The organism is Microbacterium sp. (assembly GCF_036566905.1).
In the GTDB taxonomy this organism is placed as follows: Bacteria; Actinomycetota; Actinomycetes; order Actinomycetales; family Microbacteriaceae; genus Microbacterium.
Window position 1 is genome coordinate 1 of sequence record NZ_DATCVK010000028.1, and the last position, 56,149, is coordinate 56,149.

Below are 56,149 nucleotides of genomic sequence, written 5' to 3' on the forward strand. Positions count from 1 at the left end.
GCGCCTCACGCGGCGCGACGGCGGCGGCCCGGCGCGACAGCGCGAGTGCCGTCTCGAGCCGCGACACCTGGGGTGGATCGCCCTCGCCCCACATGCGCATCGCGAGATGCGCCGGGTACTCCTCGCCCGACTCCCAGCGCAGCTGCGCGTCGAACGCCTCATCGCCCTGCGCGAGGTTGCCGCTCCACTGCACCAGCGCGACGTCCCTCAATGACGGCCGGGCGAGGCACCACACGAGGGCGGCCGTGTCGAACACGTCCCCGCCGTCGAGCGGGCGCGCGAGGGCGTCCTCGAAGAACCTCGGCAGGTCGTCGAGTCGGCACACCGCCGCGAGCGCCTGCGGGTCGATCCGTGAGGACGGGCTGCCGACGGATGCCGCCTCCTCCGCGACGCCCGTCACCGAGGCAGGAACGGGTCCGAGGTCACCGGTGCCGCCCGCTGCTCGCGTCGGTGCAGGCTCGGAGTCCCGCGCCGTCTGCCGCGCGGTGCGCTCGGTCGGCACCCCGTCTCCGGCTCGGCCGCCGCCCGCCTCCGGACCGCACAGCACCGCCACCGCGTCGCCGAGTGCGGTCATCGCCTTCGCCACGCTCGCGCGCTCCACGGCCGACCACTCGGGCAGCTCAGCCCCCGTCCCCTGATCGCCCGCGGGTGCAGGCACGCCGCTGGGTCCGTTCCAGGCCAGCTCGCCGAGAGGTCTGCCCTCTGCCGGGCACTCGTCGTCGAGATACGAGCCCCACGCGTCGGCGGCGACGCAGAGCAGGTCGGTGACGCGCAGACCGCACGCGTCGGCTCGGCGCTCGAGCGCGACGAAGAGGTCGCGGTGCGGCATCCGCCCGCTCTCGTGGAACGCCGCGTCGGTGTACCCGATCGCGGCGACGGCATCGGCTTCCGGCAGGCGGCACGCCATGCCGGTCACCGTCGCGGCCACGCGGTCGACGGACTCGGCGTCGCCGTCGGGCAGGTCGAAGCGCATGGCGCCGAGGCTCCGCGCACCGTGGAACGGGATGACGACGAGGCTTCGCGTCGGGTGGTAGCCCAGCATGCGCGGGACGACGGACAGGAACTGCGCGGCATCCGCGGCTTTCACGACGGTGGGGGTCATGAGCGACGAGCCTCGTGCCGGGCACGGCGCCGGCGAAAGACCTGGGGATGGATCAGGGGCGCCCCGGCGTCGAACCACCGCCTGGGGAGGAAGGGATACCCGCACCGCGTATCCTGGAGACATGGACTACTGGGTCGCGGCGCTCTGGACGCTCTTGCCGACCGTCCTCGTGTCGCTGATCTTCTTCTTCGTGCTCCGCAGCATCATCCGCGCCGACCGCACCGAACGGCGCGTGTACGCGAAGGTCGAGGCCGAAGAGCGCGCCAAGCGCGGACTCCCGCCGGTCGCCTCCGGCTCCAGCTCCGCAGACAGCTGACACGCACTCCCGCCGCCCGCCGCACCGGGGCGAACGGCGACGCTGCGCGATGCCGCCGACCCGCGAGCTCCCGCGTGCGAGGTCGCGTCCGTCACCCCCGATAGTGTGAGCACACTGTCCGATCCGCCGGTCCGTCCGATCAATCCGGTCCGGCCGACCCTCGCCGAGAGGCTCCGCTCGATGATCACCATCACGTTCGATGCGACGTGGTGGGTGGTGCTCGTCTTCATCGTCGACATCGTGATCCGTGTGACGGCGATCATCATCGTGCCGCGCAACCGGCGCCCGACCGCCGCGATGGCATGGCTGCTCGCGATCTACTTCATCCCGATCGTCGGGGTGTTCCTGTTCCTGCTGATCGGCAACCCGCGCCTGCCGCGCAAGCGGCGGCGCAAGCAGGAGCGCATCAACGACTACATCCACGACACCAGTGCATCGCTCGACTTCGGCACGCTGCGCCCGCACGCCCCGTCCTGGTTCACGTCGCTGGTCACGCTGAACCGCAACCTCGGCGCCATGCCCCTCGCGGGCGACAACGCGGCGCACCTGATCCCCGTCTACCAGGACAGCCTCGACGCGATGGCCGATGCGATCCGCCAGGCGGAGCGCTTCGTGCACGTCGAGTTCTACATCCTCCAGGCGGATGCCGCGACCGACAACTTCTTCCGGGCACTCGAAGAGGTGGCCGAACGCGGTGTGACGGTGCGCGTGCTGCTCGACCACTGGGCGAACCGCGGCAAGCCGAACTACCGGCGGACGCTCAAGCGGCTCAGCGCGATGGGCGCGCAGTGGCACCTCATGCTGCCGGTGCAGCCGCTGCGCGGGAAGTACCAGCGTCCTGATCTGCGCAACCACCGCAAGCTGCTCGTGGTCGACGGACGCGTCGCGTTCACCGGGTCGCAGAACGTCACCGACTCGACGTACAACCTCCGCAAGAACATCCGCCGCGGCCTGCACTGGGTCGACCTCATGGCGCGCATCGAAGGCCCGGTGGTGGCATCCGTCAACGCCGTCTTCCTCAGTGACTGGTACAGCGAGACCGACGAGGTCCTCACCGAGCAGATCGACCTCTTCGACGTGACGAGCGGGCCCGGAGACCTCGACTGCCAGATCGTGCCGTCCGGTCCGGGGTTCGAATTCCAGAACAACCTCAAGCTCTTCGCCGGCCTGCTCTACGCCGCGCAGCGGCAGATCATCGTGGTCAGCCCGTACTTCGTGCCCGACGAGGCGATGCTGCTCGCGATCACGACGGCGTGCCAGCGCGGCATCCATGTCGAGCTGTTCGTGTCGGAGGAGGGCGACCAGGCGATCGTCTACCACGCGCAGCGCAGCTACTACGAGGCGCTGCTGAGGGCGGGCGTGAAGATCTGGATGTACGAGAAGCCGTTCATCCTGCACACGAAGAGCCTCACGATCGACGACGAGGTGGCCATCATCGGCTCGAGCAACATGGACATGCGCTCCTTCGGTCTCAACATGGAGATCTCGCTGTTCGTGCGCGGAGAGGAGTTCGTGCGCGAGATGCGGTCCGTGGAGGACATGTATCGCTCGCTCAGCCGCGAGCTGACGCTCGAGGAGTGGGAGAAGCAGCCGCTTCGCTCGACCGTGCTCGACAACCTGGCACGCCTGACGTCGGCGCTGCAGTGAGGCGTCTCCCGGCGGATCGTGACCGGCGCGTGACCGTCGGTGCTGAGATTTCCGCCGTGATTACGACACCATAGGGGTGACGGATGCCGCGGGGGATGGCATCCGCGAATCTCGAGGAGGCCCTCGCATGCCCATCCGCTCCCGTTCACTCGTCGCCGGACTCGGCCTCGCGCTGCTCGCCGCCGGACTTCTGACCGCCTGTGCCCCTCCCGCCGGCTCCGGCGGGACGCCCTCGTCGTCCGCGACCACGAAGGGCGACGACAGCAGCGAGCAGGAGGTCGGCGCGGCCTGGCTCGACGGTGGCCGCATGGTCGGCATCGTCACGCAGGGCAGCTCCACGTGCGTGCCCGTCGCCGAGGAGGCCACCTACGACGACGGTGTGATGACAGTCACCCTGGTCGATGCCGAGGGCGACACCGCCTGCACGAGCGACCTCGTCCCGCGGGTCTCGCTCGTCGCAACGCCCGGGGGCGTAGACCCCGTCGAGGGTGTGGAGATCGAGGTGACCGGCGACGGCTGGCACGGCGACACCGACCTCGAGGGCGTCCCCGGTCTCGCCCCCGGCGGTGAGACCGAATACCTGCCGAGCGCGGGCTGGACCGACGTCGACGGCCAGTTCGTGATCCTGTCGTGGGGCTCGTCCTCGTGCGCCCCCGCGATCGAGAACACCGAGGCGACAAGCGCGACCGAGGTCACGGTGACCTTCGTGACCCCGCCCGCTGACCAGGTCTGCACCATGGACATGGCGCCGCGCGGCGTCGTCACGGCGGTGAACGGCCTCGAGGACGAGGACGCCGAGATCTTCGCGATCCTCACCGGCGCCGAGTTCGACAACGTCCGCATCCCCATCTACCCCAACTGACGTGAGCGATTCCGGATGCCGCCGCCCGCGGCATCCGGAATGCCTCAGTCCGCGCGCACCAGCAGGTCGCCGATCTCGCAGTCGAGGGCGCGGCAAATCGCCGACAGCGTCGAATAGCGGATGGCGCGGGCGCGGTCGTTCTTGAGGATCGACAGGTTCACCACCGATACGCCGACCAGCTCCGACAGGCGCGTGAGGGTCATGCCGCGCGCGTCGAGCAGCTCGTCGAGCCGGCAGTGGACGCCGGATGGTCCCTCGTCGTCGGCGGGGGTCACACCAGTCCCTCGGTGTCGCGCTGGAGACCTTCCATGCGTCGCAGGAGGTAGGCGAGTGCGATCACGGCGAGGCCGACGATCGGGATCGTGAGGCCCCACGACGACAGCGCGAAGCCGGGCACCAGGATGCCGTCGACGGCGTCGTCGAGATCGAACGCCGCCTGCATCGAGGCGAGCCCGGTGAGCGCCGTCGCGAGGAGAGGGCCGAGGACGAGCACGAGCCCCGCCGCGAGGCTGAAGCGGTAAAGGGCCCGGCGGAACGGGCGGCCCGTCGAGGCGGCCACCATCAGCCAGGCCAGCGCCAGGCCGACGATGAGTGCGGTCACGCCCAGCAGCACCGCGCCGGTCGCGAACAGAGCGCGCGTGCCCGCGGGGAGTGCGTCGGTGGTGAGCATCACCGCCTCGACCGACGCCGAGACGACGCCTTCGCCCGGTTCGACGGGCAGCGATTGGTCTGCGAGGAGCGAGAGCGACACCGAGTCCGCCCAGGCGTAGGTCGCGGCGACGATGACCTGCCCCGCGGCGAGCGCGACGGCCATCGCCGCGGCGAGCCCGCCGATCACCCGCATCGTGATGCGGTCGGCGCGGTCAGGGAGTGTGCCGACGGTGGTGTCGATCATCTGCGTCTCCTTCTCGGCATATCGATAAACGTTGTTATCGAAAAACGATAAACCCGACGGATGCCGCGGCGCAAGGCATCCGTGCCGTCCGAGGCGCGCTATGCCCACGGCGAACACGGCCATGCACTCTCGACCGCGTCGTTACCCTCGATGTATGGCGAGGTGGGCTCAGCAGACCCGCATCGCCCTGGAGGAGTGAATGATGTTCGAGAGATTCACGGACCGTGCCCGTCGTGTCGTCGTCCTCGCCCAAGAAGAGGCGAAGATGCTGAACCACAACTACATCGGCACCGAGCACATCCTGCTCGGTCTCATCCACGAGGGTGAGGGCGTCGCCGCCAAGGCCCTCGAGAGCCTCGGCATCTCGCTCGACGCCGTGCGCGAGCAGGTGCAGGACATCATCGGCCAGGGGCAGCAGCAGCCGACCGGCCACATCCCGTTCACGCCGCGCGCCAAGAAGGTGCTCGAGCTGTCTCTGCGCGAAGCGCTGCAGCTCGGCCACAACTACATCGGCACCGAGCACATCCTGCTCGGCCTGATCCGCGAAGGCGAGGGCGTCGCCGCACAGGTGCTCGTCAAGCTCGGCGCCGATCTCAACAAGGTGCGCCAGCAGGTCATCCAGCTGCTCTCGGGCTACCAGGGCAAGGAGCCCGCCGGCGTCGCCAGCGGCGCGGGCGAGCAGACCCAGGGCACCACCCAGGGCGGCTCGCAGGTGCTCGACCAGTTCGGCCGCAACCTGACGCAGGCCGCGCGCGACAACAAGCTCGACCCGGTGATCGGACGCGAGAAGGAGATCGAGCGCGTCATGCAGATCCTGTCGCGCCGCTCCAAGAACAACCCCGTCCTCATCGGCGAGCCCGGTGTCGGAAAGACAGCGGTCGTCGAGGGCCTCGCGCAGGCGATCGTCAAGGGCGACGTGCCCGAGACGCTCAAGGACAAGCAGCTCTACTCGCTCGACCTCGGCTCGCTCATCGCCGGCTCCCGCTACCGCGGTGACTTCGAGGAGCGCCTGAAGAAGGTCACCAAGGAGATCCGCACGCGCGGCGACATCATCGTCTTCATCGACGAGATCCACACCCTCGTGGGTGCGGGCGCCGCCGAGGGCGCGATCGACGCCGCGTCGATCCTGAAGCCGCTCCTCGCCCGTGGCGAGCTCCAGACGATCGGCGCCACCACACTCGACGAGTACCGCAAGCACTTCGAGAAGGATGCCGCGCTCGAGCGTCGCTTCCAGCCGATCCAGGTCGCCGAGCCGAGCCTGCCCCACGCGATCAACATCCTGAAGGGGCTGCGCGATCGCTACGAGGCGCACCACAAGGTGCAGATCACGGACGGCGCGATCGTCGCGGCGGCGAACCTCGCCGACCGCTACATCTCGGACCGCTTCCTTCCCGACAAGGCCATCGACCTGATCGACGAGGCCGGCGCCCGCCTGCGCCTGTCGATCCTGTCCAGCCCGCCGGAGCTGCGCGAGTTCGACGAGAAGATCGCCAAGGTGCGCGAAGACAAGGAGCTCGCCTCCGAGGAGCAGGACTTCGAGAAGGCCGCGTCGCTGCGCGACGAGGAGAAGTCCCTCCTCGCCGAGCGCCTCCGCCTCGAGAAGCAGTGGCGTTCGGGCGACGTCGCGACCCACGCGGTCGTCGACGAGGGCCTGATCGCCGAGGTGCTCGCGCAGGCCACCGGCATCCCGGTCTTCAAGCTGACCGAGGAGGAGTCGAGCCGTCTCGTCTTCATGGAGAAGGCGCTGCACCAGCGCGTCATCGGCCAGGAGGAGGCGATCGCCGCCCTGTCCAAGACGATCCGCCGCCAGCGCGCGGGCCTCAAGGACCCGAAGCGTCCGTCGGGCTCGTTCATCTTCGCCGGCCCCACGGGTGTCGGAAAGACCGAGCTCGCCAAGGCGCTCGCCGAGTTCCTCTTCGACGACGAGCACGCGCTGATCGCCCTCGACATGTCGGAGTTCGGTGAGAAGCACACCGTCTCGCGCCTGTTCGGCGCCCCTCCCGGATTCGTCGGATTCGAAGAGGGCGGCCAGCTCACCGAGAAGGTGCGGCGCAAGCCGTTCTCGGTCGTGCTCTTCGACGAGATCGAGAAGGCCCACCCCGACATCTTCAACTCGCTCCTGCAGATCCTCGAAGAGGGTCGCCTGACCGACGGTCAGGGTCGCGTGATCGACTTCAAGAACACGGTGATCATCATGACGACGAACCTCGGTTCGTCGGCGATCGCCGGCGGGCCGGTCGGCTTCCAGGTCGAGGGCAACAGCGGCACCACGTACGAGCGGATGAAGGGCAAGGTGAACGAGGAGCTCAAGCGCAACTTCAAGCCCGAGTTCCTGAACCGCGTCGACGACATCATCGTCTTCCCGCAGCTCGACAAGGATGAGCTGCGCCAGATCGTGGGCCTGTTCACCAAGCGCCTCGGCGAGCGGCTGCTAGACCGCGACATGACGATCGAGCTGTCGGATGCCGCGAAGGACAAGCTGATCGAGATCGGGTTCGACCCCGCGCTCGGCGCCCGTCCGCTGCGTCGCGCCATGCAGCGCGAGGTCGAGGACCGCCTGTCGGAGAAGATCCTGCACGGTGAGCTCGACGCGGGTGACCACGTGAAGGTCGACGCGCAGAACGGCGAGTTCGTGTTCGAGCACGGCCCGCGCGGCGACAAGGTCGCGGTGGGCGTCGTCCACAACGGCGAGATCACCGCCACGCCCGACCTCGCGGCGAACGCGTAAGACAGAACACGAAGAGCGGATGCCGCGGCCACGTGCCGCGGCATCCGCTCTTCGTCGTTCGGGGTGGGGGCGTGCACCTCGATCCCGGTCGTTGAGCGAGCGAGGAACGAGCGAGACGAAACGCTCGGCACCCGGCCAGCGACGTTTCGTCTCGGTCGCTGGCGCTCCCTCGCTCAACGACCGAGGGTGGGCATCTACGCTGGACGGGTGGCAGAGTTCACGGTCAGGCCCGCGCGCACGCGCGACGTCCGCCGCATCCAGGCGCTCCTCGAGCCGTTCGTGCAGCGGCGCATCCTGCTCGGCAAGGATCTCGTCGTCCTGTACGAGGCGACGCAGCAGTTCCTCGTCGCCGAAGACGCGGACGGCGAGCTCATCGGCTGCGGTGCGCTGCACGTCATGTGGGAGGACCTCGGCGAGGTCCGCACGCTGATCGTCGCGGACGGCTGGCTGCACCACGGCGTGGGGCGCGCGATCGTGGAGGCGCTCGAGGAGAACGCCCGAGCCCTCGGCCTGTCGCGGCTGTTCTGCCTCACGTTCGAGGTGGACTTCTTCACGCGTCGCGGCTTCGAGCCGATCGGCGAGCAGGTCGTCGACCCCGACGTGTACTCCCAGCTCATCCGCTCGCCCGACGAGGGCGTCGCGGAGTTCCTCGACCTGGCGCACGTGAAGCCGAACACCCTCGGCAACACCCGCATGATGAAGCGCCTCTGACCGTGCTCGTGACGCCGACGGGGCACCGGCTCGCCGGATGCGGGGCGCGCCGACCGGAGAACACAGGCTCCGCAGTTAACCTGTGAGCATGACCGGCACCACTCCGCGACGTCGCCCCTCTCCGGCGGTGTACCGTCGTCGGCGTCTCGTGCTGCTGATCGCCCTGCTGGTGATCGCGGGGGTCGTGTGGCTGCTCATCGCCCAGCCCTGGGCGGTCGCCGCGACGGACTCGTCGGACAAGCCCGACCCCGGGCAGCAGCAGAACACGGCAGAATCCCTTCCGGTGCCGTCGGGGCAGGCGACCACCGGTGGCACCGAGACCGGTGCCGTCGAGGGCGCGGTGGTCGAGGGTGCGACGCCGACCCCCGGCGCGACCCCGACGGCGCTGCCCTGCGTCGCGAGCGAGATCACGGTCGAAGCGGTGACGAGCGCCGACACCTACGCGGGCGACCAGAACCCGCAGTTCTCGATCAGCCTCACGAACAACGGCGCCGACTGCACCCTGAACGTCGGCACCACCGCCCAGTCGTTCACGGTCACGAGCGGCGACGACGTCTGGTGGCGTTCGACCGACTGCCAGAGCGAGCCGAGCGACATGGTGGTGCTGATCGCCGCCGGCCAGACCGTGTCGAGCGCTGCTCCCCTCACGTGGGATCGCACCCGCTCGGCCGTGGGCACCTGCGCCGACGGCAACCGCCCGCTGGCGCCGGGCGGCGGCGCGTCGTACCACCTCTCCGTCGAGATCGGCGGCATCGCATCGACCGAGCCGAAGCAGTTCCTCCTGTACTGAGAGCCACCGCCACTCGGCGCACCGGCCGTCGCACACCCGCCGCCTCCGGCGCACGCCGCCCAGACCGCACCGCCTCCGCACGCCGCGGGCCACGGCATCCGTTCGCCGTCGTGCCTCGCGCGAACGATGGAGCGGGGCGGCCCCCAGACCGCCCCGCTCCTGTTTCCCCGCTGTGAGGTTCTGGCCGAACTCTCTAGGGCTTGTCGCCGAACACCTCGGTCTCCATCGCGTCGTACCCCTCTTCCTGAGGGTCCCCATGCGTGCCGCCTGACAGGGCGTACTCCTCTTCGGGAGAGAGCACGAGGCGGTGCCGGAAATACAACGCGAATCCGACCAGGATGACGACGTAGACGATGGCGATGGCGACGATGGCGGGCCGGGCCGGCTCGTTGATGAAGAACCCGAAGAAGATCAGCACCGAGACGGCGCCCGCGATGACGGCACCGGGGATGCCCCACGGGCTGCGGTAGGGACGGTTGGCGTCGGGGTACTTGCGGCGCAGGATCACGTACGACGTCATCTGCAGCGCGTAGGCGATGACCGCTCCCCAGATCGCGATGTTCAGCACGATCGCTCCGGCCACCCCGGCGGTGCCGCCGAGCGAGTCGACGAGCACGAGGGCGACGAAGCCGATCACCGCGCCGACCACGAGGGCGACCCACGGCGTCGCGCGCTTGCCCGTGAGCGACAGGAACTTCGGGTAGTAGCCCGCCCGCGACAGCGAGTACATGTTGCGCCCATAGGCGAACATGATGCCCTGCAGGGAGGCGAGCAGGCCGATGAGGGCGAACAGGGCGAGCACGGCCGCCAGTTCGTCGCCGACGATCGCCCGGAAGCCGTCGAGCAGCGGCTCGCCCGCGGTGCCGGTCGCCTCGGCGCCCACGACACCGGTGTTCAGGAACAGCACGAGCAGGCCGGTGATGATCAGGGTGGTGCGCGCGATGAAGCCGGCACGGGGGATGTCGCGCTCGGGGTTGTGCGACTCCTCCGCCGCGAGCGGGAGCTCCTCGATGCCGAGGAAGAACCACATCGCGTACGGCAGGGCGAACAGGATCGGGATCACGCCGTGCGGCAGGAAGGCGCTCTGGCCCGGATCGGGGGCGATGTCGAACAGCTTGTCCCAGCTGAACTGGCCGGAGAAGATCGCCATCACGGAGAACACCAGGATGATGGCGATCGAGATGATCGACACCACGATGGCGAACCTGAATGAGATCGCAGCGCCGGCCGCGTTCAGCGCGATGAAGGCCGCGTAGAGGATGATCCACCACACCCACGTCGGCATCGAGAAGTTCAGCAGCTCGGTGGTGATCGCGTCCGCGTAGGACGCGGAGAAGTACACGATGACCGCTGTCGTCGCGACGTACTCGATCGTCTCGGCGGCGCCCGTGACCAGGCCGCCCCACGGCCCCATCGCGGAACGCGCGAACGAATACGCGCCGCCGGTGTGCGGCATCGCGGCGGCCATCTCGCCGATCGAGAAGATCATGCCGTAGTACATGACGACGAGGATGGCGAAGGCGATGAGCATGCCGCCGAAGCCGGCGAAGTCGATGCCGAAGTTCCATCCCGAGAAGTCGCCCGAGATGACGGCGGCGACCGCGAGGCCCCACAGGCCCCACACGCCGGCCGAGCGCTTCAGGGTGCGCTTCTGGAAGTAGTCCTGACCGGCTCGCCTATAGGTCGCTCCTGCGACCTTCGACGAACTTCCGGCGGTGGATGCCGGTGACTCCGGCCGTGGTGCACTGCTCGCTTGGGACATCGGTCCTCCAAGGATTAGCGATGGGAGGTGCGCTCGGGTGCGCGGACGCGCTTTTCGCCGATTGTGGTGCCTATTGGTGGGCTGTGTCTACCTTTGAACGGGATTTTGGTTAGAGTGTGCGGGTGCGCGCGGTTCGGGGGGACCGCGCCCACGAGTCTCGTCGCACGTCGACACAGGAGGAGGAACGGATGCCGGGCAACCTCACGGTCGAGCAGCTGAACGCCGGAATCGCCGCGGGCGACGTCGACACCGTCGTCGTCGCCTTCGCCGATGCCCAAGGGCGTCTGGTCGGCAAACGCGTGTCGGCGCGACTCTTCCAGGAGGAGGTGCTGCCGCACGGCGCGGAGGCGTGCAACTACCTGCTGTCGGTCGACGTCGACATGAACACCGTCGACGGCTACGCCATGTCGAGCTGGGAGACCGGGTACGGCGACATGATGCTGCGGCCCGATGTCGCGACCCTCCGCCGAATCCCGTGGCTGCCGGGGTCGGCGCTGGTCATGGCCGACCTCACGTGGGAGAACGGCGAGCCCGTCGTGCAGTCGCCCCGCGACATCCTGAACCGCCAGCGCACCCGGCTCGCCGACCGCGGTCTCGTCGCCTTCTCGGGGACCGAGCTGGAGTTCATCGTCTTCGACGACACCTACCGGGATGCCTGGGCCAAGGGCTATCGCGAGCTCACTCCGTCGACCGACTACAACGTCGATTACGACCTGCTCGCCTCGGGCCGCCTCGAGCCGCTGCTGCGCGACATCCGCCTGTCGATGGACGGCGCCGGTCTGTACACCGAGGGCGTCAAGGGCGAGTGCAACCTCGGCCAGCAGGAGATCGCGTTCCGCTACGCCGAGGTGCAGGAGACCGCCGACCAGCACGCCATCTACAAGAACGGCGCGAAGGCCATCGCCGAGCACCACGGCAAGGCGCTGACGTTCATGGCGAAGTTCAACGAGCGTGAGGGCAACAGCTGCCACATCCACCTGTCGGTGCGGTCGGTCGCAGGCGACCCCGTGATGGCGGGGGACGGCGAGCACGGCTTCAGCCCGCTCATGGAGCACTGGATCGCCGGCATCCTCGCCACGCTCCGCGAGTTCTCGCTGCTGTTCGCGCCGAACATCAACTCGTACAAGCGGTTCGCAAAGGGCTCCTTCGCCCCCACCGGCATCGCGTGGGGGATCGACAACCGCACGTGCGCGCTCCGGGTCATCGGCCGGGGTCATTCGCTCCGGGTCGAGAACCGGGTGCCCGGCGGCGACGTCAACCCGTATCTCGGGATCGCGGCGATCATCGCGGGCGGCCTGCACGGCATCGAGCACGAGCTTCCGCTGCCCGACCGGCTCGAGGGCAACGCGTACACGTCCGGCGTCGACCACCTGCCGACGACGCTCCGCGAGGCCGCGCAGCTGTTCGACGAGTCGGCCATCGCCCGCGCCGCCTTCGGCGACGACATGGTCGAGCACTACCTGAACCAGGCGCGCATCGAGATCGAGGCCTACGACGCGGCCGTGACCGATTGGGAGAGGGTCCGTGGTTTCGAACGGCTCTAGTGGCGAAGGGCGCCGGCCGGTCATCGGCCTGACGACCTACCTCGAGCAGGCGAAGCAGGGGGTGTGGGACGTCCGCGCCGCCTTCCTGCCGCAGCAGTACTTCGACTCGGTGACGGCGTCGGGCGGCATCGCGGTGCTGCTGCCGCCGCAGCCCGAGCCGGATGCCGCGGCCGCGGCGGTGCTCGAGGGCCTCGACGGCCTGATCCTCACCGGGGGGCTCGACGTCGACCCGTCGCTGTACGGCGCGGAGCGGCATCCGCTCACCGACCCGGCCCGCCACGACCGCGACGCGTGGGAGCTGGCCCTGTTCCGCGGAGCGGAGGAGCGACGGATGCCGGTGCTCGCGATCTGCCGCGGGCTCCAGCTCGTCAACGTCGCGCGCGGCGGCACGCTCCACCAGCACCTGCCCGAGGCGCTCGGCACCGAGCGGTTCCGCATCGGCGGCGGCGTGTTCGCGACGAACGAGGTCGTCGTCGATGAGGGGTCGCGTCTCGCAGAGCTCGTCGGCCCCGGAGGACTCGACGTGCACAGCTACCACCACCAGGGCATCGACCAGCTGGGCGCGGGGCTCGTCGCCACCGCGCGCACCGACGACGGCCTGGTGCAGGCGTTCGAGTCCGACGGCGACGGGTATGTCCTCGGCGTGCAGTGGCACCCCGAGCAGAATCGCGAGGACCGCCGCCTGTTCGCCGGTCTCGTCGCCCAGGCGTCGGTCTATGCCAAGACGGGTTCGCGGTCGCCGAGCGAGCGCCCTTCGACGAGCTCAGGAACCACGAGCGAGACGACGCGTCCCGAGGCGGCGAACGGGGTCCTGGCATGACGTCGATGTTCACCGTGATCAACCCGGCTACCGCGCAGCCGATCCGCGAGATCGCGCGCGCCGATGTGGCGCAGACGGATGCCGCGATCGCGCGTGCCCTCATCGCCCAGCGTTCGTGGGCGTCGCTGCCGCCGGTGGGCCGAGCCGATGCGCTGCGTGCCTTCGCGCGCGTCGTCGAGGCGCACATCGAGGAGCTCGCGCAGCTCGAGGTGCTGAACTCGGGGCACCCGATCGGCTCGGCCCGCTGGGAGGCGTCGCACGTCGCCCAGGTGCTGAACTTCTACGCCGGCGCGCCTGAGCGCCTGAGTGGGCAGCAGATCCCGGTCGCCGGTGGGCTGGACGTGACGTTCCACGAGCCGTACGGCGTCGTGGGCATCATCGTGCCGTGGAACTTCCCGATGACGATCGCGTCGTGGGGCTTCGCGCCGGCGCTCGCCGCCGGCAACGCCGTCGTGCTGAAGCCCGCCGAGCTCACGCCCCTCACCGCGATCCGCCTGGGTGAGCTCGCGCTCGAGGCGGGGCTTCCCGACGGGCTGTTCACGGTGATCACCGGATCGGGCTCGGTCGTCGGGCAGCGGTTCGTGTCGCACCCGGACGTGCGCAAGGTCGTCTTCACCGGCTCGACCTCGGTGGGGACGGATGTCGCGGCCGGCTGCGCCCGCGAGCTCAAGCCCGTGACGCTCGAGCTCGGCGGCAAGAGCGCCAACATCGTGTTCGCCGACGCCGACCTCGAGAAGGCGGCGGCAGCCGCGCCGGGCGCGGTGTTCGACAACGCCGGACAGGACTGCTGCGCGCGCAGCAGGATCCTGGTCGAGCGGAAGGTGTACGACCGGTTCCTCGAGCTGCTGGAGCCGGCGGTGCGGGCGTGGCGGGTCGGAGACCCCGCAGACGAGGGCACCGAGATGGGACCGCTGATCTCGGCATCCCATCGCTCCACCGTCGCGGGATTCCTCGAGGGGGCGAACGTCGCGTTCCGCGGCTCCGCGCCCGACGGAGAGGGTTTCTGGTTCGCGCCGACCGTCGTGCTCGCAGAGCCCGATGACCGCGTCGCGCGCGAAGAGGTGTTCGGCCCGGTCGTCGCGGTGCTGCCTTTCGACGACGAGGCCGACGCGATCCGGCTGGCGAACGACACCGTGTACGGACTCGCCGGCTCCATCTGGACCGAGAATCTCGGCCGAGCCGTGCGGGTCTCGCGCGGCGTCAAGAGCGGCGTGCTGTCGGTGAACTCGCACTCTTCGGTGCGGTACTGGACCCCGTTCGGCGGCATGAAGGCGTCAGGGCTCGGCCGTGAGCTCGGCCCCGACGCGGCGGAGCACTTCACCGAGACCAAGAACGTCTTCTTCGCGACGGACTGAGAGGGAACATCATGGATCTGACGGCGAGATTGAAGGACCGGGTCGCGATCATCACCGGCGGCGCGTCCGGGATCGGCCTCGCGACCGCGCGGCGCTTCGCCGCGGAGGGTGCGCGCGTCGTGATCGCCGACCTCGATCCGGCGACCGGTGAGCTCGCGGCGGACGAGGTCGACGGCGTGTTCCGAGCCATGGATGTCGCGGACGAGACCCAGGTCAACGCGGTCTTCGACGGCGTCGCCGCGGAGTTCGGCCGCATCGACATCGCGTTCAACAACGCGGGCATCTCGCCCGCCGACGACGACTCGATCGAGACCACCGAGCTGCCGGCGTGGGACCGCGTACAGGACGTCAACCTCAAGAGCGTCTACCTGTGCTCGCGTGCGGCGTTGCGCCACATGGTGCCGGCGGGCACCGGCTCGATCATCAACACGGCGTCGTTCGTGGCACTGCTCGGCTCGGCCACGTCGCAGATCTCGTACACGGCCTCGAAGGGCGGCGTGCTCGCCATGACCCGGGAGCTCGGCGTGCAGTTCGCGCGGCAGGGCATCCGCGTGAACGCGCTGTGCCCCGGACCGGTGAACACCCCGCTGCTGCAGGAGCTCTTCGCCAAGGATCCCGAGCGTGCGCAGCGCCGGCTCGTGCACGTGCCGATGGGCCGGTTCGCCGAGCCGGAGGAGCTCGCCGCCGCCGTCGCGTTCCTCGCCTCGGACGACGCGTCGTTCATCACCGCCACCGCGTTCGTCGTCGACGGCGGCATCACCAACGCGTACGTCACGCCCCTGTGAAAGGTCGGTCGTTGAGCGAGCGAAGCGAGTCGAAACGCCCCGGGCGGGTGCGGAAAGTCCGGTGCGTTTCGTCTCGGTCGCTGCGCTCCCTCGCTCAACGACCGATGGCCGACGATGGAGGCACCAGATGACCGACGCCCCGCTCCACGAGGTGCGCAGGGCCGTCTACCGCCCGGTCCGTGAGGGCAACGCGCTCGAAGACACGGTCGCCCGCCTGGTGCAGACCATCCGGCTCGGCGTCGTCGCGCCGGGAGAGTCGCTGCCGTCGGAGCGGGAGCTCGCCGTGATGTACGCCGTGAGCCGCGACACCGTGCGCGAGGCGATCCGCGAGCTCGCCGACACCGGCTACCTCGTGCGCCGCCGCGGCCGGTACGGCGGCACGTTCGTCGCCGACCCGCTCCCGCAGCCCCCGCATCCTCGCGATGTCACAGCCGCCGAGCTCGAAGACGTCCTGGGCCTGCGTCGCGTGCTCGAGGCGGGGGCCGCCCGAGCCGCCGCCGCCCGCAGCCTCGACGCCGCCGCGCGCGACGAGTTGTGGGCGCGGTACGAGGTCGTCGCCGAGGCATCGGCATCCGACTACCGCCGCCTCGACACGCTGCTGCACCTCTCGATCGCCGAGCTCGCCGGCATCCCGTCGCTCGTCGCCCTCGCCGCGGAGAACCGGGCCCGCGTCAACGAATGGCTCGACACGTTCCCGCTGCTGCCGCGTAACATCGAGCATTCCAACGCCCAGCACGAGCACATCGTGACGGCGATCCTCGCCGGGCGACCGGATGCCGCCGAAGCGGCGATCCTCGAGCACCTGGCCGGCTCGGAAGCACTGCTGCGCGGGTTCCTCGTCTGATCGGCCGCCCTGCCGTCGGTTCTGGGGGCGATTACGCTGGACGGGTGGCAGGCAAGAAGCGCGCGAACAAGCAGAAGGAACCGCTCGAGTTCCGCAACACGCAACTCGCGGACGCGCTGCAGACGCAGGACATGGCCGCGGTGGCATTCGCGCTGCGGCATGGTCCGACGGTGGCGCCGCTGATGCGTGCCGGCGACCGCGACAACCCGCTCGACGTCGGCGAGGTGTGGACGTACCGCGACCCGAAGACCGGTGACGTCGCCCTGCTGCTGTTCAGCGACGCCGCGCACAAGCCGGCCTCGCTGCCGCCCGGCGTCGCGCTGCAGTCGCCGGCATGGCTGCGGACCTTCCTCGCCGCACACGAGGACGAGATCACCACGGTCTTCTTCGACATCGCCGGGCCGCACCCGATGCAGGCGTCGCCCACCGACCTCATCGCCGCGCTGGACGCCTGACTGCATCACGCGGGGACGGATGCCGCGGCCGCCGTCACGACTGTGGCCGGCGCATTCGCGACACTCCGTCGCGCCTCGCCCCTTTCGCCCGGGGGTTTGGCACGCTCGCGGGGTGGACTACCTGCTCGTGGGCATCGTCTGCGCCGCCGGGCTCGTGATCCCGGTGGTGCTCGGGTTCGTCGATCCGGCACGTCGCCGGCGGCCTCGCGGCCGCTGAGGCCCGGCGGCTGAAGCGCGGGGCGCTGAGGAACGGCGGCCACACGGGGGTGCCGGCGTCGCGCGGCGGCCTGGGGTTCCGGCGTTGTGGCGGTCTTGAGGACCTACGCTGCCGCTGAAGCGCCGGGTCGGCTCAGAACTCGGGGACGTCTTCCCCCGGTCGCCCCTTCGCGCGGGTGCGCACGTCGTCGAGGGCACCGCGCAGGCGGCCGGAGCGGTCGTCGATGAGGTCGCGGTAGCCGAGCCGGGCCGCTTCGGTGCGCCGCTGCGCGGCCTGCGTGACCGGCCGGATCTCGCCCGCGAGGCTCAGCTCGCCGACGGCCGCGATGTGCCGCGGGATGTTCCAGCCCTTGACCGCTCCCGCGACCGCGAGGGCGATGGCGAGGTCGGCCGCCGGCTCGACGAACCGCACGCCGCCGACGGTGGAGACATAGACGTCCTTGTCGGAGGTCTTGATGTCGACGCGCTTCTCGAGCACCGCGAGCACCGTCGCGACCCGCGCCGCGTCGACGCCGTTCACGATGCGGCGGGGGTTGGGCGACTTGCTGTCGATCGTCAGCGCCTGCACCTCGACCGGGAGCGCACGACGCCCCTCGAGCGCGATCGAGACGCACGTTCCCGGCTCGGTGCTGCCGTGGCCCAGGAACAGCGCACTCGGATCGGGCACCTCGGCGATGCCGGCGCCGGTCATGTCGAAGCAGCCGACCTCGTCGGTCGGGCCGAAGCGGTTCTTGAGCGCGCGGACGAAGCGCAGCGACGTCTGCCGATCCCCCTCGAACTGGCACACCACGTCGACCAGGTGCTCGAGGATGCGGGGTCCGGCGATCGAGCCGTCTTTCGTGACGTGGCCGACGATGATCGTCGGCAGCCCGCGCTCCTTCGCGACGCGGATGAGGGTCGCCGCGACCTCGCGCACCTGCGACGGGTGGCCCGCCATGCCCTCTGACAGCGCCGACGACACCGTCTGCACCGAGTCGACGATCAGCAGGTCGGGTGCCACCTCGTCGACGTGGCCGAGGATGGTCGCCAGGTCGGTCTCGCTCGCGAGGTACAGCTCGTCGTGCAGCGCGCCGGTGCGCTCGGCGCGAAGGCGCACCTGCGCCGTCGACTCCTCAGCGCTCGCGTACAGCACACGGCGCCCTGCGTTCGCGGACCGCGCTGCGACCTCGAGCAGCAGCGTGGACTTGCCGACGCCGGGCTCGCCCGACAGCAGGATCGCGGCGCCCGGCACGAGTCCGCCGCCGAGCACGCGGTCGAACTCGCCGACGCCGCTCGTGCGCCGCGGAGCATCGGACGTGTCGATGCGGGTGATCGGCTGCGCCGCCCGCGCGGCACCCGGCGACACCGGGGTGATCGAGCGCAGGATGCCGGTCTGCTCAGCGGCCTCGACCACCGTTCCCCACTGCTGGCATTCGCCGCAGCGCCCGACCCACTTGATGGTGGTCCAGCCGCACTCGGTGCACCGATAGGGCGCGGTCTGCGTCGGGCGTCTGGCAGCGGGCATGTGGCCAGCGTACGGCGGGGGCACGACATGACCCCGACGGCGGGCCGGGCGGCCGGGGTGTCGATCAGCGCAGCGAGTCGGCGACCTGCTTCAGCGCATCGGCGGAGGCGTGGAACAGCTCGAGCTCGTGCGGGTCGAACTGGGTCTCGCGGACCGGCACCGCGCCGGCCGCGCTCACGATCGACGGCACCGAGAGTGCGACGCCGTCGACGCCGTGGAAGTCGCGCAGCACCGGCGAGACGGGCATGACCGCGCGCTCGTCGTTGAGGATCGCCTCGATGATGCGGGCGCTGGACAGGCCGATCGCGTAGTTCGTCGCGCCCTTGCCCTGGATGACCTTGTAGGCCGCGTCGCGCACGTCGATGGCGATCTGGTCGAGCTCCTCGACGGTCAGCCGGTCGCCGCGGGGCGTCACCCATTCCAGGATCGGGACGGTGCCGATCGTCGCCTTCGACCACAGTGGGAACTCGGTGTCGCCGTGCTCGCCGACGATGTAGGCGTGCACGCTCGACGTCGAGACGCCGGCGCGCTCGGCGAGCTTCCACCGGAGGCGCGAGGTGTCGAGCACCGTTCCCGACGCGAAGATGCGCTCGGACGGCAGTCCCGTGTCTTCCTGCGCCAGCACGGTGAGGACGTCGCACGGGTTGGTCACGATGACGTAGATGGCGTCGGGGGCGACGCTGAGCAGCTGCGGCATCATCGTCTTCATGATGCGGGCGTTCACGCCCGCCAGCTCGATGCGCGTCTGGCCGGGGTCCTGCTTGGCGCCGGCCGTGATGACGACCACGTGCGAGCCCTCGACGACCGAGAGGTCGCTGCCGCCGGTGATGTCGCTCGAACCGGTGAACTGCGTGCCGTGGGCGAGGTCGAGGACCTCGGCCTCCACCTTCTGGGTGGCGATGTCGTAGAGGGCGACATGGCGGGCGGAGCCGCGGATCAGCGCGGCATACGCGGCGCTCGAGCCGACGCTGCCGGCTCCGACGATGGTGACTTTCGAGTTCTCGATGACGGCCATGTGGCCAGTCTTGCAGGGGGCGGTGCCTACGCCCACTCCGACCGCCGGGTCGCGGCATCCGTCGTCGTCAGAGGGAGGGTGGGGCGGTGACCGTGCGCTGCGGATTGCGGATGCCGAGGAACGACGTGACGCCGCCCGCGATCATGAGCGCCGCGGTGACGATGGCCGCGCGGTGGAAGCCGTCGAGGTCGAGGCTGCCGCCGACGATGGTGGCGAGCAGGGCGACGGCGATGAGTCCCGCGACGCGCGCGACGGCGTTGTTGACGGCGGACGCGATGCCGGATCGTTCGGGCTCGATCGCGCCGAGGATCGCCGAGGTCAACGGCGCGACGGTGAGGGCGAGGCCGGCGCCCATCACGATCATGCTCGGGAGGATCTGCCACCAGTACGAGAACTCGGTGGTCGTCGTGAGGAGCAGCAGTGCGCCGATGCCCATCGTGATCGGGCCGACGGTCATGAAGAACCGCGGACCCCACCTGCCGCTGAGCGCGCCGACGCGCGAGCTGAACAGGATCATGAGGATCGTCATGGGCAGGCTCGCCAGTCCCGCGAGAGTGGCCGGCAGCCCGGCGCCCTCCTGCAGGTACACGACCACGACGAGGCCGTTGAGGGCGAGTGCTCCGTAGATGAACGCGGTCGCCACGTTGCCCGTCCAGAAGTTGCGCACCCGGAACAGGTCGAGTGGCAGGATCGGGTGGCGCGTGGTGCGCTGGCGGAGGATGAACGCCGCGAACATGCCGGCACCGATCACGAGCGTCAGCCAGATGACGGGGGAGCCCCAGCCGAGGTTGGGCTGCTCGATGAGGGCGTAGACCATGCCGCCGAGGCCGAGGGTGCACAGCGCTGCGCCGATCCAGTCGATCGATGCTCCCGGATGCCGGGTGTCGCGAAAGCCGCCGCGCGCCAGCAGCACGAGGGTCACGGCGATCGGCACCACGTTGATCAGGAACGCGAGCCGCCACGACACCAGGTCGACGAGCACGCCGCCGATGAGCGGGCCGACGATCATGGCGGAGGTCGTCATCGCGGTCCAGATGCCGATGGCGCGGCTCTGCGCGGCACCGGTGAAGTTCGACGTGATGAGCGCGAGCGAGCTCGGGACGAGGAACGCGCCTGCCGCGCCCTGGACCGCGCGGGCGACGATGAGGAACTCGGCCGTGGGCGCGGCCGCGATCGCGATCGAGGCGATGCCGAAGCCGATGAGGCCGATGCGCAGGACGAGCACGCGGCCGTACGCGTCGCTGACCGAGCCGGCGACGAGGATGAGGGCGCCGAGCGTGATGAGGTAGGCGTCGACCACCCACTGCTGCGTCGTGATCCCGCCGCCCAGCTCCTCGCTGATCGAGGGGAGGGCGACGTTCACGATCGTGCCGTCGAGGAAGGCGACGAACGACCCGAGCACGGCGATCCACAGCACCGACCGCTGGATCGCGGTCATGCGGCCGACCGGCGCCGACGTGCCGGAGGCAGGCTGATGATCGGTCACCAGCCCACGCTAGACCCGGCCGACGACACCGAGGGCCGCTTCGCGGGATGCGGGTATCGGCCGGGAGCGCACCGCCCTACGATGGCGGCAGCGCCGCGCTGCGGTGTCGACCGACGACTTCGGGAGCTGCGATGTGCCGCTGGCTGGCGTACACGGGGGAGCCGCTCCGGCCGGCAGCCCTCATCCTCGACGCGCAGCACTCGGTCGTCGCGATGGCGCAGAACTCTCCGCTGGGCGCGGAGACCGTGAACGGCGACGGCTTCGGCTTCGGCTGGTACCCCGTCGCGGATGCGGATGCCGCCGGGCCGCGGCATCCGTCCGTCTTCCGCAGCATCGAGCCGGCGTGGAACGACCAGAACCTGCGCGAGATCAGCCGGGCCGTCGTGAGCCCGCTGTTCTTCGCACACGTCCGTGCGGCGGCCGGCCCGCCGATCCAGCAGACGAACTGCCACCCGTTCCGTCACGACAACTGGCTGTTCATGCACAACGGCGCCATCTCGCAGTTCGGGCTGATCAAGCGCGAGCTCGCGCTCGCCGTGGACCCGTCGCTGTACTCGCTGATGCAGGGCACGACGGACACCGAGGTCCTCTTCCACCTCGCGCTGACCCTCGGTCTCGCCGATGACCCGATCGGCGCGGTCGGAGCCGCCGTCCGCCGCGTGGAAGAGGCCGGCCACGCCGCCGGCGTGCAGTTCCCGATGCAGGGCACGCTCGCCGTGTCGGACGGCGAGACGCTGTGGGCGTTCCGCTACTCGTCGCAGGGGCGCTCCCGCTCGCTGTTCCACTCGGCCGACGTTCCCACCATCCGGGCCATGTACCCGGACGCCGACCGGCTCTCGCTCTTCGGCGACCACGCGCAGGTCGTCGTGTCGGAGCCGCTCAACGACCTTCCCGGCGTCTTCCTCGAGGTCCCCGAGTCGACCGTCGCGGTGCTCGACCCCGAGGGGTATCACCACGAGGCCTTCCTCGACGCGTGAGGCCGGCATCGCCGGCGCTGTAGCGGAGGTGCTGCGCCGATTCGCGGCATCCGCCCGCGTGTCGTAAGCTTGTCGGCGGTGACGTGTCCGAGCGGCCGAAGGTGCAACTCTCGAAAAGTTGTGTAGGGTAACCCCCTACCGTGGGTTCAAATCCCACCGTCACCGCCATTTTGGGCCAGATCGACGTCCTTCTCGGACGGTCTCGATCTGGCCCATTCCTTTTGGTTCCGTCTCGTTCCGTCTCGGATGTGGGCACGGCCGTGGTCAGGGCTTTTCTCACGCCGGCGGTCCCGGTCGGGCCGTCGGCATGAGGCGGAACGAGAACGACTCAGACGCGTCGAGAACGATCGGCGCGGACGTCGAATCGGCCCGCACATGAACCTTGCCCACACTTTGCCCACAACACTTCACGTGAGTAGATTGCCCACCGGAGATCGACGTCTCATGTCCACCCGTGTCCGCCGCAGGGTGAGTGTCAGCGACCCAAGACTGCGCCCGTTTCTCACTAGACGTACGTCTGGCCGGACGTTTAGCGCTCCTGAGCGCGCAGCATCACCGGGCAGGGTAAACGTGCATCCATGCCGTTCTCAAGGCGCCAGAGCGGGTGGAGCGCCGGCGGCCGGCACAGCGGGGGAGCGGTTAACGCCCGTCAGGCACCGCAGTTCGCGTTTTGCGCGCAACCGGTTGGGGATGAGCTGCGGAGGACCGACCTGCGTGCCGGTCGGGACGGGTGTGCGACTACACCTATGCTCGGCTCATGATTCAGTCCGGCCGAGCGTCGCTGGTTGTGCTTTCTACCGACACTGAGCCCGCCGCCATATCGGCGATGCTTGCGCTTACGCCGACCAGAGTCGAGCACAAAGGCACCGTGGCGCCCTCTGGTCGCGTCCGCGAGAACCACGCCTGGTCGATCGACGTCGATTCACTCGCAAACACCGGCGCCGACCAAACCGGTACGGGAGCCCTGCGAGCGCTTCTCATGCGCAGCGATCCGGCGTTCGGGCGGGTCGCGAACCTGCCGAAGGATTGCGATGCCCGGATCCTGTGGTCAATGGACTCAGACTCGACCCAGGGCGGGTTCGTTCTCCCAGTGGATTTGACCGACAAGCTCTCGGAGCTCGGTGTCGATGTCTACGCAACGGTCTACCTGGATGACAGTGACGAGTAACCCCACGGGGTCGTCGGCGCGCGTTGGCCGACCGGTGATCGCGCGTCGGCCAACGTCTGGTTAGCGACCGACCATCGGGCTCGCGTCGCACTCCATCCGCGCCTGCGTGCGCGGCACACTGTCCTCGCCTCTTCACCTCGCGGCGTCCGCTTCGGCCATGGATCTCGCGTCACGATTCAAGCAGCTCGGCGTGCCCCACTCCGTCTTTAGCATCGGGGCAGACGAGAACGAGAGGTACTGCCTTGTCGAAGAGTCCGATGGCTGGCACGTCTACTACAGCGAACGCGGCAGGCGAAACAACGAACGTGTGTTTGCTGAGGAGTCCGAGGCGGCCGCCGAGCTCTGGCGAGTGGTCACGAACGACGGAGCCGTCAAAGAGCTCTTGAGAAACAAGTCGTGAGCCCAGTGTGCTGCGTAGCCCGCCCGAGGAACGACCGGTCAGCGCGCGGTGCGAAAGGCTACGCCGAGAATTGCGCGATGCCCACCAGGGCGCCGGCAGACGATTCCTAATCACCGGGACGGTCATCACCGGGCCTCGAGTACAGTTCGATTCCGCCGGGCTTCAGCACGTCCCAGGGGTCGTAGAGCTTCTCACCGTCACCCCGCAGAGCGTCGATTAACTCCAGGACGCGCGGCCGCTTGAAATAGTGCGTCGCCTGGAAGATGACGCTGGTGAACGTCGTGCCGTCCTCGAACTCGAAGCGCAGCCCGTACTCGGTCATCGACAGCCGCGCTATCTCCGCTACGTGGGCCAGTCTCACCTGCGTCCACCCACGGAGGACAAGCGCACCGTCTCGCCGCAGGCGGATGGCGGGCCACAGCGCGAGGAACGGCACAACGACGACGAACCCCACCGCGGCCGCCCATGTCAGCAGGCCCTCGTTGCCCCTGATGCCGAGGACGCCGAACAACGCGACCCAGCCAACCGCCTGGAGCACGCAGCCCGCTTGAATCCAGAGGCGCACCCGCCACGTCTTCGAGCGGTACACGTCGGGCGCTTGGGTCACGTCGTCCATTCTCGGTGAGGAGCGCTCTGGAGCCACCCAGGTATCCACAGCGGGCGGGCTTTCCCGGGTCGTGCGTGGCCACGTGAGGTCCTTGCGGGGGACCGCGTGACCCGCTTCCTCACTAACGTCCGCCGAAAGTGAACGCTTAGCGTCTGCTCGGCGCAGGACTCTCGGAGGACATGGCGGGTTGGTATGCCTTCTGGGAACGTCACGAGGATCGCTGGCGACCCGGACCCTATGACGCTCGGACACCGGGAAAGGCGAGCTACGCTTCAGGGCATGCCCGCCGACACGACCGCACCGTTGGCGGTGCTCGGCACCCACTGGACAGAGTGTGAACAGTGGGAAACGAAGTGGCGGGGTTTCCTCCGCATGCGTCCGGAGTTCGTTCCTGCTCCTCCGCTGCGGTATCTCGACTGGACGATTGACGGCGTACCTTTGCGTGACCGACTTACGCTTGCGGACGGCGCCGAGTGCCCTGACATCACCTTTATGACCGAGGGCGGCGAGGGCGACCCGTTCGTTATCGAAAGCCTGCGAGCGCTCCTGCTCGAGAGTGAGTCGGGGTTTGATCCATGGGTGCAGTTCACGGACGGCAGGGCGGGAATCTATTTCTGTGCTGGGTGCGGCGACCTCGCCTGCGGGGCTGTGAGCGCGGACGTGAGGTATACGGAAACCACCGTGGAATGGCGCGACATTGCCTACCAGGGTGGTGGCATCAGTGATGACGGGATGACCGAGGCTGTCAACGTTGAGGAGGTGCCATCGTTCAGCATCACGTTCGATCGCGCCCAATACGAAGGAACGGTGAGAGCCCTCCTGGCCGAATGGGGCGACCAAGCATAGGCCAAGCCGTTCCGTGCCCGCGCCGCACGGCTTCGCAGCGAGGGCGCCGCGTTCGCCGACGTCGTCGTCGTCGAGCAGAAGCGTGGCGGACGTCCGTTGCACCACCGGTGATGGCTCGTCGCGAATCGCGAACTTCGACGGGCCGCTTCCGCGCATGGACCGTTCGCCGACCGGCTTTCGAACGTGATCTGGATGGAGTCGGCCATCGGTGTCGCCGTCGCCACCCGCAACGTTGCATGCTCACTGTGACCTTGAGCTGCGGTCTATGCTCTTTCGGTGACGAAGAGGGTCAGGGTGCGGCGAGACGACAGCCCACTCTCGCCAGGTGCTTACTGGCTGCTGCTCGCGTGGTCTCCGGCTGTCATGCTCGTCGGGATGGCGGCCGGCGCCGTCCTGATCATTCGCTCGATCTTGGTGTGGGGCGTCGGTAGCGACGAGTACCAGTTCGGAGTGGACATCCCAATGTCGGCCGGCGTGCTCGTGGTCTGGGTGGGAGCTGTGGCGCTGATGCTACTGCCACCCCGAGGGGTGCTCGCGCTCCGGTCGGGCCCCTTCGATTCGTCGCGGCTGTTGGTGTGGCCGCTGGGCCGACGGTTCCGGATGTGGAACATGCTCGCAGCTCCCGTCTGCGGTCTCCTGGCCGCCTTCGCACCGTTCCCCATCGCGACCGCCTTAGGCTCGAGCTCAGGCATTCCCGTGAACCTTTGGATCGCTCTGCCGTTCGCGCTCGCCCTGACGCTGCTCGGCGTCGGGCTGGTGGGGCTCGTCTTACGCAGCGCTCTGCACGGTGTCGAACTGACGCCGACACACCTGATCGCCCGCGGCTATCTCTGGACCCGGCGTTACCCGAGGCACGAGATCGTGTCCATCAACGCCGTGGCCCTCAAGTTCTGGCCCAGTGCGCTGCTTGGGATGCTCATGAACCGCGACGTCGAGTACACTCTGCAACTATCCCTGGCAGGCGGGAGGGAACCTCTCCTACTCGCCAGCAACTCGCACGAAGCCGACGTCAACGCCGGGGCCGACATCATTCGAGCATGGCGATCCGCCCACGCGAGTTAACCCGCACGGCTGACGACCGGCATCCGCACGCCGAATGACGGCCCTGCGGACAGTTCGCCGACGCGTGTGTGACGATGATTCGGTGGCCGACGAATCTGCCGATGCGGGTGGCGAAGTGATCATGTGGACGGGGGCACCTGACCCGCGGAGGCTGCTCACCATCGCGGATGCATGGCTGCTACCGCTCGGCGTACTCGTCCCAGTGGGCGGGATCGTGATCTCCCTACAAGGTCCAACGGCTCCGCATGTCGTCAGCGTGATCATTTGGACGTCCGTCGGGCTGTTCCTCCTGGCCGGTCGATTCGTCGTCAAGTCGCGACTCAAACGTCGAACCCGCTACGTCATAACCGACCGCCGAGCGCTCATCCTCCGATCAGGAAAGACCCTCGTCTTCGAACTCACCCCGACTGCCGCACACGTCGAAGTCGAACGGACCGAACGTCACGTCACCATAAAGTTCACCAACGACAACCCCCGCTCGTACGGCGTAGCCGGCAGCGAGTTCGCCGCCAACGCCGGGCTGGACTTCCTGTACACGCCGGGACAGACTGCGCGCTTCGCCTTCTACGACGTGCCACGAACCGCGCAGTTAGATGCCGTACTCGACGACTTCGTCCGCAGGGCGCGCGTCATCGAAGGGATCGCATAGGCACACGAGTCCGGCCCTGCCTCGCACAACGCCCGCTCACGGACCGCGCATCGTGCACATTCGATCAACTCGATCAGCCCGTCGACTACCGGTTCACCGACGTCCTGATGCATGCGTACCCGAGGTAGAAGAACCCAACCCTCATGCACCCGGCTCAGGCGTCAGCCCGTACCTCGCGCCAGCGCCGCATCATATGCGTGTACCACGCAATCGCTACGACTCCCGCCGGCATGAATAACCATGATCCGAGCGGCGGAAACAGGACTGACAGCACCGTGGCCGCGGCGATTAGCACCGCTACCAGGACGGTGTACGTGAGTTCCCGACCCGGGTGCGTAATCACTCCGAACCAGGTCGTTGGTGTCCCGCGGCTGACTGTCATGGACCGATTCTGCCTGTCAGAAACACATCCGGGCGATCTTGCGCGGGCCCACGTGCGTTGGTGGACCCTCTTTCGTCGCTGACCGTCCGGGAATTGCCGAGTCCGGAGTGGTGTAGCTGATCGTCACCGGGCTACGCTCGAGGTATGGGAACGATCTGCAGCGCGCCGATGATGGCGTGCGCGTTCTATATTCGCGACCGCCGCGCCTGACGGCGCGTTCGCTGGTTTCCGCGTAAGCGCGCCGTCGTCCGGAGTTCTCGCACCCCGGCCGCGCGTCCCCTCCACCCCTGAGCCGACTGCTCTTCGACGCCTGTGGCGGGGTGCTCCACTTCTTTCTCTGGAGCGCTCATGCGAAACCGATCTACCCACCCCTCTTTCCGTCCCGGAAGTCGTTCAGTGCACGGGGGCCGTCACGAACTTGGCCAGAACTTCCTCATCCACCGCCCCACGATTCGGGGCATCGTCGATCTCGTCGCGGCGACGGAAGGCCCGATCCTCGAAATCGGCGCCGGCGACGGAGCGTTGACCGAGCCGCTGGCGAGTCTCGGACGCGACCTCACCGCGATCGACATCGACGAGCACCGTGTGCGCATGCTCCGGCAGCGCCTGCCGGAGATTCGGGTCGAGCGCGCCGACGCGTTGCGGCATCCTCTCGATCGTCCGGTGCTGGTCGGCAATGTGCCGTACCACCTGACCACCCCTATTCTTCGACGAATGCTCGCGCGCTCCGGCTGGCACCACGCCATCCTGCTGACGCAGTGGGAGGTGGCGCGCAAGCGCGCCGGCGTGGGGGGCGCGACGATGATGACGGCGCAGTCGGCTCCGTGGTTCGAGTTCGCACTGCATGGCCGCGTGTCCGCCCGGCACTTCCGTCCCATGCCCAGTGTGGACGGCGGCATCCTGGGCATCACCCGTCGTGCGTCGCCTCTCGTGGACGCCCGCGATCGTGGGCGGTACGACCGGTTCGTGCGCGACATGTTCACCGGAGCGGGCGGGGACCTGACCGCGATCCTGCAGCGGAGCGCCAAGCTCAGTCGCCGCACCGCGCGGATGGTGCTGCATGGTCTCGGCGTCGCCGACAACGCGCTGCCGCGTGACCTGCGCCCGGGGCAGTGGGCTGCTCTTTGGGGAGAGGTATCGGGCAGAGACCACTGCGGATAGCTTCGCGCGATCCCATAAGACGAAAGCCAGATCCGGTAAGGCCTGCGCGATTCTCCACCTGGTAGAGCAGTTCCATGCGCGGAGAGCGACCGTCAACCGAGAGCCGCGAGCGCACTACCCGCGACGCGCGTCGGCCGACTACTGCCAGCACGAGGACAAACGTGCTCAGGGCGCCGATCAGCATCCATGCCCAGGTCTCATCGACGCCCATCCGCGGCCCGCGTCGGCCACCACCGAACGCTGCGAAGACCATTGCCACACCCGCAAAGAGTGATGACCAACGAAGTCCCACACAATATCGAGCCGCCTGGGTTTCACCCCGGTGCGGGCTCGCCACGCACGGCGGCCGTTGTCGGTATCGCTCATCGCGTCTGACTCAATCTGCACACGATCACCATTGGCCGACACTCATCCGGTGTCGCCGGCGGACAGGGCACATCCTCTCGAGGCAGGCATGCAAGGCGCCGAGGACTGCTGCTCAACCTTGGGGTTGAGTGATATCCGGAATTGCACCCAGCGCAGTCTTGAAGTAACTGCTAAGAGCAGAGTCCGAGTACTTTCCGGCACCGATGAATCTCAAGTCATTCTGGTGGGCCCATGCTCGCCACTCGGCCGAAGACGAAAAGGATCGCGCGTACTTGGCTCGGTGCGGCCAGTGCCTAGACACGATGAGCAGCTCCACCGTTTTTCCTCCGGTAATCAGAACAAGAAAGTGGCACTCCTTGAACTGCCCAGACGCCACGATACCGACCCACGAATCACCCTCGCGCAGCTTGGGAACCTGGGCCAGCGAGTTGCGAAACGACTCAGATGTCGAAGGGTAAACGCGACCCTGTGAGCGCGCGTGGCGGCGCGTCAGAGCCGCGACCCCGAGGAGAATCGGGGCAGCGAGCACATAAAGGACGACTTTGAGCCAAGCCTCGCCGGGTGACAGCGCGAGGACGGGAGCCGCGACGATGTAACCCCACAAGAAACCTGATCTCAGTGCGTAGTCCAGTAGCGACTTCAGAACAACCTCCTAACTGTCGCTGTCGGATAGACGTTCGACCCTAGGTCATACACTCCCTTGACGAGGAAGACGGTGCCGACAGCGTGACGGACGTTGTCCACAGAGGACCATCGCCGTTCCGTCCGATCCTGCCGCTTCGCGGCTGCCTGTCATGTTGCCACAGGCCGTCGGGGCACTGGAGTCGATCCCTTCGGCCAGCAGCTACCGCGGCAGCGTCGCCGATTGGCGCTCGCAGAGCGACCGACTTGCGAACTACGGACGATGGCCGACGTCACTTGGGCCGTCCCGCCCCGTGACGCCGACTGCGATAGGCGGTACCGCCGTTGCTCTAGAGAATTACGACGAGAACGCCCACCATCAATGCTGCGATCGACACCCCAAGTGCAACCGCACTCGTCGTGAATGCGGCGATGCGTGCTCGTCTCGGTTCGTAAACCCTGCCTGAGTAGGCAAGACATACTGCGCCGCCAACCACCCCAGCGACCGCGAAGTACAGGCTCAATATCCATGGCATTACAACTGGCGTCGACTCGATCAGTTCGCCCATTGAACCTGCGGCGATCTGTGCGGCCCAGAGAACAAGCAGTCCTGCGCAGCAGGCTGCGAGTGCGGAGACTATCGCCCACCCCACTACGCGACCGACCGGCACGGGAGGCCTGAGCAGTCCTTCGGGGTTGAGCACGCCACGATCATAGGGATCGAAGCGTGCGAGCTCGGTCACGATCTCGCATCATGATCGTGATCTCAGAGGGACGGGCTTGCGGGCGCTCTGACCTAGCGTCGGGGCAATTGTCACGACACTTCATCCTCGAGGTGCTCCTGCTTGTCGGCATTACCGAGATCGACTAACCATGTCTCGAGCTCGCCCGCGTGGCCAGCAGATTCAATTCCCGCCCTTGAGAACAGCTTCTTGCTCGGGTGGTTCCTCCAGTGGATCTCGCAGAAGAAGTCGCGATAGCCGTCTTCCACGCGAAGCGGATCTGTAGAAGTCGAGTCCAGTGCGTGCACTAACGCTTCGTCGGCTTCGCGCTCACCTTTGAGGCGGTGCTCTCGCGCTACTACCCGAATGTAGAACGACTTCTCCACAAGGATTGGTTCTGCCACACCAACCTTCGTTCGCAGCGCGGCGTTACACCAGCACGCAGTGGCCCGCGCCCTCATGCCACCCGCGTCGTGGGTGAGACCAGAAGTTGCGTGCCGCAGTTTGAACAGACCATTATGGCCACATGGTGGGGGCCGTAAGCGATGAGTCGGCACCGCCCGCGCCGATAAGCTCGACCGGTATCGGAGATACTGCGGGCCCTTCGTTGGGGAGGTCGGCCCCACCGAAGCCGGCGATTTCGGCGGCCACGGCTGCAGCTCAGCGTAGCGAGGCGACCGGACGGATGGGTGCAACGTCTAGTCGCGACGCCGATAGCACAAGGCCCCGCCGCCGCGACCGGCCTCAGTTCGTCATCGAAGTCTCAATGCTTGTGCTGACAATAATCGGCATCGTGTTCTCCGCGTGGGCCTTCTTCGGCAAGACCCCGGCACAATTGGCTGATTCTGCTGACTCGTACACCCCGGCACCGGTGGTCACGGCTGAGCCAGCCCCCTCGCCCGAACCGTCGGCGCCACCCGTCCACGTCGGCTGGGGGCCGGAGCGCGATACGTTCACTGTCTCAACGCCCGCTCCGTATGCAATTCTCAACTCCATCACGGACCACCCCGACGTCGGCGACGAACGCAACTTCGTTCGCATCCGGCAGAAGGGTGAAGGCAACTACACAGACTTCATCCGCGTCGCACCCGGTGATCGCCTTCAGCTCTCCGTCTACGTCGGAAATGACGCAGCAGACAATCTTGACGGAAGCGCCGCTACCATCCACGGCCTTCAGGCGGACTTCGACATCTTCGACCCAGGGCAGGACATTGGGATCTCAGTTGTGCTCAGTGGCAAGAATGCGGCAGAGGTATGGGACGGAGCCACAGTTCTGGCCGATGAATCGGTGGAACTACACCCGGTCGCTGGCACGATGACCATGCTCACCAACTCCGGCAGGTGGAGCATTGACATGGGATCCGAGCTCCACAAGGTCACTCTCGGCTGGGACCGACCCGATGGTGAGTTTCCCGTGGGGTACGCCTCAGATGGCAAGTACCGCGGGATGGGATACGTCACGGTCGAACTGCAGGTAGAAGCGGCGCGTTAGCGGACCGCTCAGCGGGCCGCGGGCCGGAACCGGGCTTCGCGGGTGCGTGGCCCAATCGAACGTGATTGCACAATGGAACCGTGAGGGATGTACCCGAGGGATGGTTCGCCGGGGCGAGAGCCGCGACGGATGGTGATGCGCGCTTTCTCCTTCGTCTGCGCGAGCTGACGCCGAGGTTGACAAAGGCCGGTCTATCGGCCGACAAGTCCCTGGGTGAATCTTGGGCCGCCGGACCATTCGTCGGCGTCGAGCTCGACCACCTCATCGCGCCGTTGCGCTGGTTATGGGTCACGTATCGAGACACAGTCGAGGCCGGCTTGCTCGCCTGCGCATGGGGTGACTACACGCGTTTCGATGACTGGGGACCGATCGACGGCAACGTCTACGCGACCGATCGGAGGCCGGGGGCTGATTTGCACTCGGGGGCGACGCCCGAGCGCGCCGCTGAAGCGGCTGTGGTATGGATCAGTGAACAGGCACACCGCGGGGTTCGTCGAGAGGAATGGGATGGCCGTCGCCCGCGGACGCGATGGTCATTCACTGACACCGGCGGCGTCCTATGGGACACGCGACCATCGCACTGGCGCCGCGACCACCCACCGAACACCACCCAAGTCGAACAAGCATCGCCCGACGATGCCCGCGATGCAGGAGGCACCACGCCTCATTGACCCGAGAGTGCAGTACCGAAAGCCGATCCCTCACGCGCGAACTATTGGTACAGGAAACGCACGCGTGCTGAGGGACCCGGCTACGCGCGGGCCGGGAGGGGTCCGTCCTCGATGTCCCAATCGTGCGTCTGTGGCCAGCGCGGAGGAATGTCTCCGGTGGTGCGGCGATGGAGGTTTCCCTCTTTGTCCGGCCAGACGTGAAGCACCCTGTGCACCTCCGGCCACATGGGGCCGGCGATCCATTCGACGGGGTTGATCGCGGCTAGGACTATCCGCCAGGCGGGTGGTGAGACCAGGTGGCGCATTGTGAGGCGGTCCGGGGACAGTTCCAGCACCGACCATCCGTCGTTCATGCGCTGCATCATCTCGAGTCGTAGCGCGCTCGGGTGGCGGGTAGGCACGTCCGTAATCGTGCCACTACGACTGACGAGGCGCTCGCCGATAGACCGCCTTGAGGAGCAGCCTCCAGACGCCGCCGCGTCAGCCGAGGGTTGGGGCGTTACTGAGAGCAGTCGCGAATAGGGACACCCACACGATGAAGAACGCCAGCTGGGCAAGCGCACCAAGCGCGCCGATGATCATCGCCCAGCGAGCGAACCCTCGCCCCGACTCCGAGTTGCCCCGCGCATCCAGTTGGCGTCGGGCGACGATTCCGATCACAAGCCCGGCTATCGGGATCACAAACGCGGCAATGAATCCGACAAGCGCCAGAGTGTTTGTCTTGCGAGCGATCCCCGTTTCGGCCACTCTGCGATGCTAGCGACGGGCACTCGCCCAGGATTACCACCTGTGGAGGAGGTGAGAATGATGAGATCTCAGCGGGCAGCATCGATTGCGGCCGCCGCGGTCGGATTCGCTGTCGGCGGATCACTCACGCTGCTCCTCCTGGTGTCCTACGACGACAACTGGACGTGGGTGTCGAACCTGACCGCCGTCGGTTGGACGAGCACGCTGGTCCCCTCACTTGTCACCCTCGCTTTCACCGCACTGTCCTCGGCGTGGGCGTGGCGAGTGCTTTCACCAGACCGCCGGGAGGGGTGGCTTCTTCCCGTCGCACTGGGCTCATGGTGGTTCACATGGTGGCTGGTTCCGAGCAATCTCGCCGTCCTCGGGATCGATGCTGCACAAAGCATCGACTGGGATCGCACGACCGCCCCGCCCGACACAGTGCTCTGGATCGTTGCATCGATGGTCGCCGTCGTGTCTTGGCTGGTGACGCTACTGCTCTGGTACGGCCGACGGCACGATCGCAAGACTTCCAGCCCAATCGCCGCACGCTAAGAGACCGGCTATCGGGCGCTACGAACCGAACTCGCCCGGGTCGAGGTGGCCCTAGATTCGGGATTCGTTGACCGTCTGGCGAAGATGATCAGCGAGGGAAGAGATGTCCTTGCGGCGGGCCGCCCGGCGGATCACCCAGATCATCCGAATGGGGATGAACCCCATGTTGCCGCGACCGGCGGGATCCTTCCACTCGATCCAAATCGCGGGGATGGCGTGCTTGGAGTCGTAGCGCACGTCTACCGCCGTCGGCAGCGCGTACAGCTTCCTGGGAGTTCGACTGACGTACCCCCAGATCTCCAACCGGCCGTTGGTGACGACTAGACCGAGAGTGTCGCGGCCCCCCTCAAACGGATACGTCATTCCTACCGGATTGTTGTTGGGTCCGAAGCTCCCCACCACTGATACGCCAAGTGCAGAGGGGCCCACGCGGCGGGATCCGGTCATCGCACTCTCGAGCCGGCTCCGCCATCGTTGCTGCCACCACAAGATGACCGCAATGAGTACGACCGCGACCGCGGCACCAACGACAACGTCCATCACCGGCGCTCACTTCTCTCTGCCAGACGGTGGGGTAAACGTACCCGACATCGCCGGTAGTGCTAACTTCGCCTCCACCGACGACAACTGGGCGATGGCGGAGGTTCGTTGACACTGAGAAACTTGCGCGTGGGGTTCTCCGACAGATCTGCATTCGCGCAGGCTCGCCGCGGCCCGCTCAACGACCGTCAACCGAGAGCCGCGAGCGGTATAGGAGCGCTCAGACACAGGGGTTGCTCCACTGTCGGAGGATGCCGCTAGCGTCGATTGCGTGATCGAGATCGCACGTACCCGTCGCACGTCTACCGCCTCGGCCGCATTGTTCTTCGAGCGCTGGTGCGCCATCGAGACGCATCCCGAATGGGCGCCGAGCATGGAGTACTTCCGGCTGCTCGAGCCCTTCGATGTAGGGGCACGCGGGATTCTCAAGGCGGTCGGTGGTGAAGAGTCGCCGTTCCGCATCACGACGGTCGGTCCGGGTTTCGTCTATGCCGACACCACCGAACTGGATGGGGTGGAGTTAACCGTGCACCACCAGGCCGTCGAAGGACTCGACGGTACAGAGGTGGAACTGTCCGCATGGCTGGATGGGCCACGCGAAGTGCAGTCGGCGACGCGCATGTCTGCCGAAGTTCAGCACAGCCTCGAGCGCGACCTAGCTGCGCTCGCGGCGCTGCTCGAGGGGTAGCTTCGGTCGGGAATCCGGCGGTGACCTGCTCAGACGCGAAGGCGCACAAAACGGCGCTGCGTGCCCTCCGTGCAGGATCAGCGACCCGCTCTCGAACGTCAGTCCCCGTCGAGCAACAGGTCGACCCGAGCCTCGTCAAAGTCGACGTCGACGCCCAGCCAAGCGTTGATTCTCCCGGCCGCGACCGCCGTCATTTCCCACGGGCCTGTGGTTATCCCAAGAGGAAATTCATGACGCTCAGGACTCTTCGGCCACAGCCAGACTGCGAACGGTGCTGCGTCGGCACCGTTTCCCGAGAAGAAGCCGTCGCTGAGCCGCATGACAGCAGGTAAAGGTTCGGCCGCCGACAGTTCACCACGCTCAAACCTCCGGGTGCGCCACCACGACACGACGATGAGCTCATCCTTCGTGAGAGTCAGCCCGTACCGGCGGGAGCGAAACGCCGCCGACCATACGACCGGCGTCAGAATCACAGCCGCGATCAGCGCAAGAATCGGCAACCGGGCGGGTGTCTCCGCTCCGAACGTGGCCTCGATACCGACCGTCAAGATCGAGACCACGATCAGCACGACACAAACCAGAGCCATCGCTACTACCACGATCGCGGTTCTGCGAACCCTCGTGCGCTGAAACGAACCCAGTCCGGCGATGGGGCCGAGCATGTTGAAATCTGAAGGCGGCACACGTCAATCGTCGCGGACCGCGCGTCGCAGTGCCGACACCCGTGAATGGATGCTCACGTCAGCCCATTCTGACGCTAGCTCCCGAGGATGCCGAGCGAGCGCGTCACCGACCGCTCAAGGACCGGTTTGCGGGCGGTGAGCAGCCGATAGCGAGCCGAACGGACCGGCTGGCCGTGACGTATCTCCAGCGGTTTGTATCGCTCTCCTACATGAAGCGCGTCGAACGGGGGCGAGTGCGAATGAGCGGTCAGGAAGTTCTGTTGTCCAGTCGTGTCGAACTCCTTAGCGACCGGCAGAGCGCCATGTGGGGCGTTCGGCTATTGCAGATCGTCGGTGAGTTGGCGCTCGTGGGCGACGATGGGCAGTTGTTCGTCGTGTTCGTGGAGGACGGAGACAGGGATACCTGGGCCTTCCCCCTATCCGACGTCGCCTGTCTCGGCGACGCCCCGCCGTTCTTCGGGAGCCACTCACTCGCGGCTCTGGCCTTGCGGGTCGATTTCGCGGGCAAGCGTCGCATCGTTGTGTTCCAAGGAGACCGGGGCGAGGGGCAGGCTGCGCTCAACGACCTCAATATGGACCGCGTCATGGGGGACTTGGATCCCGTCTCCATCGTGAAGGGTGTCAGGTCGTTGCTCGACATGCCTGGAACGATGCGTCGCGCCAAGGAAGCTCGGGAGGTCTGGCGCTCTGTGTTGGAGTCCGGAGGCTCGGCCCTCGAGCTCGCCAGCTCGACTCCGCCGGGCGCCCGCCGGAGCGCGGGAAGTGCACTGGCTGCTATGCCTATTGGGCCACGGGCGCGGTTCTGCTTCGAGGACGTGGCTGGATGGGCCACGGCTGTCGCGTTCAGCCCGGATGGTCATTTCCTGGCGGGTGCTCACAGTGGCGGCGTCGTCAAGTTGTGGCTTTGCGGGACGGGGCAGGAGGTTTTTCAGCTCGCGTACCCGCGGGAGGAGGGAGCAGCGGACCACGATCCGATTGTGAACGCCATTGCATTCTCGCCGGACGGACAGTTCCTCGCTACAGGTGCGGACGACGCGACGGCGCGCCTCTGGCGTGTCCGGGACGGCTCGGAAGCGCGATGCTGGGTGCATCCGGACACGGTGGAGCACGTGGAATTCGGCCCCGACGGCGCCAATCTACTAACGGTTTCCGATTGTCTCCCTCGTCTGTGGGCGGTTGAGGGCGAGGGCGCGCTGGTTTGGGAACCCTCAGAGGATGAGATACCGCTATGCACTTACGCCACCTTCGCCGGCGGAGGCAGACGACTCCTCATCACGAGCCAGTACAGGGTCATCCTCTGCGACTGGGTAAGCAGCACCGTGGATGACTACGACGATGTGCTCGGGGACCTTATGACCGACAAGGCCATGTTCACGCCGTCCGACACGATCCTGGTCCCCCTGGACTCAGGCGGCTTCCTGACCGTTGACCCGGAAAGCCGCACAGCCGCGGCCGAGGAAAAGTACGGTCACGCCGGTCCGATCGTCGCCTTCAGCGCTGACCCCCCGTTGGTCGCAACTGGGGGCGAGGAGAAAGTGACGGTATGGGACGCCACCACGGGAGCGTCGCTCTTCGTCCTCCCTCACGACGACGAAGTCGACTACGTGTGCTTCAGTCCCGACGGCACGCTATTGGCCACCGCCTCGGTATCCGGCGTGCGTGTTTGGACTCTCGATTCGGTGGAATGACCGCCAGGCTGGATCCTCCTCGGCAGCCGCAGCTGACGGCTGGTCAACCCGACAATGCTGCACTCCCGTGTGCGGATCACACCAGAGGCGATCATCACGCCGCCCGATCAGCCCGAGGCACCTCATCGATCGCTTCGCGGTCGCGGGCATCCCCGCTGCAGCGCTGTCGATCGCCCCATCCCCGTGCGTTGATCCCGCGACGACGAAGCTCCGCCCGTAAGCCGACCCGTTTGCGAGCATCGGGTACGACGCCGAGAAACATCGAGATACTCCGACCCACCTCGACTGATCGAGTCAGCGACGCTCCGCGAATGGGCGCCGCTCGGCAGGAGAGACGTCGACCGCATCCCCGACTGCGTCTCGGCGGGACGTTGAGCTATTGCAGCCCGATGCCATCCAGTGCTGCTTCGCGTAGCGAGCGTCCGCAAGGTACGAGTCCCGCACGCAGGACGCGTGTGCGCAGCTGGTGCTGGCGTAGGCCTGCCTCTCGGCTGGACCGCCCTTTCGGGGCTGCTCCGCTGGAAGCGACGGCCGCGCTGCGTCCGCCGATGACGGAACTCGATGAGGAGGACGCAGGGTCATGATCTGACCCTGCGTCCTCAGGCGTGCGGCGCGTTAGCTCTGCGCTGTCACTGGCGCGCCGATGCGTACAGGTCCCACGCTGCTAGCGCTCGCGCGTAGTAGGCCGCTCGGTAGGTGGTGGGGTCGTAGCCGTTCCATGCCTCGGGGGTGTTGAAGGCGAAGGCGCCACCTGCGGGTGCAGTGGGGCTGTATATCTGGTGCACCACACCCTCCGCGAGCTCGTTGCCGTCGGCGACCAGGTCGGGGCGGTCGAGCCGTCGGCCTTCCTGGATGAGGGTTCCGGCGAATTCGAAGTTCGTCCCGGTCCATACCTCCGCGGCCTGGAAACCGAGCTCCCTCGGCCGGTTAGGCAGCACCGGGTAAGGCTTGCCCCCGTTCGGGACGAGGTTCGGCGCTCCGAGCATGTGCCCGGTCGAGTCCTTCAGCTGCGTGAGTTGGTCGAAGGCGTGGGTTAGGTGCGTGGCCACGCGTTCGGGCGGATTGATGTCGGCCAGCTCGAGCTGCTCGGCCACGTGCTGAGGCCACAGCACGTCGACGAAGACGTCGGTGGACCTCTCACCTGCATCGGTGAACTTGTAGTAGTCCCCGGTCCAGAAGGCGGCCTCGTATGCAGTTCGGGCAGTGGCCCCCGTTTTTTTGAGGGTGTCGACGTCTACCGCCGACGCCTCGGGAATTCCGAGCCGTTGCGCGTCCTCAGTAGCAGCCGCCATGATGTCCGCGGCCAGGATGTACAGCCCGGAGGTGTAGATCCCGTGCACCCCATCGGACTGTCCCATCACGTCGTAGGTGCTGGCGAAGACGGCTGCCTCCGTGGGAAGCGTGTCGCCCTGCGGTATCCGCGGGACAACGTCGTGGGTCCAGAGGCGAAGCATCGCCGGGTAGATGTCGCGCAATAGCGCATCGTCCCCAGTGCTGCTGTACGCGCCGTATGCGCGGATCAGGTACTTGACTGGACGGTCGAAGAACGTGGTTTCGGCTGCGGCTGGGCTGGTCGATTTCTCCCAGAGCAGCCACGGCGCCTCCAGCTGCCACCAGATGTAGTTGCCTACTGGGGGGTTGAAGCCGGGGCTGCCGGGTACTCGGCCGTTCGGGTCTTGATTGATCATGTCGGAGGTCGCGCGGACCCATGCGGCTTCGGTGGAGGGGAACAGTTCACGCAGGGCGATCGCCATCTGCCCCTGAACGTCGGTCTCCCCGGCGTCGGCCCAGCCGCCACCCGTGACGGTGTGGAAGAGGTGGGTTCCCGGGACTGCCGATCCCGGTCGCCCATCCGTCTTGTAGGGAGAGGAGACCAGGCCCGATTCCCAGAAGGAGCCGTTGAACGAGAGCTGACCGAGTTCGTTCAGCGCCGCCATCCGGATGGCGGGCGATACCGTGTCATCGAATGCCACCGGCTTCCACCAGCGCGCCACCGCTTCCGCCGCCTTGTCCGCGCGGGCGAGATTCCGGGCAGCGATGGCAAAGCCCTGGTTGCCGGGATAGCTGCCCGCGATGTAGTTGTTCTGTGCGTCTTCGCGGGCTCCATAGAAGGAGGTGTAGCGCCGCATCCAGGAGGTGTCGCCGGCCGTGCCGAAAGTGATCTGTGGGAAGTCCCAGGCCAGGACGAAGCGAACGGTTTCCGTTTGATGAGGCTTAAGGTTCATGTCAACCGCGAGGGCGCTGGCGGAGTTGCTGCCGTCGAGGGCAGCGTTGGGGAGGCGCCCGGTTGCACTGAACGGGCTGTAGATGTCGGAGCCGTCGCCGTCGGCGTTCCAGGACGTTGCGTAGGTGACTCGCTGTCCGGGTTCGCTTTGCACAGCAGTGGTCCACTCGCTGTTCTGAGAGTCTGCGGTGTTGCTGGGGCTGGATGCCCCCAGCGTGATCCCGGTGATCTTGTTGCGGTGATCCACGGTCTTATGGCTGGTGTAGCCGGTGCGGACGCTGGGCACGGGACTGGGAGTGTTCTGCACTGTGCTTGCGACGTGAGCTGGAGCGTTGGGGAAGGTGAACATGGTCGACACCTTCGTCGTCTTGCTCGTTTCGTTCGTGAGCTCCACCTCGAAGTAGGCCACGGGCTGAGAGGAGGACTCGTCGTCACCGGCCACGATAGGTGTCCAGAACGATGTGGACACGGATGTCGAGGGCACGGGGTCCGCGTAGTCGATGCGGCCGAAGGGGTACAGCGCGCTGTATGTCCCGTTCCCGGCGTCGAGGGTCGACCAAGCCGGCAGGACGGATCCGAACTCGGAGCTGTTGACGGCGAGCGTCTTGGTCGTGGCCGTTCGGCCCGGCTGCTGTTCCCGGATGTGGATGGCGGCCTGAGGCAGGATGCGCTTCTCGTAGTTCGAGTTCGTGGATCCACCCATGTTCCACGGGCCGAAGGTCCCGGCCTGGTTGATCATGAACGAGCCTGCACCGAGTCCGCCGAGCGGAATCCCGAGGCCGGGCTGAGCCATGGGGTTGCCGAGCGCGTACGGCACCGTGTCGGGTGCGGAGATATAGCCTGCGCAGAGTTGCCAGTCATGAGCGCTACATGGAGTGCTTCCAATGACGCCCAGAGGTCGCTGGTATGCGGCGTCACCGAGCGCCGATTGCCCCGCCGGTTGTCCGGCGCGCGCTGAGGGTGGCGACGCTAGGCCCGCTGTGATGACCGTGGCGGCCACGGCGGCTGCAACAGCAACGGCGGCAAGGCGCCTTTTCAGCCTGTGGCGTCTAAGCAAGGTTGGGCTTTTCTCCTGCTGTTCAACAGCGGACATGTACATCTCCTCATTGATCTGAACACCTGCGTCGTTGCGTGCGCTTCCCTCCGAAAAGCAACCGCTCGCTTCGATTTCGCCAACCATAACTATGTGGTTGTGATTTGGCAAGAGAGCAGCGCAAGGACTCGGCCGTGTGGGCCCGTCCCTCCGCTTGGTGTTCACTCGCCCCGGACGCGACGGCGCAGTCGTAGGCGAGAGGGTGCCACTCGTCCATGAAGACGGGCCGGCCGCCGCGGCCACATGGGCGTCAGTCGAGGCGGGCTCGACGTTCGCCGGCATCGCCTCGATCAGTGGGTCTAAGTTCCAGCGGTGTGTGCGCGGTTCTGAGGTTCAGCGGGCCGGGAGGTCGAGGAAGGACTCCTTGTGGTGTGTCGCAAGCCATTCGTCGGTTTCTCGGCGGACCTCCTCCAACGGCCGTCCGGTCCACCGTGTGATGGCGGAGTCGACGTGTCGCCGGACCATGGCCTCGAGGTCGAGGTCATCCGCCTGGACCCACTGGATCTCGAGGCCGTCGAGTGTCGCGACCATCAAGCGAGCTTCCGCCTCCATGGTCTCCGGACTCATGAACTCGATCTGCTGCTGCTCCACGGCGAAACGGAGATTCTCGACCATGATCGTGATGCCGGCGTGTTGCCGCTCGAGGATGAACGGGCGAGCGGGGTGATCTTCCTGTGCGGCCTCAATTGACATGGTCAGAAAGAGCTCGATGAGCCCCCGCCGCTTGGCGTGGTATCGCATCAAGAACGCGAACGAACGGAAGTAGTCCAGACCGTGGAAGACATCGGTCTCGGGTGCAGTCTCGTCGCGCCAGTGCTCGAGAACCGCGACGAGCAGCCCCTCCTTATTGCCGAAGTAGGCAATCAGTGTTGCGTTCGTCGTGCCGACCTGGTCGGCGATCTGCCGCAGGGAGGCGCCGTGGTAGCCGTATTGCCCGAATGCAATGGCAGCGGCGGCCACTATCTGGCGACGACGCTTGAGTCCGTTGCGATAAGGGCCGCGCGCACCGCGCCCGAGCTGTGTCTCCGCGCTCATTGAAACCTCCAAGCAGCACCCTACGCGCCACTTGCGTGAAACTTGATCGTTCGGTTATAGTCGGCTGAAAGATGATCACTCGGTCATGTTTGAGACTCGAAGGGGAGATGGCATGTCGATGTCCGGTGACCGCGATACGGCCGCACGGCTGCGCGTTGGGATTCTCGGGGCGGGGCCGGTGACTCAGGCCATCCACCTCCCGACGCTTGCTCGGCTGAGCGACGACTTCGAAGTGCGTGTGGTCATGGACGTTGATGCCGCCACCGCTGAGACCGTGGCGCGGAGAGCCGGGGCGGCGTTCACGACGCGAGCAGAAGACGTCTTCAGCGACCCGACTGTCGATGTGGTCGTCATCTGCAGCCCGTCACAGTTTCACGCCGGGCAGGTCATCGCGGCGTGCCGGGCGGGCGTCAAAGCAATCCTTTGTGAGAAGCCCTTTGCGATGACGGCGGCGGAGGCGAGTGAGATCGCGGAAGTCTCCGAGCAGACGGGCGTGCCGATCATCGTGGGGGCGATGCACGTGTTCGATCCGGCTTGGCTGGCCGCGCAGGCGGAATGGGGCGCGCTGACCGAAACGTCGCACACCATTCGTTCCTCGGTGGTTATTCCGCCCAATGCACAGTTCGAGGATCTCGCCACCGACATCGTCTCGCGTCCTTCGTCTCCGCCCTCCGACGACACCGGCGTAGAGGCGGTCGTCCGCGCTGTCACCGGCGGCATCATGGGGCTGGCCATCCACGATCTGCCCCTGATCCGTCAGTTCCTTCCTTCGTTTGCGGACCTCGAGGTGCTGCGCGCCGAACTCGCATCGCCCTGGGGTTACGTCGTCTCCGGAACCGCGTCCGGCAAGGTCGTCCACCTGCAGGCCGTCACCACCAATACGTGGGCGCCGGAGTGGACACTGGAGGTCATTGGCGACGACCAGTCCCTGCATGTCACGTTCACGCCGTCGTACGTGCAGGGAGGTTCGGCGGTCGCCACGCTGCACTCCACCGCCGGAAGCCGAACGTTCGGTCCCTTTGCCCTCAGCGGGTACGAGGCGGAGTGGATCGCCCTTGCTCGGATCGCACGAGGTCAGGCGGCGCCCCTTCCCACTGTCGACCTCATCGACGACCTCCGGTTCGCGATCGCGCTCGCCGACCAATCATCCAGCCAGATCCGCAGCAACCGGAAGGCGGTCGCATGAACGTCCTCAGAATCGCCGCCGACAATGAGACGCGCGCCAGCGGCGCTCTCACCTGGGTGACGGCATCGCTGCCCGGAACTCTCGAGCTCGTCACGGACCGCGCCGACATCCACGCAGTGAACGGCACCGCCGGCTGGACCGAACGAGCAAGCCAGGTGCTGCTTGCGGGAGCGTCTGGGGTCGTTGTCGTCGCGCCCGAAGCGGAGCAGATCGATGCCCTCTGCAAGACCGCTGCCGAACAGAACGCCCTCGTCATCCTCGACCAACGCTGGCGAGCGAACCCCGTCCTGACCGAGGCCCGTGACGCGGTCAGCAGCCTCGAAGGTCCCATCTCCTTTGCCGAGATCGCAGTCAATGTACCGACCACCGAGGACGTCGAGAAGGCGATTCACGAAACCGTCCAGATCGCGCACTACCTCATGGGGGCTGTGGAAGATCTCCGGGTCCTTCACCGCCAATCGCGGACGGTGCTCCTGGGCGGGATGGTGAGAAACGGTGCACCGCTGACCATCACGATCGCCGTTGGCCCCGCGATCGATGGCCCCGTCCGCGTCCGCGTCGTAGCTCGATTCGGTGGAGTCCACCTGTCCGTGCCCGATCCCGAAACGGCGGCACCCGGGCTCGTCACCATCGTGCACACCGACGGGTCGACCACGCTTCCCTCGCGGTGGGAGTCTGCCCACCGTGCCTCGTGGCGGCGAGTGGTCGCCGCTGTCGAAAGCGGCGACCGTCCCGACGACCTGCGCGACTTCGATGAGGCCAGTCAATTGCTCTTCACCCGAGCCTCCCTCGCCTAGCCAGCCGCATCCGATCCCACCCAAACTGCCAACCGTTTCACTCGTTTCACAGCCCACACCCAACACACCACAGAGAGCCGACCGGAAGGTCGGGTAGGAGTCCAATGATGAACACCTCAACGCCAGCCACGTTCTCCCGTCGTGGCTTCCTCGGCATCGCAGCCGCTGCGGCCGCCGTTCCGCTACTTGCCGCATGCGCTCCCGGCGGGGGCGGCGGCGGCGCCACCGGGGGAGGCGGCAGCGGCACCCTGAAATTCTGGGATATGCCGTGGGGTCCGCAGTCCTATGCTGACGCCGCCAAGTCCGTCGTCACTGGTTACTCGCCCGCCGACGGACTTCCGTCGGCCAGCTACCAGCAGATCCAGTGGAACAACTTCTACCAGACGTTCTCTTCCGCGATCGCGTCCAAGACAGGACCGGCGGTCAGCAGCGGTGCCGGGTTCCAGGCGTTCCAGTTCGCTGAGCAGGGCGCGATCGCTTACGCCGACGATCTGATCGACTCCCTGCGCAAGAGTGGCAAGCTCGACGACTTCCTCCCCGGCACGGTCGAGACGATGAAGACGCCGAACGGCTATGCCGCCATCCCGTGGCAGGCGGACTACCGCGTGCTCTGGTACCGGAAGTCCCTCCTCGAACAGGCGGGCGTTGAGGTGCCGACCGACTGGGCGTCTTACATCGAGGCGTCCAAGGCGCTGGCGAATATCGGAGTCTACGGGTTCGGCATCGGCGCCGGCGCGGGTAACAGCGTCGGCTCTCAGGCCCTCATCTCGCTGATGATCAACAACGGCGGAGGCCTCTTCGACGAGGACCAGAAGCCCGATGCCGTCACCGGCGCCAACATCGAAGCGATGGACTTCGTGCGGGACCTGATCGCGTTGAAGGCCGTCGACCCGGGCGCGCCGAGCTATACCGCTGACAACATCATCGAGCAGTGGAAGACCGGGCGCGTCGGCATGGGCTGGCACACCGCCGGCCTGCAGCACCTCGTCAACGATGACGACGTGGTGGTCGCATCACCGCTGACCGCATACAGCGGGGACACCGGAACGCTCGGATACGTGAACAACCTGATGATGTACACCAACACGCCCAGCCAGGAGGGCTCCGAAGCGTTCCTTACCGCCTACCTGGATGGCATTGGGACCTACTGGGACAACAATGTGATCGATCAGCTGCCCGTGCTGAGGTCGATCGTGGACTCGGACGCGTTCCAGTCCGATGCCGAGTGGGTCAAGATCATCGACGAATGGCAGCCGGTGGTCAAGCCGCTGTCCTGGCAGGCGGAAACGCTGTTCGCCGATCTTGCAGCTGTCGATGGGGGTCAAGGGCTTCAGCAGTTCACGCAGGCGATCCTCGGCGGCCAGACCGATTCGAAGACCGCACTGGAGGGGCTGCAGACCGAGCTGGAGTCGGCCACCTCGTAGTCGCGACACCACTCAGGGGAGCAACAGCAATGAGCACCACACAAAATGCCGCCACACGCCTGCACCGGGCGAGATCCGGCGTCGGCGTCGGCGGTTCGGGTCGGCCGGGACGCGGTCGCAACGTCATCGCCGCGCAGACCCGACGGACCTATTCCGCGCTGATCATCCCGTCCCTCGTGCTGCTCGTACTGATCAACGCATACCCGTTCGTCGTCGCCGCATCCCAGTCGGTGCACGATGGGTCGCTGATCTCCGAGGGCGCCTACGTCGGCTTCGACAATTACGTCACCGTGCTCACGTCGGAGGCGTTCTGGAAGGCAACCCGGTTCACGCTCATCTTCACGGTCGTCGGAGTCTTCGGGTCGTGGGTGCTGGGTCTCGCGTTCGCGCTGCTGCTGCGCACACGAATCCCCGGCAACGGTGTGTTCAAAGTGTTGCTGTTGCTCCCCTGGGTGGTCCCCGTGGTGGTGTCGGCGACGGCCTGGAACTGGCTCGTCGCCACGCCGCAGAGTCCGGTCCCGAGCCTGCTGCGGCTGTTCGGCATCGAGAACGTCTTGTTCCTCGCCGACCCGACGCTCGCCGCGATCACGGTATGCGTCTTCAAGGTGTGGATCAGCTTTCCCTTCATGATGATGATGGCCGCGTCTGCGCTGGCGGCGGTCGACCCCACCGTCTACGAGGCATCCCAGATGGACGGTGCCAGCAAATGGCAGCAGTTCCGGATGATCACGCTTCCCTTGATCGCCCGATCCACCTACATCAGTTGGATCCTCATGACGATCTTCTGTGTGAACGACTTCCCGACCATCTATCTCCTCACCGGCGGTGGCCCGGTGGACGCCACCACGTCGCTGACCGTTCTTGCCTACCGGACCGTGTTCCAGGACTTCCAGCTCGGACCCGGCGTGGCCATCGCGTTCATGATGACCCTGGCTCTTGTCGTGGTTTCCGTCGTGCTGTACCGCCAGATCCGAAAGTCGAGCGTCGAATGAGCAGTGTCCTGCGCACCCACCTCGAGGGTGAGGTGCCTCAGTCCGAGACCCGCACGATCACGACCCGGCCCCGGCGCAAGCGGGGGAAGCCGCCCGTGAGCGAGCAGGAGAAGCGCGGGCAGTGGGGAAGATTCACCCTCATCTCCGTATTGACGGTCGTCGTGCTGGTGCCCGTGGCCGCTGTGGTGCTGCTCGCGCTGACTCCGAGCGCGGCCAGCGGAAAGTCCGGGCTCACGCTGGACAACATCATTTACGTGCTGACCCAGACCCTCACACCGACATGGCTGCAGAACAGCCTGTTGGTCGCGCTCGCGACAGTCGTGGTGTCGGTGGTCGTCGCGGCCCCCGCCGGATATGTACTATCGCGCGGTCGTAACAGGCTGGTCTCCGGCTACGCGCTACTGCTTTTCGTCATCCAATCGCTGCCGGTGATCACAGCTGTCATCCCGCTGTTCATCCTGTTCGCGAACCTGGGTCTGGTTGACACCTTGACCGGACTGATCATCGTGTACGTCGGCGCCAGCATGTCCGTTGCGACGTGGATGATGGCCGCCTACATGGACAGCATCCCGGTGTCGCTCGAGGAAGCCGCATGGATTGACGGCGCATCGGTGTTCGGAAGCTTCACTCGCATCGTTCTGCGCAACAGCCTGCCCGGAATCCTTTCCACTGCGATCTTCACCTTCCTGCTGTCCTGGAACGACTATCTGGTTGCGGTGGTGTTCCTGCGCACCGAAACGAGCTACACCATGCCTGTCGGTCTGCAGTCGTTCTTCCAGCAGAACGTCACGGACTGGGGGGCCGTCATGGCGGTTGCCGTGGTCATGCTGCTTCCTCCCGTGGTCGTGTTCGCCGTCCTCAACCGTTACTTCAGCGTCGGTGGCATCGGCGGCTCGCTCGCCGGTCGCTGACCCTCCGTACCCTCACCACCCATAACGAAGGAGTTATCCATGTTCGCCAACATGTCTGGCTGGCACCTGCTCATCATTCTCGCCGTCGTCCTTCTGCTGTTCGGCGCCACCCGACTGCCCGCCCTCTCGCGCAGCGTCGGGCAGTCGGTCCGGATCTTCCGCTCGGAGACCAAGAACCTCAAGGAGGAGAGCGCCGGCGCCGCGACCGGAAGTGATGTGGGAACTGCCACGCCGAGTGGAGTGGACAGCGCGGACACGCCCGTGGTGCCGCACGGGTCCCGCTCCGGAGTGTGAGTCCTCATGTCACGGCAGGCGCGAGCCGGTCGAGACCCACAGGGTTCCATGAGTCTCGGCGGGCACCTTCACGAGCTGGCGAAGCGGGTCACCATCGCCGCACTGGCACTGGTGGTCGGAACGGTGGTCGGCTTCGCTCTCTCCGGGTGGCTGCTCGATGCGGTGCAGATGTTCATCGGTGCCATCGAGGACGAGCAGGGTCGGATGGCGCTACTGAACTTCGGTGAGATCACGGCAGCATTCGACCTGCGGCTGCAGCTGGCCTTCACCGTAGGCGTTGTCCTGTCTTCACCGGTGTGGCTCTACCAACTATGGGCGTTCATCGTGCCGGCGTTGACGCGGCGGGAGAAGGGATACGCGCTCGGTTTCGTCGGCGCGGCGGTCCCGCTGTTCGCGGCAGGATGCATCGCGGGCTGGCTTGTGCTGCCACACATGATCTCTCTCCTCGTCGGCTTCGCGCCCAGCAACTCGAGTTCGATCCTGAACGCGCGGAGCTACGTTGACTTCATCCTGCGCCTCATGCTCATCGTCGGTATCGCGTTCGTGCTGCCCTTGCTGTTAGTCCTGCTCAACGTCGTCGGCGTGATGAGCGCCTCCGCCATCATCGGCTCGTGGCGCTACGTGATCCTCGCGATCACGGTCTTCACGGCGCTCGCTACCCCCGCCGCAGACGTGCTGTCGATGTTCCTCCTGGCCCTCCCGATGGTGTTCCTCTACTTCGCCGCGGCAGGCTTCGCGTGGGTAAATGACAAGCGGCGCGGAAGAGCGATCGCTGCGCTCCAGCGGCCGCAGGCGTTGACGCTCACCGGAATGGCCCCCTGATGTTCGGACTGGACCCGACGAAGTTCTTCCTGCTCGCCATTCTGGCTGCGTTTCTGTTGGGGCCTTCCCGAATGACCGCAGCGGCGGCATGGCTAGGGGGCGCCGTCCGGCAACTGCGAGCATTCACAGAGGCTGCGAAGCAGCGTGCGCGCGACGAGATCGGCGAAGAGTTCGACGACATCCCGTGGAAGGCCCTGGACCCGCGCCAGTACGACCCCAGACGGATCATCGCCGACGCGATACTGGCTCCGCCCACCGTGCCCCCCGCGCTCGATCCGCCCGAGAATCCGGTGCGGCATGGACCAGCGCCCGCCCCGAAATCTCCAGCCTCCTGACACGACAAATGAAAGAAGCATCGATGGCCTTGCCCCTTGCCTCCGTCCAGCTCTACACGCTGGCCGCGGAGTTCTCCGCCGACCCGCACGGCTCACTCGACAAGCTGGCCGCGCTCGGACTGCAGAACGTCGAAGCCTTCGACTTCGTGCGACGCCCCAAGGAGATCCGAGCGGCGTTGGATGGTGCCGGGCTCGCGTCCCCGACAGGCCATGCGCCGCTCCTGTCCGACGAGCTGTGGACGCCCGACGGGTCGATCCCGACTCCCGCCCCCGAGGTGGTGTTCGAGGCAGCCGCGACCGTCGGGATCACGACCGTCATCGACCCGTTCGTCGCCGTGGACCGCTGGCTCACGCAAGACGGTGTGACTGATATCGCGGAGCGCCTGAACCGTGCCGCGGAGGTCGCCGCGGGGTTCGGCCTTCGCGTCGGGTACCACAATCACGCGCAGGAGTTCTTCGCGAGCTTCGACGGGAATACCGCGTTCGAGCGGTTCGTGTCCTTGACCGATGAGACCGTGGAGATCGAACTGGACCTGTTTTGGGCCCTCGCCGGAGGACAGGATGTTCCGGCGCTCGTGTCGCGACTGGGCTCGAGGCTCGTCGCCGTGCACGTGAAAGACGGCGTGGTGCCGCCGAGCAACCCGTTCGCGCCGGACGCGCCCGCGTTCGCGTCCGACTCGCTCGATCAGCGTCACGCCGGCGAAGGGGACGTCCCCCTGGCCGATTCGCTCCGAGCGGGTGCCGGTGCGATCCGCTACGCGGTGATCGAGTACGACAACCCGCCCGGGGATGTGTTCGACGATGTGGCCGCGAGCCTGGCGTTCCTCCGCAGCGCCTCGTTCGTCCGATGAGCGCGGTCGGCGTCGGCCTGATCGGCAGCGGCGTCATCAGCGACACCTACCTGGAGAACCTCCGCTCCTTCCCGGACGTCGAGGTCGTGAGCATCGGTGGCTTGGACGTCGGGCGGGCTCGCGCGCGGGCGGAAAGGCATGGCGTTCCGCGGTGGGGGACCGCTGAGGATATCCTCGCCGACCCCGACGTGCAGGTCGTCGCGAATCTGACGACTCCTGCCGCCCACGTGGAGGTGTCGGCGGCGGCGATCGCGGCAGGGAAGCACGTGTGGACGGAGAAGCCGATCGGCCCCGAACGAGACGGCGTCGACGGGCTGCTCCGGAGCGCGGAGGCGGCCGGTCTTCGGGTGGGCTCCGCCCCCGACACGGTTCTCGGGCCTGGGTTCCAGACCGCCAAGCGCGCCATCGAGAGCGGCGTCATCGGTGCACCGCTGTTCGCGCACACCTCGTTCCAAACCCAAGGCCCCGACCTGTGGCATCCCGGTCCGCAGTTCCTATTCTCTCGCGGTGCCGGTCCGCTGCTCGACATGGGCCCCTACTACTTCACCGCGCTGGTCAGTCTGCTTGGCCCCGTGGACCGCGTCGCGGCCGCGGGCATGAAGGCGCGCACCGAACGCCAGATCCGCACCGGACCGAACGCCGGGACGCGGTTCCCAGTCGAGGTGCCCACGACCCTCCAGGTACTCACGGTATTCGAGGGCGGGCAACAGGCGCACAGTCTGCTGAGCTTCGACTCGGCGCTGGAGCGGCACGGCGTCGTGGAGATCCACGGCACAGAGGGCTCGATCGTCATCCCCGACCCCAACAGGTTCGCCGGCCGCACCGCATACGTGAAACCTCTCGCGGAACTGCGCGACGGAGAAGAGTTCGAGCAGCCATGGATCGAGATCCCGCAGAGAGGGGCCGTCGTCGGCCGCGGTCTCGGGCTGTTGGAGATGGTCCGCGCCATCGCGGAAGGCCGACCTCATCTCGCCTCCGGAGAGCTTGGACGACACGTCCTCGACATCATGCTCTCAGCGGAAGAGTCCGTTGAGTGCGGCCAGTTCGTGACTGTGAACAGCTCCGTCCCGCCCGTGCCCGCGCTACCCGAGGACTTCGAGCCTTACGCCCAGACGCTCTAAGTCGCGGCTGCCGGTCGCGACGCAGACCGGGTGATACCGGTGCGTGCCGCCGCGACCCCCGAGAGGTGGAGTCGAGTGCGGTGGGGTGTCTCAACCGGTGTGCAGCACCTTGGTGACTCGGCGCTCGTCCATTGGTCCGTCAGAGCTCAGGCGCCGCCGTCGGCGTGGTCGAGGCCTGTGGAGAGGTCGAGGTGGGCCTCGGCCTGGTCGATGAGGGTCTGACCCTTCTGCTTCACGGCTTGTACCGCGTCGGCGCCGGCGACCCAGCGCGCGGGGGGCTCATCCAGGTCGAGGATCTTGACGAGGCTGGCGGCGAGTTTCGCGGGGTCGCCGCTCTGCTTCCCGTTCATGGATTTCCACGCCTCGATCGTGCTCGCCGTGTCGGCGTAGTCGTCGATGGACAGATCGGGCCACAGGGTGGACGATCCCTCCACGAGCAGTTCGGTGCGGAAGAAGCCCGGTTCGACGACGGTGACATGGATGCCGAACTGCTCCACCTCTTCCCGCAGCGACTCGGTCCACCCCTCCAACGCGAACTTCGAAGCGCCGTACGCACTGCCGAATCCTCCGGAGACGACTCCCGCGGTCGACGTGATGGTGACGATGTGCCCGGATCGCTGACGACGCATGACGGGCAGCACCGCGCGGGTGACGTTGAGCGGTCCGAAGAAGTTCGTCTCCATCTGCGCTCGGAATCGCTCGGGGCTGATCTCCTCGAAGTACCCGGCCTGGAAGTTCCCCGCGTTGTTGACGAGCACATCGATACGACCGAAGCGATCGATCGCCGCGTTCACGGCCGCGTCGATCGAAGCGGTGTCGGTGATGTCGAGCGAGACGGGCAGCAGGTCGGCGTGCTTGCCCACCGCCGCCTCGACGGTTGCGGCATCCCGTGCCGAACCGACGACGCGGTGGCCGGCAGCCAGCGCCGCCCGCACGATGTCGACGCCCATGCCTCGGCCCGCGCCGGTGACGAGCCAAACCTCGGTCTCATTCATGCTGTGCCTCCGTGTCAGCCTGCGCGACGATCGCACCGGCTGAACCCCTGACGGACACTACGCCGACGCCGGATGTCGAGGAATGCTCTGGCAGTACACGTTCCGGTGGTACCTCCCGGCCACGCGGAGACAGGTGTTCGATGGGTGAGACGGAAGGATCATCATGACGGACACTGCAAGAACGGGCTGGACCGGCGGACAGAAGGCGGTCGGCGATATTGCTCCGGCTCTCGCTCACTACACCGACAAAGTGCTGTTCGACGAGGTGTGGGAGCGGTCGGAGCTCTCCAAGCGGGACCGAAGTCTGGTGACCGTGGCGGCACTGACCGTCCTGGGAAGCACCGATCAGCTCCGTTTCCACCTGGACTTCGCCCGGCAGAACGGCGCAACCGAGACCGAGCTGATCGAAGCGCTCACGCACCTTGCTTTCTATGCCGGCTGGCCCAAGGCCATGGCAGCCGTGAGCGTCGCCAAAGAGGTATTCGGCACACCACGGCCTGAAAACTGACGCGGGGGCAGCAGCGGCTCCTGCGAAGAATCTGCGAACACCCGAACAGCGCCGATCCGTCAACACGCGTTCCCGCGGGTCGGGCGTTCGTGCCCACATGGTGCCCACGGACTATCACGGTGGGTACGGGTCCAGAGGGAACGGCAGTAGATTCTCGGCGGTCGCAAGCCGCGGAAATCCGCGGTTCTCGGTCGAGACGGACTGGAACGGATCGAACCTCTTCGGGTTCAAATCCCACCGTCACCGCCAGCGTCGAAGCCCCGCGAACCCTTGGAAACACTGGGATCGCGGGGCTTTTGCTTTGCCCCGAAACGCTGCCGTGCCGCATCCCGCCCGCAGTCGGACGGAGAACCGGTGATCGCACCGAATCGCGCTCACTCCCAGCTCCCGCGATGTGGGTGATCGGCCGGGTGAGGTGGTAGGACCCGGGTCGCGGTGGACCGATCACGCGGCCGTCCCGATGCTCGTACCCAACGCTCCGATCCGATCCTCCGTGTCCTCGCGTGACGTCCCGGGAAGGATCATGACGCACTTCGACGGGCCGTGACACACGCCCGCGCACCGAACCCGCCATCTTCCCTACCTTCTGGGGAAGCCGCGGAGGGGTACCTGCTCCGCACGTACTCCCTTCGAAAGGCACCCCTATGGCTGCGACGGCCCCCGTCAGCGAACCCACGCGCACGAGCGCGCTCGGCGCCGTGCTCGACGAGCTCGGTGCGAAACTTCCGCACCTCACCGTGCTTGCGCCCTCCGTCGAGACGAGCGACTACCTCGACGATGCTGCGACGCGGTTCTCGCGGCGGGGCGCCGCATCCGGTCCGGCAGTTGCGCTCCCGTCCTCGGCCGAGGAGGTGCAGGAGATCGTGCGGACGGCCGCGCGTCACGGTGTGACGATCGTGGCGCGCGGGGCCGGCACGGGCCTTTCGGGCGGCGCGTCGGCGACCGCCGATCAGCTCGTGGTGTCGACGGAGCGGCTGAACCGCATCGTCGAGGTGTCGCCGCTGGACGAAGTGGCGGTCGTGGAGCCGGGTGTGCTCAACGCCGCGCTCAACGAGCACCTCACGCCATGGGGCCTGTTCTATGCCCCGGATCCCGCGAGCTATGAGATCTCGACGATCGGCGGCAACATCGCCACGAACGCCGGAGGCTTGCGCTGTGCGAAGTACGGCGTCACCCGCGAGTCGGTGCTCGCTCTGGACGTCGTCCTCGCCGACGGCGAGCTCATCACGGTCGGCCACCGCTCGATCAAGGGCGTGACGGGGCTCGATCTCGTGTCGCTCTTCGTCGGCTCGGAGGGCGTGCTCGGCATCGTGGTGCGCGCAACCGTGCGTCTGCGCCCCACTCCCGTCGCTCGCCGCACGGTGTCGGCCTTCTTCGACACGACCGAGGCCGGAACATCCGCTCTGTCGGCCATCACGCGCAGTTCGGTGCGCCCCGCGGTCATCGAGTTCCTGGACGGCCGCACCCTCGTCAACATCGATCGCCATAGCGGCACAGATCTCAGCCGGCGCGGCGGCTCGCTGCTGCTCATCGAGCTCGACGGGTACGGGATCGACGAGCAGTTCGCCGACCTCCGCGACGCCCTCGAAGCCGTCGGCGGACGTGTCCGGCACGAGACGGATGCCGAGGCGGAGGCCCTGTGGGCGCTGCGCCGGGGCGGCCGCGGCTTCGACGAGCGGTCGTGGTTCGCCGGCGGCGACATCGCCGTGCCGAAGTCGCGCATCCCCGACGTGTACGCCGCGTTCGGCGAGCTCGAACAGCGCTTCGGCGTCGAGATCGGGGCTGTCGCGCACGCGGGCGACGGCAACCTGCACCCCGTCATCACCAAGCCCATCCCCGACGGCGCCGACCCGCTCGCCCCGCCGACCGAACTGCACGACGCCGCCGACGAGCTCGTGCGCCTCGCCCTGTCGCTCGGCGGCACAGTGACCGGGGAACACGGCATCGGCACGGTCAAGCGGGAGCTCGCGGCGCTCGAGCTGTCGCCCCGCAGCCGCGACGCCCAGCTCGCCGTCAAAGCCGCCTTCGATCCGTTCGAGCTGCTCAACCCGGGCAAAGCCCTCTGACCCTCGCGGAGACCGACCGCGAAGTCGTCGGCACACGCACCAACGCCGGCCTGACCCCTCACAGCAAGGAACCGACATGACCACCCACATCCGCAATCCGCTCAGGCGAGCCGCGCTCGTCGCCACCGCAGCGCTCGCGACCATCGCCCTCGTCGCCGGCTGCGCCAGCGGCACCGCGCCGCAGACGAGCACCGGCTCGGACGAGCCGAAGGAAGGCGGCGACATCACCTTCCTGATCGACTCGCTGGGTGCCACCTGGATCCCCAATTCCAGCTCGATCTCCAGCTATCAGGGCCATGTCTGGGGGCACCTGACCGACAAGCTCATCTACGTCGACGGCGATGGTGAGCTCAGCCCGTGGGTCGCCGAGAGCTGGGAGCAGAACGACGCGGCGACGGAGTTCACGATTCACCTGAAGGACGGCGTCACGTTCTCCGACGGCACGGCGCTGGATGCGGCCGCCGTCGTGGCGAACATCGACATCTGGGCGAAGGGCGCCCCCGACAAGGGCATCGCACGTATCGGGCTGTTCCCCTCGGCGAACTACGTCGGCGCGGAGGCCGTCGACGACACGACCGTGAAGGTCACGTTCTCGAAGGCGACGCTGAGCTTCATCCCGACGCTCGCGTACCACGGCTCGATTCTCATCTCGCCGGAGACGCTCGCATTGCCGGCCGAGGAGCAGGCCGATCTGTCGAACGACATCGGCAGCGGCCCGTTCGTCGTCGAGTCGTGGAAGGAGGGCGACAGTGTCGTCCTCACCAAGCGCGACGATTACGACTGGGGTCCCGAGGCGCTCGACCACACCGGTCCCGCGTACCTGGACTCCATCACCTACAAGATCGTGGCCGAGCCGACGCTGCGCACCGGATCGGTCGAGTCCGGACAGGCGGATGTCGCCTACAACGCGTCGCCGCAGGAGCTCGACGCACTGAAGGACGAAGGCTTCGTCGTGTCGGTGCCCCGCTACCTCGGCTTCGTCAACGGCTACGCCCTGAACGTCACGACCGCTCCGTTCGGCGACGAGGCCGTGCGTCAGGCGTTCTCCCACGGCATCGACCGCGACGAGATCCTCTCCACGGTCTACACCGACGACTGGCACGCGGCGGAGACCTTCGTGCAGAGCAACGTCCCCGAGGCGACCGACCACACCGACGCCTTCGCCTACGACCCCGACCAGGCGGAGCAGCTGCTCGACGACGCCGGCTGGCTGGAGGGCGCCGACGGCGTGCGCGAGAAGGACGGGCAGCAGCTCGCCGTGACGCTCTACCCGAATCCGTACCTCGCTACCTCTAAGGCGATCGACGAGCTCGTCGCCCAGCAGCTCGCCGAGATCGGCTTCACCGTCGACATCGAGGCCTACGACGTCGTGACGTACGGCGAGAAGGTCATCGGCAACAAGACCCTCGCCGCCACCGAGATCACCCGCAGCTTCGTCGACATCGGTACGATCCCCGGCGTCCTGACCGCCAGTAACCCGGGCGACGAGGACTGGTTCAAGGTCGGCACGACCGACGCGACCCTCAACGACCTCGCCGCCCAGGTCTCCTCCGCCACCGACCGCGACTCCCGGGCGACTGTGTTCGACGAGCTGCAGCAGTACGTGCTCGAGAAGGGGTACTTCGTGCCGATCACGCAGATCGTGCAGCGGGTGTACGTGCAGACGCCGGATCTGAAGGACGTCGCCTACAACGGCCTCGCCTACGCGAACTACTACACCGCCTGGCTCGACCGCTGACCCAGCCGGGGCGCCGTCTCTCCGCGGCGCCCCGGCATCCCTTTCTCCGGAGGATGCCGAGATGAAATCCCCATACGCGAGCTTCGCGGTGTCGCGCACGGCGCAGGCGATCGTCGTGGTGCTGCTCGCCTATGTCTTCACCTTCGTCGTGATCAGCGTGCTGCCCGGCGACCCGGTGTCGAGCACCCTCAAGAACCCCGACAACGGGTTCACCCAGGAGGACATCGACCGCATCATCGCCTACTACGGCCTCGATGAGCCTTTGCTCACCCAGCTCTGGACATCGCTCACCCGCTTCGTGACGGGCGATCTCGGGATCTCCCTGCGCTCGAATCTGCCGGTGAACCAGCTCATCGCCGAGGCGCTGCCCTCGACGCTCATCCTCGCGTCGACCGCACTCGTGGTCGCGATCGTCCTCGCCGCGCTCATCGCGTGGGGCACGCAGGTGCTGCCCGCGAAGTACGGGCAGGGACTGCTCCGGGCGCTGCCCTCGCTGTTCCTGTCGGTGCCGAACTTCGTCATCGGCCTGCTCCTCATCCAGGTCTTCGCCTTCGGGCTCGGGGTCTTCCGCATCATCGACGCGGAAAGTCCGTGGTCGACGTTCTTCGCGGCCATCGCCCTCGGCATCCCGGTCTCCGCGCAGCTCGCAGAGGTGCTCATCGCCAACCTCGACCACGAGTCCCGGCAGGAGTACGTCGCCGTCGCCCGTTCGCAGGGCCTGCGACGCACGCGCCTGTTCGCGCGGCACCTCGTCAAGCCCTCCGCTCTGCCGACCATCACGGTGCTCGCGCTCATCGTCGGCGAGCTGCTCGGCGGCTCGCTCATCACCGAGACGATCTTCGGACGCACCGGCATCGGCACGCTCGTTCAGCGCGCCGTCGCCAGCCAGGACCTCCCGGTACTACAGGCCGTGGTC

At 67.2% G+C, this 56,149-nt stretch carries 54 protein-coding genes and 1 tRNA gene (1 of these 55 cut by a window edge); 39 read left to right on the forward strand and 16 right to left on the reverse strand.

Features of this window, described 5'->3' with window-relative positions; all coding sequences use genetic code 11:
• On the reverse strand, positions 1–1,102 hold a 1,102-nt coding region (locus VIP82_RS02725), incomplete at its 3' end, for a DUF4192 family protein (RefSeq protein WP_331905753.1).
• A gap of 121 nt (positions 1,103–1,223) precedes the next feature.
• Between VIP82_RS02725 and VIP82_RS02730 the strand changes: the two genes are divergently transcribed.
• The 3 genes from VIP82_RS02730 (at position 1,224) to VIP82_RS02740 (ending at position 3,927) form a co-directional block, all read left to right on the forward strand.
• Positions 1,224–1,418, forward strand: coding sequence for a hypothetical protein (locus VIP82_RS02730; RefSeq protein ID WP_331905754.1), 195 nt, complete (start codon positions 1,224–1,226; stop codon positions 1,416–1,418).
• A 180-nt stretch (positions 1,419–1,598) separates the two neighbouring features.
• Positions 1,599–3,065: a cardiolipin synthase gene (cls, locus tag VIP82_RS02735; protein WP_331905755.1), complete on the forward strand. Its 1,467-nt coding sequence runs from the start codon at positions 1,599–1,601 to the stop codon at positions 3,063–3,065.
• A 127-nt stretch (positions 3,066–3,192) separates the two neighbouring features.
• Positions 3,193–3,927, forward strand: coding sequence for a hypothetical protein (locus VIP82_RS02740; protein WP_331905756.1), 735 nt, complete (start codon positions 3,193–3,195; stop codon positions 3,925–3,927).
• A 44-nt stretch (positions 3,928–3,971) separates the two neighbouring features.
• Here VIP82_RS02740 and VIP82_RS02745 read toward each other — a convergent pair whose 3' ends face one another.
• Together VIP82_RS02745 and VIP82_RS02750 are read right to left on the reverse strand one after the other, a co-directional pair.
• Positions 3,972–4,202: a helix-turn-helix domain-containing protein gene (locus VIP82_RS02745; protein ID WP_331905757.1), complete on the reverse strand. Its 231-nt coding sequence runs from the start codon at positions 4,200–4,202 to the stop codon at positions 3,972–3,974.
• Positions 4,199–4,822 carry a hypothetical protein gene (locus tag VIP82_RS02750; RefSeq protein WP_331905758.1) on the reverse strand — a complete coding sequence of 208 codons (624 nt, stop codon included), beginning with the start codon at positions 4,820–4,822 and terminating at the stop codon, positions 4,199–4,201. The genes VIP82_RS02745 and VIP82_RS02750 overlap by 4 nt, the downstream gene beginning before the upstream one ends.
• Positions 4,823–5,024: 202 nt before the next feature.
• Here VIP82_RS02750 and VIP82_RS02755 point away from each other — a divergent pair, with 202 nt between their 5' ends.
• The 3 genes from VIP82_RS02755 to VIP82_RS02765 all read left to right on the forward strand — a co-directional run bounded on the left by VIP82_RS02755 (position 5,025) and on the right by VIP82_RS02765 (position 9,051).
• Positions 5,025–7,550, forward strand: coding sequence for an ATP-dependent Clp protease ATP-binding subunit (locus VIP82_RS02755; protein WP_308866005.1), 2,526 nt, complete (start codon positions 5,025–5,027; stop codon positions 7,548–7,550).
• A 207-nt stretch (positions 7,551–7,757) separates the two neighbouring features.
• Positions 7,758–8,261 (forward strand): amino-acid N-acetyltransferase, encoded by a 504-nt coding sequence (locus VIP82_RS02760; protein ID WP_331905759.1) that lies wholly within the window; start codon positions 7,758–7,760, stop codon positions 8,259–8,261.
• A gap of 88 nt (positions 8,262–8,349) precedes the next feature.
• On the forward strand, positions 8,350–9,051 hold the full coding sequence (locus VIP82_RS02765; RefSeq protein ID WP_331905760.1) for a hypothetical protein: 702 nt from the start codon (positions 8,350–8,352) through the stop codon (positions 9,049–9,051).
• Between the two features lie 193 nt (positions 9,052–9,244).
• Here VIP82_RS02765 and VIP82_RS02770 read toward each other — a convergent pair whose 3' ends face one another.
• Positions 9,245–10,813, reverse strand: coding sequence for an amino acid permease (locus VIP82_RS02770; RefSeq protein ID WP_331905761.1), 1,569 nt, complete (start codon positions 10,811–10,813; stop codon positions 9,245–9,247).
• A gap of 188 nt (positions 10,814–11,001) precedes the next feature.
• Here VIP82_RS02770 and VIP82_RS02775 point away from each other — a divergent pair, with 188 nt between their 5' ends.
• The 6 genes from VIP82_RS02775 to VIP82_RS02800 all read left to right on the forward strand — a co-directional run bounded on the left by VIP82_RS02775 (position 11,002) and on the right by VIP82_RS02800 (position 16,616).
• A complete protein-coding gene (locus VIP82_RS02775; protein WP_331905762.1) occupies positions 11,002–12,357 on the forward strand; it encodes a glutamine synthetase family protein in 1,356 nt (451 codons plus the stop codon).
• Positions 12,338–13,177 (forward strand): gamma-glutamyl-gamma-aminobutyrate hydrolase family protein, encoded by an 840-nt coding sequence (locus VIP82_RS02780; RefSeq protein ID WP_331905763.1) that lies wholly within the window; start codon positions 12,338–12,340, stop codon positions 13,175–13,177. The genes VIP82_RS02775 and VIP82_RS02780 overlap by 20 nt, the downstream gene beginning before the upstream one ends.
• Positions 13,174–14,532 carry an aldehyde dehydrogenase family protein gene (locus tag VIP82_RS02785; RefSeq protein WP_331905764.1) on the forward strand — a complete coding sequence of 453 codons (1,359 nt, stop codon included), beginning with the start codon at positions 13,174–13,176 and terminating at the stop codon, positions 14,530–14,532. Before VIP82_RS02780 ends, VIP82_RS02785 begins: the two co-directional genes overlap by 4 nt.
• 11 nt (positions 14,533–14,543) lie before the next feature.
• Entirely contained in the window at positions 14,544–15,317 is a 774-nt protein-coding gene (locus tag VIP82_RS02790) for a 3-oxoacyl-ACP reductase (RefSeq protein WP_331905765.1), read from the forward strand.
• Between the two features lie 127 nt (positions 15,318–15,444).
• Positions 15,445–16,161: a FadR/GntR family transcriptional regulator gene (locus VIP82_RS02795; RefSeq protein WP_331905766.1), complete on the forward strand. Its 717-nt coding sequence runs from the start codon at positions 15,445–15,447 to the stop codon at positions 16,159–16,161.
• 44 nt (positions 16,162–16,205) lie between these two features.
• The gene (locus VIP82_RS02800) at positions 16,206–16,616 is read left to right on the forward strand and encodes a dehydrogenase (protein ID WP_331905767.1); all 411 of its coding nucleotides are present in this window, start codon (positions 16,206–16,208) and stop codon (positions 16,614–16,616) included.
• Between the two features lie 349 nt (positions 16,617–16,965).
• Here the strand turns inward: VIP82_RS02800 and radA are convergent, their stop codons facing one another.
• From radA to VIP82_RS02815, 3 genes are all read right to left on the reverse strand, one after another.
• The gene (gene radA / locus VIP82_RS02805) at positions 16,966–18,336 is read right to left on the reverse strand and encodes a DNA repair protein RadA (RefSeq protein WP_331905768.1); all 1,371 of its coding nucleotides are present in this window, start codon (positions 18,334–18,336) and stop codon (positions 16,966–16,968) included.
• Between the two features lie 64 nt (positions 18,337–18,400).
• Positions 18,401–19,351, reverse strand: coding sequence for an L-lactate dehydrogenase (locus VIP82_RS02810; protein WP_331905769.1), 951 nt, complete (start codon positions 19,349–19,351; stop codon positions 18,401–18,403).
• Positions 19,352–19,418: 67 nt separating this feature from the next.
• Positions 19,419–20,789, reverse strand: coding sequence for an MFS transporter (locus VIP82_RS02815; RefSeq protein ID WP_331905806.1), 1,371 nt, complete (start codon positions 20,787–20,789; stop codon positions 19,419–19,421).
• Between the two features lie 179 nt (positions 20,790–20,968).
• Between VIP82_RS02815 and VIP82_RS02820 the strand changes: the two genes are divergently transcribed.
• From VIP82_RS02820 to VIP82_RS02835, 4 genes are all read left to right on the forward strand, one after another.
• On the forward strand, positions 20,969–21,814 hold the full coding sequence (locus VIP82_RS02820; RefSeq protein WP_331905770.1) for a class II glutamine amidotransferase: 846 nt from the start codon (positions 20,969–20,971) through the stop codon (positions 21,812–21,814).
• Between the two features lie 77 nt (positions 21,815–21,891).
• A tRNA-Ser gene (locus VIP82_RS02825) sits at positions 21,892–21,982 on the forward strand.
• A 589-nt stretch (positions 21,983–22,571) separates the two neighbouring features.
• Entirely contained in the window at positions 22,572–22,982 is a 411-nt protein-coding gene (locus tag VIP82_RS02830) for a DUF4279 domain-containing protein (protein WP_331905771.1), read from the forward strand.
• 157 nt (positions 22,983–23,139) lie between these two features.
• Positions 23,140–23,382, forward strand: coding sequence for a hypothetical protein (locus VIP82_RS02835; protein ID WP_331905772.1), 243 nt, complete (start codon positions 23,140–23,142; stop codon positions 23,380–23,382).
• Between the two features lie 106 nt (positions 23,383–23,488).
• On the opposite strand, the gene VIP82_RS02840 is transcribed toward VIP82_RS02835, so the two are convergent.
• Positions 23,489–23,989 carry a hypothetical protein gene (locus VIP82_RS02840; RefSeq protein ID WP_331905773.1) on the reverse strand — a complete coding sequence of 167 codons (501 nt, stop codon included), beginning with the start codon at positions 23,987–23,989 and terminating at the stop codon, positions 23,489–23,491.
• Between the two features lie 279 nt (positions 23,990–24,268).
• Here VIP82_RS02840 and VIP82_RS02845 point away from each other — a divergent pair, with 279 nt between their 5' ends.
• From VIP82_RS02845 to erm, 4 genes are all read left to right on the forward strand, one after another.
• Positions 24,269–24,835 carry a hypothetical protein gene (locus VIP82_RS02845; protein WP_331905774.1) on the forward strand — a complete coding sequence of 189 codons (567 nt, stop codon included), beginning with the start codon at positions 24,269–24,271 and terminating at the stop codon, positions 24,833–24,835.
• 276 nt (positions 24,836–25,111) lie between these two features.
• Positions 25,112–25,897, forward strand: a complete 786-nt coding sequence (locus VIP82_RS02850) for a hypothetical protein (protein WP_331905775.1) — start codon at positions 25,112–25,114, stop codon at positions 25,895–25,897.
• Positions 25,898–25,931: 34 nt separating this feature from the next.
• Positions 25,932–26,546 carry a hypothetical protein gene (locus VIP82_RS02855; protein ID WP_331905776.1) on the forward strand — a complete coding sequence of 205 codons (615 nt, stop codon included), beginning with the start codon at positions 25,932–25,934 and terminating at the stop codon, positions 26,544–26,546.
• A gap of 730 nt (positions 26,547–27,276) precedes the next feature.
• Positions 27,277–28,089: a 23S ribosomal RNA methyltransferase Erm gene (gene erm / locus VIP82_RS02860; RefSeq protein WP_331905777.1), complete on the forward strand. Its 813-nt coding sequence runs from the start codon at positions 27,277–27,279 to the stop codon at positions 28,087–28,089.
• Positions 28,090–29,426: 1,337 nt separating this feature from the next.
• On the opposite strand, the gene VIP82_RS02865 is transcribed toward erm, so the two are convergent.
• Complete coding sequence (locus VIP82_RS02865; RefSeq protein ID WP_331905778.1) at positions 29,427–29,819, reverse strand: hypothetical protein; 393 nt, start codon at positions 29,817–29,819, stop codon at positions 29,427–29,429.
• Between the two features lie 71 nt (positions 29,820–29,890).
• On the reverse strand, positions 29,891–30,202 hold the full coding sequence (locus VIP82_RS02870) for a hypothetical protein (protein ID WP_331905779.1): 312 nt from the start codon (positions 30,200–30,202) through the stop codon (positions 29,891–29,893).
• Positions 30,203–30,483: 281 nt separating this feature from the next.
• Between VIP82_RS02870 and VIP82_RS02875 the strand changes: the two genes are divergently transcribed.
• Complete coding sequence (locus VIP82_RS02875) at positions 30,484–31,290, forward strand: hypothetical protein (RefSeq protein ID WP_331905780.1); 807 nt, start codon at positions 30,484–30,486, stop codon at positions 31,288–31,290.
• 80 nt (positions 31,291–31,370) lie between these two features.
• Entirely contained in the window at positions 31,371–31,961 is a 591-nt protein-coding gene (locus VIP82_RS02880; protein WP_331905781.1) for a hypothetical protein, read from the forward strand.
• Positions 31,962–32,441: 480 nt separating this feature from the next.
• On the opposite strand, the gene VIP82_RS02885 is transcribed toward VIP82_RS02880, so the two are convergent.
• The gene (locus tag VIP82_RS02885; RefSeq protein WP_331905782.1) at positions 32,442–32,708 is read right to left on the reverse strand and encodes a DUF4190 domain-containing protein; all 267 of its coding nucleotides are present in this window, start codon (positions 32,706–32,708) and stop codon (positions 32,442–32,444) included.
• Positions 32,709–32,765: 57 nt separating this feature from the next.
• On the opposite strand from VIP82_RS02885, the gene VIP82_RS02890 reads away from it, so the two are divergent.
• A complete protein-coding gene (locus VIP82_RS02890; protein WP_331905783.1) occupies positions 32,766–33,242 on the forward strand; it encodes a hypothetical protein in 477 nt (158 codons plus the stop codon).
• Positions 33,243–33,293: 51 nt separating this feature from the next.
• On the opposite strand, the gene VIP82_RS02895 is transcribed toward VIP82_RS02890, so the two are convergent.
• On the reverse strand, positions 33,294–33,605 hold the full coding sequence (locus VIP82_RS02895; protein WP_331905784.1) for a hypothetical protein: 312 nt from the start codon (positions 33,603–33,605) through the stop codon (positions 33,294–33,296).
• 448 nt (positions 33,606–34,053) lie between these two features.
• Between VIP82_RS02895 and VIP82_RS02900 the strand changes: the two genes are divergently transcribed.
• On the forward strand, positions 34,054–34,470 hold the full coding sequence (locus VIP82_RS02900; protein WP_163630720.1) for an SRPBCC family protein: 417 nt from the start codon (positions 34,054–34,056) through the stop codon (positions 34,468–34,470).
• Between the two features lie 98 nt (positions 34,471–34,568).
• On the opposite strand, the gene VIP82_RS02905 is transcribed toward VIP82_RS02900, so the two are convergent.
• Complete coding sequence (locus VIP82_RS02905) at positions 34,569–35,132, reverse strand: hypothetical protein (RefSeq protein ID WP_331905785.1); 564 nt, start codon at positions 35,130–35,132, stop codon at positions 34,569–34,571.
• Positions 35,133–35,326: 194 nt separating this feature from the next.
• Here VIP82_RS02905 and VIP82_RS02910 point away from each other — a divergent pair, with 194 nt between their 5' ends.
• Positions 35,327–36,841, forward strand: a complete 1,515-nt coding sequence (locus VIP82_RS02910; RefSeq protein ID WP_331905786.1) for a WD40 repeat domain-containing protein — start codon at positions 35,327–35,329, stop codon at positions 36,839–36,841.
• A 629-nt stretch (positions 36,842–37,470) separates the two neighbouring features.
• On the opposite strand, the gene VIP82_RS02915 is transcribed toward VIP82_RS02910, so the two are convergent.
• Positions 37,471–40,245 (reverse strand): GH116 family glycosyl-hydrolase, encoded by a 2,775-nt coding sequence (locus VIP82_RS02915; protein WP_331905787.1) that lies wholly within the window; start codon positions 40,243–40,245, stop codon positions 37,471–37,473.
• Between the two features lie 246 nt (positions 40,246–40,491).
• Positions 40,492–41,193, reverse strand: coding sequence for a TetR/AcrR family transcriptional regulator (locus VIP82_RS02920; RefSeq protein ID WP_331905788.1), 702 nt, complete (start codon positions 41,191–41,193; stop codon positions 40,492–40,494).
• A 112-nt stretch (positions 41,194–41,305) separates the two neighbouring features.
• Between VIP82_RS02920 and VIP82_RS02925 the strand changes: the two genes are divergently transcribed.
• The 10 genes from VIP82_RS02925 (at position 41,306) to VIP82_RS02970 (ending at position 49,926) form a co-directional block, all read left to right on the forward strand.
• Positions 41,306–42,379 carry a Gfo/Idh/MocA family protein gene (locus VIP82_RS02925; RefSeq protein WP_331905789.1) on the forward strand — a complete coding sequence of 358 codons (1,074 nt, stop codon included), beginning with the start codon at positions 41,306–41,308 and terminating at the stop codon, positions 42,377–42,379.
• Positions 42,380–42,495: 116 nt separating this feature from the next.
• Entirely contained in the window at positions 42,496–43,176 is a 681-nt protein-coding gene (locus VIP82_RS02930; RefSeq protein ID WP_331905790.1) for a hypothetical protein, read from the forward strand.
• A gap of 107 nt (positions 43,177–43,283) precedes the next feature.
• Positions 43,284–44,600: an ABC transporter substrate-binding protein gene (locus VIP82_RS02935; RefSeq protein WP_331905791.1), complete on the forward strand. Its 1,317-nt coding sequence runs from the start codon at positions 43,284–43,286 to the stop codon at positions 44,598–44,600.
• Between the two features lie 29 nt (positions 44,601–44,629).
• On the forward strand, positions 44,630–45,592 hold the full coding sequence (locus tag VIP82_RS02940) for a carbohydrate ABC transporter permease (protein ID WP_331905792.1): 963 nt from the start codon (positions 44,630–44,632) through the stop codon (positions 45,590–45,592).
• A gap of 95 nt (positions 45,593–45,687) precedes the next feature.
• Complete coding sequence (locus VIP82_RS02945) at positions 45,688–46,503, forward strand: carbohydrate ABC transporter permease (RefSeq protein ID WP_331905793.1); 816 nt, start codon at positions 45,688–45,690, stop codon at positions 46,501–46,503.
• 39 nt (positions 46,504–46,542) lie between these two features.
• Positions 46,543–46,797, forward strand: coding sequence for a twin-arginine translocase TatA/TatE family subunit (gene tatA, locus VIP82_RS02950; protein ID WP_331905794.1), 255 nt, complete (start codon positions 46,543–46,545; stop codon positions 46,795–46,797).
• 48 nt (positions 46,798–46,845) lie between these two features.
• Positions 46,846–47,619, forward strand: a complete 774-nt coding sequence (tatC, locus tag VIP82_RS02955; protein WP_331905795.1) for a twin-arginine translocase subunit TatC — start codon at positions 46,846–46,848, stop codon at positions 47,617–47,619.
• Entirely contained in the window at positions 47,619–47,954 is a 336-nt protein-coding gene (locus VIP82_RS02960) for a twin-arginine translocase TatA/TatE family subunit (RefSeq protein WP_331905796.1), read from the forward strand. The genes tatC and VIP82_RS02960 overlap by 1 nt, the downstream gene beginning before the upstream one ends.
• Before the next feature lie 23 nt (positions 47,955–47,977).
• A complete protein-coding gene (locus tag VIP82_RS02965; protein WP_331905797.1) occupies positions 47,978–48,805 on the forward strand; it encodes a sugar phosphate isomerase/epimerase family protein in 828 nt (275 codons plus the stop codon).
• The gene (locus tag VIP82_RS02970) at positions 48,802–49,926 is read left to right on the forward strand and encodes a Gfo/Idh/MocA family protein (protein ID WP_331905798.1); all 1,125 of its coding nucleotides are present in this window, start codon (positions 48,802–48,804) and stop codon (positions 49,924–49,926) included. The genes VIP82_RS02965 and VIP82_RS02970 overlap by 4 nt, the downstream gene beginning before the upstream one ends.
• A gap of 146 nt (positions 49,927–50,072) precedes the next feature.
• Here VIP82_RS02970 and VIP82_RS02975 read toward each other — a convergent pair whose 3' ends face one another.
• Positions 50,073–50,921 carry an SDR family oxidoreductase gene (locus tag VIP82_RS02975; protein WP_331905799.1) on the reverse strand — a complete coding sequence of 283 codons (849 nt, stop codon included), beginning with the start codon at positions 50,919–50,921 and terminating at the stop codon, positions 50,073–50,075.
• Positions 50,922–51,084: 163 nt separating this feature from the next.
• Here VIP82_RS02975 and VIP82_RS02980 point away from each other — a divergent pair, with 163 nt between their 5' ends.
• The 4 genes from VIP82_RS02980 to VIP82_RS02995 all read left to right on the forward strand — a co-directional run.
• On the forward strand, positions 51,085–51,429 hold the full coding sequence (locus tag VIP82_RS02980; protein ID WP_331905800.1) for a carboxymuconolactone decarboxylase family protein: 345 nt from the start codon (positions 51,085–51,087) through the stop codon (positions 51,427–51,429).
• Positions 51,430–52,073: 644 nt separating this feature from the next.
• Complete coding sequence (locus VIP82_RS02985) at positions 52,074–53,495, forward strand: FAD-binding oxidoreductase (RefSeq protein WP_331905801.1); 1,422 nt, start codon at positions 52,074–52,076, stop codon at positions 53,493–53,495.
• Positions 53,496–53,571: 76 nt separating this feature from the next.
• A complete protein-coding gene (locus tag VIP82_RS02990; protein WP_331905802.1) occupies positions 53,572–55,233 on the forward strand; it encodes an ABC transporter substrate-binding protein in 1,662 nt (553 codons plus the stop codon).
• 61 nt (positions 55,234–55,294) lie between these two features.
• Positions 55,295–56,149, forward strand: partial view of an ABC transporter permease gene (locus VIP82_RS02995; protein ID WP_331905803.1) — the 5' portion only. It continues 168 nt past the right edge of the window; only the first 855 of its 1,023 coding nucleotides appear in the window; it begins with the start codon at positions 55,295–55,297; the stop codon falls past the right edge of the window.

What these genes read in the sequence shown, in the direction of transcription:
- VIP82_RS02990 (WP_331905802.1), top strand. Translation starts at nt 53,572, where the DNA reads ATGACCACCCACATCCGCAATCCGCTCAGGCGAGCCGCGCTCGTCGCC.
- VIP82_RS02985 (WP_331905801.1), top strand. Translation starts at nt 52,074, where the DNA reads ATGGCTGCGACGGCCCCCGTCAGCGAACCCACGCGCACGAGCGCGCTC.
- tatA (WP_331905794.1), top strand. Translation starts at nt 46,543, where the DNA reads ATGTTCGCCAACATGTCTGGCTGGCACCTGCTCATCATTCTCGCCGTC.
- VIP82_RS02775 (WP_331905762.1), top strand. Translation starts at nt 11,002, where the DNA reads ATGCCGGGCAACCTCACGGTCGAGCAGCTGAACGCCGGAATCGCCGCG.
- VIP82_RS02830 (WP_331905771.1), top strand. Translation starts at nt 22,572, where the DNA reads ATGATTCAGTCCGGCCGAGCGTCGCTGGTTGTGCTTTCTACCGACACT.
- VIP82_RS02905 (WP_331905785.1), bottom strand. Translation starts at nt 35,132, where the DNA reads ATGCTCGGCCCCATCGCCGGACTGGGTTCGTTTCAGCGCACGAGGGTT.
- VIP82_RS02960 (WP_331905796.1), top strand. Translation starts at nt 47,619, where the DNA reads ATGTTCGGACTGGACCCGACGAAGTTCTTCCTGCTCGCCATTCTGGCT.
- VIP82_RS02810 (WP_331905769.1), bottom strand. Translation starts at nt 19,351, where the DNA reads ATGGCCGTCATCGAGAACTCGAAAGTCACCATCGTCGGAGCCGGCAGC.
- VIP82_RS02925 (WP_331905789.1), top strand. Translation starts at nt 41,306, where the DNA reads ATGTCGATGTCCGGTGACCGCGATACGGCCGCACGGCTGCGCGTTGGG.
- erm (WP_331905777.1), top strand. Translation starts at nt 27,277, where the DNA reads ATGCGAAACCGATCTACCCACCCCTCTTTCCGTCCCGGAAGTCGTTCA.
- VIP82_RS02795 (WP_331905766.1), top strand. Translation starts at nt 15,445, where the DNA reads ATGACCGACGCCCCGCTCCACGAGGTGCGCAGGGCCGTCTACCGCCCG.
- VIP82_RS02730 (WP_331905754.1), top strand. Translation starts at nt 1,224, where the DNA reads ATGGACTACTGGGTCGCGGCGCTCTGGACGCTCTTGCCGACCGTCCTC.
- VIP82_RS02970 (WP_331905798.1), top strand. Translation starts at nt 48,802, where the DNA reads ATGAGCGCGGTCGGCGTCGGCCTGATCGGCAGCGGCGTCATCAGCGAC.
- VIP82_RS02845 (WP_331905774.1), top strand. Translation starts at nt 24,269, where the DNA reads ATGCCCGCCGACACGACCGCACCGTTGGCGGTGCTCGGCACCCACTGG.
- VIP82_RS02975 (WP_331905799.1), bottom strand. Translation starts at nt 50,921, where the DNA reads ATGAATGAGACCGAGGTTTGGCTCGTCACCGGCGCGGGCCGAGGCATG.
- tatC (WP_331905795.1), top strand. Translation starts at nt 46,846, where the DNA reads ATGAGTCTCGGCGGGCACCTTCACGAGCTGGCGAAGCGGGTCACCATC.
- VIP82_RS02855 (WP_331905776.1), top strand. Translation starts at nt 25,932, where the DNA reads ATGACGGCCCTGCGGACAGTTCGCCGACGCGTGTGTGACGATGATTCG.
- VIP82_RS02740 (WP_331905756.1), top strand. Translation starts at nt 3,193, where the DNA reads ATGCCCATCCGCTCCCGTTCACTCGTCGCCGGACTCGGCCTCGCGCTG.
- VIP82_RS02875 (WP_331905780.1), top strand. Translation starts at nt 30,484, where the DNA reads ATGGGTGCAACGTCTAGTCGCGACGCCGATAGCACAAGGCCCCGCCGC.
- VIP82_RS02915 (WP_331905787.1), bottom strand. Translation starts at nt 40,245, where the DNA reads ATGGTTGGCGAAATCGAAGCGAGCGGTTGCTTTTCGGAGGGAAGCGCA.
- VIP82_RS02820 (WP_331905770.1), top strand. Translation starts at nt 20,969, where the DNA reads ATGTGCCGCTGGCTGGCGTACACGGGGGAGCCGCTCCGGCCGGCAGCC.
- cls (WP_331905755.1), top strand. Translation starts at nt 1,599, where the DNA reads ATGATCACCATCACGTTCGATGCGACGTGGTGGGTGGTGCTCGTCTTC.
- VIP82_RS02750 (WP_331905758.1), bottom strand. Translation starts at nt 4,822, where the DNA reads ATGATCGACACCACCGTCGGCACACTCCCTGACCGCGCCGACCGCATC.
- VIP82_RS02815 (WP_331905806.1), bottom strand. Translation starts at nt 20,789, where the DNA reads ATGACCGCGATCCAGCGGTCGGTGCTGTGGATCGCCGTGCTCGGGTCG.
- VIP82_RS02920 (WP_331905788.1), bottom strand. Translation starts at nt 41,193, where the DNA reads ATGAGCGCGGAGACACAGCTCGGGCGCGGTGCGCGCGGCCCTTATCGC.
- VIP82_RS02790 (WP_331905765.1), top strand. Translation starts at nt 14,544, where the DNA reads ATGGATCTGACGGCGAGATTGAAGGACCGGGTCGCGATCATCACCGGC.
- VIP82_RS02895 (WP_331905784.1), bottom strand. Translation starts at nt 33,605, where the DNA reads ATGACGTATCCGTTTGAGGGGGGCCGCGACACTCTCGGTCTAGTCGTC.
- VIP82_RS02770 (WP_331905761.1), bottom strand. Translation starts at nt 10,813, where the DNA reads ATGTCCCAAGCGAGCAGTGCACCACGGCCGGAGTCACCGGCATCCACC.
- VIP82_RS02940 (WP_331905792.1), top strand. Translation starts at nt 44,630, where the DNA reads ATGAGCACCACACAAAATGCCGCCACACGCCTGCACCGGGCGAGATCC.
- VIP82_RS02890 (WP_331905783.1), top strand. Translation starts at nt 32,766, where the DNA reads ATGATGAGATCTCAGCGGGCAGCATCGATTGCGGCCGCCGCGGTCGGA.
- VIP82_RS02980 (WP_331905800.1), top strand. Translation starts at nt 51,085, where the DNA reads ATGACGGACACTGCAAGAACGGGCTGGACCGGCGGACAGAAGGCGGTC.
- radA (WP_331905768.1), bottom strand. Translation starts at nt 18,336, where the DNA reads ATGCCCGCTGCCAGACGCCCGACGCAGACCGCGCCCTATCGGTGCACC.
- VIP82_RS02785 (WP_331905764.1), top strand. Translation starts at nt 13,174, where the DNA reads ATGACGTCGATGTTCACCGTGATCAACCCGGCTACCGCGCAGCCGATC.
- VIP82_RS02755 (WP_308866005.1), top strand. Translation starts at nt 5,025, where the DNA reads ATGTTCGAGAGATTCACGGACCGTGCCCGTCGTGTCGTCGTCCTCGCC.
- VIP82_RS02965 (WP_331905797.1), top strand. Translation starts at nt 47,978, where the DNA reads ATGGCCTTGCCCCTTGCCTCCGTCCAGCTCTACACGCTGGCCGCGGAG.
- VIP82_RS02765 (WP_331905760.1), top strand. Translation starts at nt 8,350, where the DNA reads ATGACCGGCACCACTCCGCGACGTCGCCCCTCTCCGGCGGTGTACCGT.
- VIP82_RS02835 (WP_331905772.1), top strand. Translation starts at nt 23,140, where the DNA reads ATGGATCTCGCGTCACGATTCAAGCAGCTCGGCGTGCCCCACTCCGTC.
- VIP82_RS02935 (WP_331905791.1), top strand. Translation starts at nt 43,284, where the DNA reads ATGAACACCTCAACGCCAGCCACGTTCTCCCGTCGTGGCTTCCTCGGC.